We start from the raw sequence: 53,392 nt of genomic DNA on the forward strand, positions 1-53,392 counted from the left end.
CCCCTGGCGTCGCGCAGTGACTACCTGTTGTCAAGCTGAGCCATTGAGTGGCTGTGCTTGGCCTTCCTCAGGCCGCTACGGCCGCCCTGTGCCTCGCCTTCCACATGAACAGCCCGATCGCCAGTATGTTCAGCAGGTTCCAGGCAATGCCGTTCAGGAACGCGGCGGCGTAGGAGCCCGTCAGGTCGTAGATCCAGCCCGACATCCAGCCGCCGATCGCCATGCCGAAAATCGTCGCCATCATGACGATACCGATGCGCTGGCCGGCCTCCTTGGCCGGCAGGTATTCGCGCACGATGATCGCGTAGCAAGGCACGATGCCGCCCTGCGACAGGCCGAAGACCAGCGACACGACATACAGCGAGGCGAGCCCGTCGAACGGGATATAGAACAGCAATGACAGGCATTGCAGCACAGACCCGATAAGCAACGTTTTGACGCCGCCGATTCGGTCGGCGACAAAGCCCGAGGCAAGCCGGCTGACGACGCCCGCGGCCATCATGATCGACAGCATGTCGGCGCCATGCGCCATGCCGTAGCCGAGGTCCATGCAATAGGCAACGATATGCACCTGCGGCATCGACATCGCCACGCAGCAGCCCAGTCCCGCGACGACCAGCAATATCTGCAGCATCGCCGGCGACAATGAAATCGGCTGCACCGGCCGACTTCCGGGCGAGCCGGCGGCCGTCGCTTCCGGAGCGCCGCGCCGCAGCAACAACACCAGCGGCACCATGGTGACTAGGCAGAAGACGCCGATGGCGGCATAGGTGAAGCGCCAGCCTTCCGCCTTGATCAACGTCGGCATGACGGTGGGCCATATCGCTCCAGCGAGGTAATTGCCGGCCGCCGCCGCCGTAACGGCGACCCCGCGCCGGCGGTTGAACCAGTGCGAGATATCGGCAATCAGCGGCCCGAAGATCACCGATGTGCCGACACCGATCAGTACCCCTTGGGCAAGGGTGAATTGCAGGATCGAGGTCGACACAGCCGCGAGCAGGAGACCGGCGGAGAGCGCGATCGAGGAAAACAGCGCCGGTATCCAGTAGCCCATGCGGTCAATGGCGCGGCCGACCAGCACATTGCCGGCGGCGAAGCCCACCATGGTCGCGGTGTAGGGCATGGATGCCGCGGCGCGGTCGACGCCGAACTCGGCCTGTACTGCTGGCAGCACGACGACAACGGCCCACATGCCGACCGCACCGATCGTCGCCAGCAGCATCGAGATGGCCAGCCGCATCCAGGCGTAGGAACTGTCGATGCCGGGGCTGGGCCGGCTCACGTCGGTTCGCGTCAAAGGCGTTTCCTGTCGGCGGTCTCAATCGTTGCTGTTTTGGCCACTATCGACGCATTCTCGGCGCACAGCAGCGCCACAGCGGGCAAATCCGTGGCTCCAGGCCGGTACGAATGCGGGAACCGACGCCAACATCTGGAGTTTCCGATCAGCAACCTTGCAAAGGAGTCCCAGCCATGACCGCCACCAAGCAGAAATGGTCGGCCGAGGTGACCGAGCACAGCAATGCGATGGATCTCGAGGAGCATGTCTTCGAATCCAACGACGCCAAGAAGATCGCCGCCTCGCTCAAGCGGTCGGCCGAACACAGCCACCGCCGCAAGGCCGAGCCCTTCCAGTCCGCCATGTCGATGCTGAATTTCTACATCAACCGGGCCGGCAAAAACCTGCCCGCGGCGCGCAAGAAGGTCCTTGAGGACGCCAAGGACGAACTGCGCGCCGCATTCGGGCGTCCAAAGGAGGATTAGCCGCCCTCGCCCGCCAATGGCACCTGACTAAATGGGGCGCCCTATTGTTTGATCTCGGGTTCGACGAGCTTGGCCAGGTTCCGTAGCGACTCCTGCCAACCGAGATAGCAAGCTTCCGCGGGAATGACATCAGGGATGCCGGCCTGGGTGATGTTCACTTCGGTGCCCACGGACACTTTCTTCAGCGTCACGGTCACCTCGATCTCGCCGGGCAGGTTGGGATCGTCGAACCTGTCTGTGTAGCGCAGGAGTTCGCCCGCGACGAGTTCGACATACTCACCGCCAAACGAGTGGCTGTCGCCAGTGGTGAAGTTGCGGAACGACATCTTGAACGTGCCGCCGACCTTGCCCTCGAAGTGATGGACCGTGCAGGTGAAGCCGTTCGGCGGAAGCCATTTGGCAAGCGCATCCGCCTCAAGGAACGCGCGGTAGACCTTCTCCGGGCTGGTGGTCAGAACGCGATGCAGACGAACGGTGCTGGGCATGTCAAATTCTCCTTCCTGGTTTCCTGTTCGATACCCCAAGGACGGGGACCACAAAGCCCATCCGACACAGGCTCTCGAATTTTTTGGCGGTGCCGGCCTGAATTGCTTCGACGGCCTGCAAGGCGGAAACGCCTGAGTGCCGAATGGCTATGTCGGTGAATTCTACCGCGAACGTATGACGTTGTCGGTATTGGCCAGCAGCTTGCGCACGGCATTGCGCGCCGCATCGGGCCGCTGCAGGCGGATATTCTTTTCGATTGCCTCGTGCATCTTCTGGGCGAGCTGCAAATCGTCGAGTTCCCGGGTCGTGTAGGTGAACAGGTGATCGAAGGCGGATTCGATCAGCACGCCGAGCGGCACCAGCAGATCATTGCCCGAGGCGCGCAGGATGGCGAGGTGGAAGCGGGTGTCGGCGCGGGTCCGTTCCTGCAAACTTTTCGCCTCGCCCATCTCCCGGCAGGCCTGGCTGATCTCGGCCATCTGCTCGTCGGTCCGCCGCATGGCGGCAAAGGCGGTCGCTTCCGGCTCGATGATGTGGCGGAATTCCTGCACCGTCCTCAAGAACACCTCGCGGTCCGGCGACGTCGCGTACCAGGCAAGCACATCGCGGTCGAGCAGGTTCCAGCGTTCCTTCGGTTCGACCCAACTGCCGATCTTGGGGCGCGATGCCAACAGGCTCTTGGCCATCAGCATCTTGATCGCCTCGCGCACCGCCGACCGGCTGACGCTGAAGGTCTCCGACCATTTGGCTTCATTGGGCAGGATGGTGCCGGGCGGATAGTCGCCGCGCACGATCCGCAGCCCAATCTCGCTCGCCAGCGACGCATGCACACTGGAGCCCGGGATACGCGCCGCGTCGGGCCGGCGAGCGCCGGTCGGGCGCTCGGCGGCTACAGCCTTTTTGGGCGATTTTTCCTTGTTCGGCCTCGCGTCCCGCATGAGTTCCAGAAAGGCCGGTTTAGGGAAGCTGTCAAGCGCGGTGCGGCCGGGGGGCGGCAAAGCCGGCTTCTATGAACAACCCAGCCGTGATTCGACCACGCTCAGGCTGTCTTGACGTATTTGCGCCAGCTATGCTCGGGCCGGAAGCCGAGCATGTCACGCGCCTTGCGGTTCGACAGCAGCGTCTCATATTCACCGAGTTCGCTCTTGACCGGCACGCCGGGATAGAACCGCTTCAGGAGTTGGGCGGTCGGCAAATCGGACGAGGTGTCGTCATTGGCGGCATTGAACACCTGGTAGCCCAGCCCGTCCTTCTCGATGGCGCGCAGCGTGATCTGGCCAAGGTCGCGCGCGTCGATGTAGCTCCAGGCAATACGTTTGCGAAAGCCCGGATCGGCGAACCATTTCGGAAACAGCGAGTACTCATGCGGCTCGATGACGTTGCCGATGCGCAAGGCATAGATGTCTGTGCCATTGCGCTGCGCGAAGGCGCGCGCCGTCTTCTCGTTGACGATCTTGGACAGCGCATAGCTGTCCATTGGATCGACATCGTAATCTTCGTCGAGCGGGAAATGCGTGGGGTCGCGTGGTTCGTTGGCGAACACCAGGCCGTATGTCGTCTCGCTGGAAGCGATGATCACCTTGCGGATGCCGAGCTTCACCGCAGCTTCGATCACATTGTAGGTGCCCATCGCGTTGATGCGGAACACCTCATTGTCGGGCGTGATCATGATGCGTGGGATCGCGGCGAAATGCACCACGGCGTCGACCGGCTGCGGCCGTAGCGACGGATCGAATTCGTGCAGCCCCATATAGCTCGACAGCGCGTTGAACACCTGGCCGCTGTCGGTGATGTCGGTGATCAGCGTGCGCACCTTGGGATTGTCGAGCGGCCTGGTGTCGATGTTGAGCACTTGGCAGCCCTGCTCCACCAGATATTGCACGACATGGCGCCCAGCCTTGCCGCTGCCGCCGGTGAACATGATCCGCTTCGTCATTTCTGGTCTCCACGAAAGTCCTAGGATTGACGTGTATTGTCAGACAATATTGCTTTCCGCAACCGTCTATGGCTAAAACAGCGGCAACATTATCGATAATTGCAACAGGACAGCTAGCATGAACACCACCGCCACCAGCGAGAAGATCGGCTTTGTCGGCCTTGGCCTGATGGGTCACGGCATCGCCAAGAACATCGTCGACAAGGGGTACTCCCTGACCTTCCTCGGCCGGAAAAACCGCAAACCGGCGGAAGATCTTCTCGGCCGAGGCGCCCACGAGGCATCGACCTCCCGCGACGTGGCGGCGGCATCCGATATCGTCTTCATCTGCGTCACCGGCTCGCGCGAGGTGGAGGCCATTATTCGCGGTCCCGGCGGCCTCAAGGAGGGGTTGAAGAAGGGGTCGGTCGTCGTCGACTGCTCCACCTCAGATCCGGTCTCGACGGTTGCACTTGCCGCAGAACTCAACGCGCTTGGCGTCGACTATGTCGACGCGCCGCTCAGCCGCACTCCGAAGGAAGCCTGGGAAGGCACGCTCGACGCCATGGTCGGCGCGCCCGACGCCGTCTTCGCCAGGGTCAAGCCGGTGATCGACACCTGGGCCGGCCGCATCGTCCATATCGGCGACACCGGCGACGGCCACCGCATGAAGCTGCTCAACAATTTCATCTCGCTGGGTTATGCCGCGATCTACTCCGAGGCATTGGCCCTAGCGGAGAAGGTCGGCATCTCGCCGCCGCGTTTCGACAGCGTCATCCGCAACGGCCGCATGGATTGCGGCTTCTACCAGACGTTCATGCGCTGGACGCTGGAAGGCGACCGCGACGCCCACAAATTCACCATCGCCAACGCCTTCAAGGACCTGACCTATCTGGAATCGATGGCCGGTGCAGCCGGCATCGCCAACCCGCTCGGCAACGCCACCAAGAACTCCTTCGCTGGCGCCCACGCAACCGGTCCGGCCGAGCAGTTCGTGCCGATGCTGGCCACGCACATCGCCAAAGTGAATGGCATCGACCTGATGCCGATCAAGGACGGAAAGAAGCAGACGATCTGAGACCCGGACGGGCTGGCCTTAGCGCCGGCCCCTTCCGATCCCCTCATCGGTGTCGGCGAGCAGCTTGTGCACGGCGTTGCGCGCCGCGGCTGGCCGCTGCAGACGGATGCTCTTCTCGATCGCCTCGTGCAGTTTCTGTGCCCGCCGCTGATCGCCGACCTGGCGCGTGGTGAAGACGAAGAGATGGTCGAGCGCCGATTCGATCAACACGCCGAGCGGCACCAGAAGGTCGTTGCCCGAGGCCCGCAGGATGGCGAGGTGGAAGCGCGTGTCGGCGCGGATGCGCTCGGGCAGGTTGGCCGCCTCGCCCATCTCGCGGCAAGCCAGGCTGATCTCGGCCATCTGCTCGTCGCTGCGCCGCATGGCGGCAAAGGCGGATGCTTCCGGTTCGATGATGTGGCGAAATTCCTGCACGGTGCGAAGGAACGCTTCGCGATCCGGCGCGGTCGCGTACCAGGCCAGCACGTCGCGGTCGAGCAGGTTCCAGCGCTCCTTCGGCTCGACCCAACTGCCGATCTTTGGCCGCGACGCCAAAAGGCTCTTGGCCATCAGCATCTTGATCGCCTCGCGCACCGCCGAACGGCTGACATTGAAGGTTTCGGCCCATTTGGCCTCATTGGGCAGGATGCTGCCAGGCGGATAGTCGCCGCGTACGATCCTGAGGCCAATCTCGCTGGCGAGCGAGGCATGGACGCTGGACCCGGGAAAGTGCGCCGCATCCGCCCTGCGCATGGCTGCCGGGTCGTGGCTGGCTTGCGCCTTGGCCCGGCCGGTTTTTTTCTTTGCCTTCTCGTCCGGCATCCACGTTCCAATAGGTCGGCCGCCAGTCACCCGGATTGATCCGAACCCGCGCGGCGCACCGATCCCGTTGCCGAAAATCCAAACCACTGACGCGTCAAAGCCGGGGCCCGATTGCCCCAACCATGGCGTCCTGTTGAAGAATTGAGGAAACGGGGCGCTCGTTGGCGAGCGCCCCGAAATCGCGGCCTACTTCTGGATGCAGGTGTCGACCGTGTCCTTGGTGCATTCGTCGAGACCGGTGAACACCGGATCGTCGACCTTCTTGCCTTCGACCAGGTCGATCATCACCGAGGGCGCCTTGTAGCCCATTTCGAAAGGCCGCTGGCCGACCAGCGCGGTGACAAGGCCATCCCTGGCGATCGCCACCTCGTCGCCGATCGTGTCGGCGGCGCCGATGACGAAGTCGTTCTTGGCCAGCCGGTCCTTGAGCGGTTTGACCAGGTCGCGATAGGGCTGCGGCGCACCGAACAGCGGCCAACCGCCCATGATGCCGAACGCGTCGAGCTTGGGGTTGGCGGCGAGGATGTCGGTCATCGCCTGAACGCCCTTGGCGCCATCGTCATTGGTGAACACCGGGCAGCCGGCGACTTCCGTCCAGCCGCCTTCGCCGGCAAGTGCCGTGAGGCCTTCCTTGCCCGTCAGCGCGTCGCGCATGCCTTGCGCGCGGCGCAAGATGTTGTCGGCCGCCGGATTGCCCTCGATGGTGCAGATCGTGCCACCATTCGGCTTGGCCTTCTTGATGTACTCGCCGATCTTCTTGCCCATCAGGTAGTTGTCGGTGCCGAGATAGGTCTTGCGCAGTGCCGCGTCTTCCTTGGCGAGGTCGGCGTCGACGGTCATGATCGGGATCGACGGATTGGCGCTCTTGATCGTCTGCGCGATCAGCGGCGCGTTGGACGGCGAGATCGCCATCGCCACCGTGTCGGCCTTGCTCAGCATATCCTGCACGATCTGCGCCTCGCCGGCCTCGTCGGAAGTCGATGCCGGGCCGGTGTAGAAGCATTCATATTCCGAGCTGGCGTTTTCCTTGTTCCATTTCTCGCAGCCCTGGTGGATGGCTTCGAAGAATGGATTGTCGAGACCTTTCACCACGATGACGAGCTGCTTCTTGGCCAAAGCCGGCCCGGCGCCCAACGCCATGGCGGCGACGGCGGCGAGCAATACTGTTTTCCTCATGTCAGTCCTCCCTTTGCAACCAGACGGACACGGCGTGCCCGCCACACAAACCAGCCAGGATGCGAGATGACTGAGACGCGTGCGCCCATTCAATCCGGCCAGGCCGATAAGCATTTTCAGATGCGACCCTCCCAGCGGCGACGCTGCACGATCGCCAAAACCTTCTTGCCGCTGGCGCCGCCGATGGCGTCGTCAAAGCCGGCATGTCTTCCTCCGACGCTCAACTAATAACGGCTTGCCGCCAACGTCAATTGCTATTTGTCCTACAAAACGGATTTTTCAAAATTCGCACGGCACTATTCGTCTGACAATTGCCTGTTCGACAATTGACGCCCGCGACGCCATTCGCGTAAATGACCGCATCGCTGTCCCCGGGAGGAGCTGGGGAAAGCCAACGGAAGCTGTCGCCTGTCCGCGTGCGGATGGGCCAGGCATGGGAGGCAAAGACGGGTGGCGGTTCTCGAACTCACCAACATCTCGAAGCATTTCGGCGCCATCCAGGCGGTCAACGACGTGTCGCTGTCGATCGAACCGGGCCAGGTTGTCGGCCTGATGGGCGACAATGGCGCCGGCAAGTCGACGCTGGTCAAGATGATAGCCGGCAACTTCCGGCCGAGCCACGGCACGATGCGGATGGATGACAAGGAACTGATCCTGCACAAGCCGGTCGAGGCGCGCCAGCACGGCATCGAGATCGTCCACCAGGACCTGGCGCTCTGTAACAATCTGACGGCGGCGGCCAATGTCTATCTCGGGCGCGAATTGCGCCGTGGCGTCGGCCCGTTCCGCATCCTCGACTATGCCGCGATGTACAAGCGCGCCGGTCAGATCTTCGCCGAGTTGAAGTCCGAGACCCGCCCGCGCGACCTCGTCAAGCAGATGTCGGGCGGCCAGCGCCAGGCGGTGGCGATCGCCCGCACCATGCTGTCGCAGGCCAAGATCGTGCTGATGGACGAGCCGACGGCGGCGATCTCGGTGCGGCAGGTGGCCGAAGTGCTGAACCTCATCCGTCATCTGCGCGACCAGGGCATCGCGGTAGTGCTGATCAGCCACCGTATGCCCGACGTCTTCGACGTCGCCGACCGCGTCATCGTCATGCGGCGCGGCAGGAAGGTCGCCGACAAGGCGATCGCGTTGAGTTCGCCCGAGGAAGTCACCGGGCTGATCACCGGCGCCATCGAGCAGGTGGCATGACAATGGCGACCCCGGATTTCACCGCGCATCGGCAGCGCAGGAAAGGTCTATAATGGCAGTCACCCTTGACCAGACGATCGCGCAGAAGCAGCACAGCTTCCTGTCGCGCCTGTTCTCCAGCCAGACTTTCTGGGTGGTGATCGCCGTCATCCTGGCCTGTATTTTCCTGTCCTTCGCCACCGACGCCTTCGCCACCTCGAAGAACCTCTACAACATCACCCGCAACATCACCTTCGTCGCCATCGTCGCGCTCGGCATGACTTTCGTCATCATCACCGGCGGCATCGATTTGTCGGTCGGCTCGGTGCTGTGCCTGTGCTCGATGGTGCTGGCCGTCACCATGCATGCCGGCTATTCGATCGAGATCGGCATTCTGGCTTCGATCGCCACCGCGCTCGTCATCGGCGCCTTCAACGGCATTTTTATCGCCTATCTGGGCTTTCCGCCCTTCGTAGTGACGCTCGGTATGCTGTCGATCGCCCGCAGCCTCGCCATGGTCGCCTCCAACAACACCGTCGTCTTCCAGTTCGGGCCGGACCACGACAAGCTGCTGGCGCTTGGCGGCGGCGCCTGGGTGTTCGGCATCGCCAATCCGGTGCTCTACATGATCCTGCTGGCGCTGATCACCGGTTTCATCCTGCGCTGGACGAAGTTCGGCCGTCATATCTTCGCCATTGGCGGCAACGAGCACGCGGCGACGCTGACCGGCGTGCCGGTGCGCCAGATCAAGGTCGCCGTCTACATGATCTCGGCGCTGTCGGCCGGCATTGCCGGCATCATCGAGACCGGCTGGCTCGGCGCCGTCACCACCAATCTCGGCAACGGCATGGAACTGCAAGTGATCGCCGCCACCGTCATCGGTGGCGCCAATCTCGCCGGCGGCGTCGGCACCGCCTTTGGCGCCATCGTCGGTGCTGCCCTCATCGAGGTGATCCGCAACAGCCTTGGCCTGCTTGGCATCAACGCATTCTGGCAAGGCACCTTCATCGGCGGCGCCATCCTGCTGGCGGTTTTGTTCGACCGCATCCGCAATTTCAGGCGCAGCGATTAGCGCTGCATCCACCTCCCCCTTGTGGGGGAAGGTGGCCTCGCGAAGCGAGGTCGGATGAAGGGTGTTCCAGGAAATACCAACGCCTCACTCCGCTGGAACACCGCGCCGGAGCGCTATTCCTTTCGCCTCCTATCGCTCAGTCTGAAAATCCGTCGCCAAGAACCCTTGCGAGCGCACGCCCCGGGCCCGTAGCTTGACGCGAGCCAGCACTCAGCCGCACAATCCCCCTGCAGGCGAAGGGAGGCCAGTCGCTTGCGGGAGGATATACCCATGACGGAAGCGATCAGGCTCTACTGGGGCCGGTTCGGACATGTTTCTGTCCTGAATGTCGCGAGCGACTTCGTCACCCATGCCCATGTCGAGGCACATCTGATCATCTGGCTCGAAGGCACCGCCGGCGAGATGACAATCGGCCGCGAGACGGTCCGCCTCGGCCCGGGCACCGCCGCCGGCATCAACTCGCTCCAGCCGCATAGCCACGTCCTGTCCCAGGATGGCAGGCCGGGCCTGTTCCTGGCCTTCTACATCGACCCGGACTGGGCGCGCCGGCGCCGCGACCTGCCATCCAGCGCGCCGCTGTTCTCGCAGGCGGCGATCGCACTCGAACCATGGCTGCACCAGGCCGCCGCCAGCCTGCTCGATCATCTCACCGACAATGAAAGCGTCGACGATGTCGCCAATTACGAGATCGAGCGCTTCATCGACTCAGTGCTCGATGCCGCCGACGCTTCGGCACCGCAGGAGGCGCGCGGCCGCATAAACACGATGCAGGATTTCCGCGTCCGCAAGGCGATCCAGCTGATGAAGGCCAATGTCTGCGAGCGGATCTCCTTCGATGACGTCGCCCGCGCCGTTGGCCTGTCCAGGCCGCATTTCTTCGCCTTGTTCAAGGAACAGACCAATCTGACGCCCAACGTCTACTGGAACACGCTGCGCATGGAGGAAGCGGTGCGGCAGCTGCAATGGTCGCGGGAGCCGCTGATCTCTGTCGCCTGCAATCTCGGCTTCACCACGCAAGGCAATTTCTCGCGCTTCTTCCGCGATCATGTCGGCGTGCCGCCGACGCTCTACCGCGAAGCCGCGCGGGCGACGGCCTGAACCGGCAGCAATCTGTTTTTCAGACTGGTTGATACACGCTCAAGACGCATTGATAACCGCTGCCCGCTCTGGCGCCCTACCCTTGCCGCAACGATCATTCGGAAGGGAACATTTTATGGCGAAAGTCACCATCTCCAGCGTCATCGACGCGCCGGTCGAAAAGGTTTGGGCGCGCATACGCGACTTCAACGGCCTGCCGGGCTGGCATCCGCGCATGGTCGAAAGCCATATCGAAGACGGCGAGGATTCCACCACGATTGGCTGCGTGCGCAACTTCCGGCTCGCCAGCGGCGCCCGCCTGCGCGAAAAACTGGTCGATTTTTCGGATGACGATTTCCTGGTCAGCTATTCCATCCTGGAAACACCGCAGCCGCTCACCAACCACAAGGCGACGCTGCAGCTCAGGCGCGTCACCGACGGCAACCGCACCTATGCCGAATGGACCGCCAGCTTCGACGCGGCCCCGGAGGAAGCCGACAAGCTGGCCGAGGGCATGGGTACCAATGTTTTTCAAGGCGGCTTCAATGCATTGAAGAGCCATTTCGCCGGCCAGAGCTGAAGGAGCGGGCCATGGCGCTGGCATTGCAGACATTCTCGACGGTGAAGGACGCGGATGCCGCCCTGAAGTCCGCCGGCACGCGCTATCTCGGCGGGGGTACACTCGTGGTCCGCGCGGCCAATGAAGGCGATGTCTCGGTCTCCGGCCTTGTCAGGTCGACCGACCCGGCGCTGTCGGCCATCGCGGTCAGCGGCGGTAAGGTCCGCATCGGCGCCTCGGTGACCATGGCGGAGATCGGCGGCCATCCGGAACTCGGCACCCTTGCCAAGGCCGCCCGCGCAGTCGGCGGCCCGGCGATCCGTAACATGGCGACCGTCGGCGGCAATCTGTTCGCGCCGGCGCCCTATGGTGATTTCGCCGTCGCCCTGCTGGCGCTCGATGCTACGGTCGGCACCGATGAGGGCGAAACGCCCATCGAGACCTTCCTGGCCGGACGGGACGATAGTCGCGCCATCGTCACGTCGGTCAGTTTCACGAAGGCTGACAGCTTCCGCTTCCTCAAAGTGTCGCGGGTCAAGCCCAAGGGGGTCGCGGTGCTCAGCATCGCGGTCGTTCTGGAACAGGCTGGAGACGGGACCGTGTCCTCGGCGCGGATCGCGCTCAGCTGCATGGCCGATCGGCCGATGCGTGCCAAGGCAGCGGAAAAGGCGCTGCTCGGCAGGACGCTCGATCCGGACGGCGTCGCGGCAGCGCTGGCCGCCGCCACCAAAGGCACCGCGCCCATCACCGATCCCATCGCCAGCGCCTGGTATCGCGCTGAAGTCCTGCCGGTCCATCTCGGCAGGCTGTTGCTCAGCTAATCACACGTGGGGGGCGCACGCTTGCCCTGCGGGGCAGGCGCGCAAGGAGGAAGAATGGCAAAGGTTCCGGTTCAATTCACGCTCAACGGGTCTGAAAAGGCCGAATTCATCGACAGCGCCACGACGTTGCTCAATGCCTTGCGCGACAAGATTGGCGACACCTCGCCGAAGGGCGGCTGCCACCAGGGCACGTGCGGCGCCTGCTCCGTTATTATCGACGGCGAGTTGAGGCTCTCCTGCCTGACGCTGGCCGAGACCTGCAATGGTGCAACGATCACCACCACGTCGGGCCTTGCCGAAGGCGGCGTGCTGCACCCGCTGCAACGGGCTTTTCTCGACACATTCGCTACCCAATGCGGCTTCTGCACGCCGGGCATGATCATGGCGGCCAAGGTGCTGCTCGACCACACCCCCAATCCCAGCCGCGAGGACGTCGTCGAGGCGCTGTCTGGGAACATCTGCCGTTGCACCGGCTACGAGCCGATCATACAGGCGGTGCTCGCCGCCGTCCGCGCCAATTCGCAGAACGCGGCTTGAGGGACCAAAGAATGGAACTGCGCAAGAGCTACTTCGCCGATGTCCGCAACGACGATCTGCACGAGATCGGCCAGCCCAGGCCACGCTCGGATTCGCCCGGCCACGTCACCGGCAGAACCGCCTATTTCGCCGACCGTAATTTCCCCGGCATGCTGCACCTCAAGATGGTGCGCAGCCCGCACCACCATGCCCGCATCCGCTCGATCGACACCTCCGAGGCCGAAAAACACCCAGGTGTTATCAAGGTGCTGACGGCCAAGGACGTGCCGCACAATGTCTACACCATCCTGATCCTCATCCAGATCGGACCGGAGGACGAGACGGTGCTGGCCGACGGCAAGGTGCGCTGGAAGGGCGAGGCCGTGGTGGCGGTGCTGGCCGAAACCGAGCGTGCCGCCCAGGAAGCGGCCGCCAAGGTCAAGGTCGACTATGAGGTGCTGCCCGCCGTCTTCGACATGGAAGAAGCACTGAAGCCCGGCGCGCCCATCGTCAACGAATATCACGGCCAGAACTATTACCTCTATGACAGCGGCGCGTGCCGCAAGGTGCGCTTCGGCGATGTCGAGGCGGGCTTTGCTCAAGCCGATCACGTGCTGGAGCAAAGCTATCAGTCCTCGCCGATCGAGCACGCGCCGACCGAGACCACCGGCTGCGTGGTGGCGCCTGAAGGCAATGACCGCTTCACCTGCTACACCAACACGCAGGCGATGTTCTTCACCCTCGACAACACATCGATCATCCTGCAGATGCCGGGCAGCAAGCTGCATTTCGTCGGCGGCACTGTCGGCGGCGGTTTCGGCGGCAAGGTCGATGTCATCGTCGAGCCAATCGCCATCCTCGGCGCAAAATTAACCGGGCGACCGGTCTGTTTTATCTACAGCCGCGAGGAGGAGATGCAGATTTCATCGCCCCGCGCGGCCGAAAAAGTCGTCATCAAGGACGGCGTCATGAAGGACGGCCGTATCGTCGCGCGGAAAGTCACAGGCTACACCGATGCCGGCGCCTACTCCCGCCACTCGCCCTATGGCGCGCAGAAGGGCGCGGGCCATTATCCCGGTCCCTACACCATCCCGAATGTCTGGATCGACACCTACTGCGTTTATACCAACCGCACGCCGTCATCGGCCATGCGCGGCTTCGGCGTCACCATCGGCGACTTCGCGCTGGAGGTGCAGATGGACAAGCTGGCCCGGCTGATCGGCATGGACCCGCTCGAATTCCGTTTCATCAACGCCTATCGCGACGGCGACATGAAGGCGCATCGCCAGCCGACGGAGGGTGCGGCACTGATCGAATGCATGCAGGAAGCCGCGCGCGTCGCCAACTGGCCGGTCGCGGAGAAATACATGGCGATGTCCTCCTACAAGAACGGAGCTTGAGATGGCGATCAGGCGCGGACGCGGCGTCGCCGCGATCAACTATCCCACGGGCATGAACCTCGGCGGCGACCCGACACAGGCGCTGGTGCATTCGACCCCGACCGGCAATTTCATGGTGACGCTGTCGTCGGTCGATCTCGGCCAGGGCATGAAGCAGATCATGGCTCAGATCTGCGCAGAGACGATCGGCGTGCCGACCGACCGCGTCGTTGTCGATACCGCCGACACCGATACCGGCCCGCATTGCATGGGCACCTTCGCCTCGCGCGGCACCCACCGCGCCGGCAATGCCGTCATCCAGGCCGCCAGGGAAGCCCGCCAGGTGATGCTGGAAGTGGCGGCCGAAGAGCTGGAGGTGAACGCCTCGGACCTCGAAACCGACGGCCAGGGCAACGTACTGGTCAAGGGCGCGCCGCAGAAATCCATCTCGATCTTCGATGTCGCGCTGTCGGCGCATTTCAAGCGCGGCCGCTCGATCTCCGGCCGCGGCATGTTTTTGATCCCGCGCTCCTATCCGGAGAAGGAAACCGGCGCGATGAAGCCATCGACCTGCTACGCTCATGCCTGCACGGTCGCGGAAGTCGAGGTCGACGACGAGACCGGCGAAGTCACGGTGCTCACCGTGAAGAACGTCTTCGAGATTGGCCGCGCGCTGAACCCGAAAATGGTCGAGCAGCAGCTGGTCGGCGGCTCCTGGATGGGCATCAGCCACGCGCTCTACGAAACGACCGAGCCCTATTATCCCAACCGCGACCATGGCGGCACCGACTTCAACCAGTATCTGATGCCTGGCCCCGGCGACCTCGCCGAGACCGAGATCATCGTGCTGGAGCGTCCCTCGGCCGACGGACCGTATGGCGCCAAGGGGCCAGGCGAAATGTGCGCCAACCCGCAAATACCGGCGGTTGCCAATGCCGTCTTCGACGCCGTCGGCGTGCGCATCGACACGCTGCCGATCACGCCCGAGCGCATTTTGCGCGCGCTGAAGGCGCAGGCTTCCAACTGAGTGCTGAGAATGCCCGATGTGAACACCGAGACTGTCGCGACCTCGCCGGAGGCGGTGGCACAGCATCTCGCCGCCTCGCGCTATCTGGCCGACGACAGCCTCGCCACCGCCATCTTCCTTGCCATCCGGCTCGGCAAGCCGCTGCTGCTCGAAGGCGCGCCGGGCGTCGGCAAGACGGAAGCTGCCAAGGCGATCGCCGAACTGATCGGCCGAGATCTGGTGCGTCTGCAATGTTACGAAGGCATCGACGCCGCGCACGCGCTCTATGAGTGGAATTATCAGCGCCAACTGCTCGCCATCCGCCATGCCGGCGAGCATGAGATCGACATCTATGACGACCGTTTCCTCATTGCCCGGCCGCTGCTGCAGGTGTTGAAGGCGCCGCAGCAACGCGTGCTTTTGGTCGATGAGATCGACCGCTCGGACCATGAATTCGAGGCGCTGCTGCTGGAATTCCTGTCCGACTTCCAGATCAGCATTCCGGAGCGCGGCACCATCCGCGCCGAGGCACAGCCAATCGTCATCCTGACCTCGAACCGCACCCGCGAACTTGCCGAGGCGCTGCGTCGCCGCTGCGTCTATCACTGGATCGGCTATCCCGACGCCGAACGCGAGGCCGCCATCATCATGCTGCGCGCCGGCAATGTCGCGCAGGCCACCGCACGCGCCGTGGCGACAGCGGTGCAGACCATCCGAGCTCGCCCGCTGGCCAAGCCCCCCGGCATCGCCGAGGCGGTCGAATGGGCGAACGCGGCCACCATTCTTGAAAAAGGCGGCAGCCCGTGGCCGGAAGCCTTCCGCCGCGCCATCGGCGTGCTGATCAAAGACGAGGAAGACCTCTCCTACATCGCGCCCGAGCTTGGCAGCATCGTCGAGGAGGCGCTGGCGTGAGCCGTGACCTCAACAATCCCTTCTCCCCGTTCACGGGGAGAAGGTGTCCCGAAGGGGCGGATGAGGGGCAGCGCCATGATGGGCAGAAGGTGGCGCCGCCCCTCACCTGCCCCCCGGCATCCTCTCCCCGTAAACGGGGCGAAGCAAGCTTGCCCCGTGCCGCCACACCCTTCCTCGGCTTCGCCCGGCTGCTGCGTCGCTACGGTTTCGCCATCGCCCCCGAACAAGTCTCCGGCTTCATGCAGGCGGTGACATTGCTTGGACCACGCTCGATGGCGGATATCCGCGAAGCAGCACTGGCCACCCTGGCGCCGCCACCTGACCGTCGCGACGAATTCGAGGCGCATTTCCAGAGCCATTTTTATGGCGACACATCAGCCGTGGTGGAAGGCGACGCCGACGAGGAAACCCGCATCAAGGATGATGGCGGCGCCGACGACGAGCGGATCGAGGCCGAGGAGCGACAGGAAGGCGGTGAGCTTTCCTCGGCGCTGGAGCAGTTGAGCAGCCGCGACTTCCAGCGCGACGGCGACAGGCTGACCGTCTTTCGCCGCCGACTGTCGAGCGCCTTGCCCGCGCGCCGCTCCTTCCGCATGGTGCGGACTCATTCGCGCGGCAAGCTCGACCTGCGCCGCTCGCTCAGGGAAATCGTCAGCGCCGATGGCGATATCCCCTCGCCCTTATTGCGCCGCCGCCAGACAGTGTCGCGCAAGCTGCTGATCCTCATCGACGTCTCAGGTTCGATGAAGCTTCACACGGCTGACTACCTCAAGCTCGCGCATGCCGCCGTGCAGGGCGCTGACCGGGCGGAAATCTTCACCTTCGGCACGCGTCTGACCCGCATCACATCAGCATTGCGCATCAGCGACTGCGACCAGGCGCTGGCGCGCGCGGCCGCCCAGGTTAACGACTGGGACGGCGGAACCCGCATGGGACCGACGCTGCTCGCTTTTCTATCGGTGCCGCGCTTTTCGTCCTTCGCGCGCGGTGCGGCAGTGGTCATCCTCTCGGACGCGCTGGAGCGCGGCGACCATGCCGAACTGGAGACGGCGATGCGCCGGCTGAGCGCCCGCGCCTTCCGGCTGTCGCTGGCGACACCTCTGGCCGGCGACCCGCGCTTCCAGCCGGCAACGGCGGCGCTTCGCGCTATCCTGCCAGTGCTCGACGATCTGGTGGACGGCTCGTCGGTGAACAGCCTCACCGATTTCATCCTGTCGCTCGCCCGCCCCGCCCCACGGGCGGCGACACTCTGGAAAAGGGTATCGTGATGCAGAAAGCCATCGACGCGCATTTCCACATCTGGCGCCAGCAGGATCAGCCCTGGCTGGTCGGGCCGATGGTGCCGCGCATCTTCGGCCCCTACGAGCCGATCCGCCGCGATTATCCGATCGAGGAGTTTCTCGCCGACCAGCAGGGTTCGGGTGTCGAGAAGGCCGTCTATGTCCAGACCAACTGGGCCAAGGAGGATTTCGAAAAGGAAGTCGCCTTCCTGCAGAAAACGGCCGACGAGACAGGCTGGCCGCACGCCATCGTCGGCTACACCGACATGACGGTGGACGATGTCAGGCCCCAGATCGACCGCTTGAAAAAGTATCCGCTGCTGCGCGGCGTGCGCATGCAACTGCATTGGCACGAGACGCCCGCCTTCCGCTTCGCTGCCTCGGCCGATCAGGTCATCGATCCAAAAGTACGCGCCAATGTCGCCCGGCTGAAAGACTACGGCCTGTCCTTCGACTTGCAGCTCTTTCCTGGCCAGATGAAGGACGGACTGACGCTGGTCGGCGAGAACCCGCAAACCAATTTCATTCTCACCCATGCCGGCATGCTGACCGGCATGGACGCGGAAACCACCGAAGCCTGGAAGGCCGGCCTGCGCACGCTGTCGGCGGCGCCGAACTTCTACGCCAAGCTGTCCGGTCTGGGCACCTTCGTCCACCGCAACGACCCCGGGCTGATTGCCTATATCGTCGACAATGCGATCGAGATATTGGGCGCGGATCACCTGATGTTCGGTTCGAATTTCCCCATCGAGAAGTTGTGGACGAGCCACGCCGAACTGATCAAGGCCCACCGCGCGGCTGTGGCGAAGCACGGTCCTGCGGCCGAGGCGGATATCTTCTGGAATACGGCGGAGCGGATCTACCGGCCAGCTTGACCGCCCGGCATCGCCGCGCCCTTGGCGCGGCGATGCCCTGGCAAGTCCTTACTGCGTCGGCAGCATGCCTTCGACATCGCTTGCCGCGTCGGTGAGCGCTTCCTTGGGCGTCGCCGACTGATCGACGATCCGCGACAGATTGTCGACGATGGTCTGCGTCACCTTCACACCGTTGGTGCCCGGGAAGGCATACCACGGAACCATCAGCGGCATCTGGCTGAGCCCGGCCTGGAACAGCGGGTTCTTCTTGTAGAAGTCGCCGAGATAGTCGGAAGACTTCGCCGCGAGCTCATTGTTGGGGACATAGCCCGTGCCGGGCACGACGACCGACGCGCCGTAAGGACCAGCGGCGAATTTCGCGAACTTCCAGGCGGCGTCCTGCTTTGCCGCATCCTTGGTCAGGATGACCACGGCGTTGCCGCCGGTCGGAAGATGGCCGTTGACGGGATCGATCAGCGGGATCTTGGCCGTGCGCAGCGTGAACTTGTCACCGACATTCTTGATGGTGTTGACCAGGGCGCCGGTGGTCTGGAACTCGAAGCCGACCTTGCCTGCCGCGAAAGCCTGCTCGCCAGCCGGCTTGGTGAAGACCGGCATGCCGCCCTCCTTCACCATCCGCTGCAGGATCTCGACTGCCTTCTCGCCTTCCGGCCCGTTGAAGGCGACCTTGCTTGCGTCCTCGTTCAGCATCTTGCCGCCGGCGCCGAACAGCAGCGCCGAAAACATCCAGTCGTCGCCCTGCCAGCGGAAGTCGATGCCGTCGACGCCATTGCCGAGCGCCTTGATCTTGCCGCCAAGCGCGATGACCTCGTCCCAGGTCTTGGGCGGATTGTCCGGATCGCCGCCGGCGGCCTTCACCAGGTCGGCATTGTAATACATGATCGGGTTCGAGGTGGCGAAGGCGAGGCCGACCTGCTTGCCGTTGACCTGCGCCAGCTTCAGGATCGTGTCGGAGAAGCCGAGCTCAGCCATGTTGCCTTCCTTCTTGACCAGCGGGCCAAGGTCGACGGCAACGTCGCGTTCGTTGAGCATGCGCAGGCGGTTGAGTCCGATGAAGGTGATGTCGGGCATTTCGTCGGTGCCGGCCTGGCGAAGGATGGTCTGGATGCCTTCCTCGTAGGTGGCGGACGGGCTGGCGAACTGGATCTTGATGTCAGGATTTTCTTCCATGAACTTCTTCGAGATCGTGTCCATCACGTTCTTGAAGAAGCCGGGCATCGGATAATGAACCGTCAGCGTCGTGTCGGCATAGGCCGGAAGGGCGAACGCCAGCGAAACCGCCGCCGCTGCGAGGATCCTGGGAAGTTGCTTCATATGCTCGTGCTCCTGTTCGAACCGGTCAGCCTTTGAGACCGGTCATGGTGATGCCTTCGACGAAGCGCTTCTGTGCGAACAGGAAGGCGACGACGAGTGGAAGGGTGATGATCAGCGTGGCGGCCATCAGCGCGCCATAGTCGTCGCCTGCCTCGGCGGCGCGGAAATACATCAGGCCGAGCGGCGGCGTGGCGTAGGCCTGCTTGCTGACGACGATCAGCGGCCAGTAGAGATCGTTCCAGTGCGCGACCACCGAGAAGATCGCGAACGCGGTGACGGCCGGCCAGGCGTTGGGGACGATGACGCGCGCGACGATGCCGAGTTCGGACATGCCGTCGAGCCGCGCCGCGTGGATGAGGTCGTCGGGCATGGCGCGGAAGAACTGCAGGAACATGAAGATCGCGAACACCGAGATGGTGAACGGCGCCACCAGCGAGGTGTAGCTGTTGAGCAGCGACATCCTATCGAAGGCGACGTAGAGCGGCAGCGCCGTGGCATGGATCGGCACCAGCAGGCCGAGCATGACCAGCACCATCATCAGCCGAGCGGCGCGGAACTTCAGCTTAGCCATGGCGTAGGCGCAAGGAATGGCGACCAGCACCTGGAAGAAGAAGATCAGGCCGCAGACGACAACGCCGTTCCACAGCAGCGTTGCCATCGGCACCTTGTTCAGCCCCTTGGCGAAATTCTCGCCGAAGTAGAAATGCTCGGGGATGAGCGACAGCGACGAGGTGAAGATGTCGCTCTGCGTCTTGCCCGCGGTCGAGATCATGAAAATGTAAGGCGCAAGGATCATCAGCGCGCCGAGCGAAAGCAGCACGAAACGGATGATGCGGCCGGTCGGGATACTGGTCATGTGTAATGCACCCGCCGGTCGAGCACGCGATATTGGAGAAGCATCAGCACGACGAGGATCGCCAGGAAGACGACCGTCATCGCCGAGGCATAGCCGACGCGCAGATAGACGAAACCTTCCTGGTAGATGGTGAACAGCAACACTTCGGAGGCTTTGTTAGGCCCGCCGTCGGTCAGCATCTTCACAGTCTCGAAGATCTTCACCGCATTGGTGATGCTGATGGTGACGACAAACAGCGTCGTCGGCCCGAGCATCGGCCAGGTGACCAGGAAGAACCGGTCGAGCGCCGATTTCGCGCCGTCGACATGTGCGGCGGCATAGAGTTCGCGCGGGATCGCCGTCAGGCCCGCCAGGAACAACACCATGTTGAAGCCCACCGACTGCCAGACGCCGATGATCGACAGGCTGTAGAGCACGGTGCTCGAGGCGCCGAGCCAGTTCGGACCGGGAATGCCGGCGAGCGCAAGCAGCGCGTTGAGTGGTCCGATCGTCGGATGGAAGAGGTACTGCCAGACAGTCGCCATGGCGACGATCAGCGAAGCCACAGGCAGGAAATAGACGGTACGGAAGAAGCCGCGCGCGCGCGGTTCGCCTTCGATCAGCAAGGCAACGCCGAGACCGAGCACGATCGAGACCGGTGCCACGATCGCGGTATAGACTGACGTGTTCCACAGCGATCTGCGGAAGGTGCGGTCGGTCAGGAGATGCGCGTAGTTCTCGAAGCCGACCAGGCGAAATTTGCCATAGCCGAGCTCGAAATCGGTGAAGCCGAGAAAAATAACGGCAATCACTGGCAGCAGCACGAACAGCAGCAGCAGCACGATCGCGGGAGCCGCCAGCAGCCAGGCGGTGCGATCTTCGCTGCGCCTGTGGAGGGCCGCGGCGCTCGGGACATTGCCCGCCAGCGCGATACTAGACATAGGCCGGCTCCTGGCGTGCGGGCGCGGCACTCGCCGTACGCAGCCGCCTTCCCTCTGGCCCGAACACCATGGCCTGTTCGGGTGACAGAAGGACACCCGCCGGCATTCCCGCGATCAGCTCTCTCGCCTCGTGCGGTGCCAGCTTGGCGATGACATTGTCGCCGGTCACGTCGAGCCGGCAGTGGGCGACGACCTCCGATCCGAGGAATTCCAGACGCTCGATCCGCCCGGCAAGGCCGCTCCGCCCGCTGGGAGACAGTTTGACGAATTCAGGCCGGATGCCGAGGCTGACAGCGCCATTCGCCACCTTCTCCAGCAAGGCCAGCCGGATGCCCATGAAATCGACACGGCCGTTTTCGGCGCGTGCCGGTATGATGTTGATCCTCGGCTGGCCGACAAAGCGCGCAACCTCGATATGGGTGGGATCGTTGTAGATCGCTTCGGGCGCGGCCAGCTGCAGCAGGTTGCCGCCAATCATCACCGCCACGCGATCGGCCATCGAAAGCGCTTCGGCCTGGTCATGCGTCACATAGAGCGTCGGCACGCCGGCGCGGCGGTGCAGTTCCACGATCTCGCCGCGGGCATGGACGCGCAGATTGGCGTCGAGATTGGAAAGCGGCTCATCCATCAGGAAGATGCTGGGGTGGCGCACCATGGCGCGTGCCAAGGCCACGCGCTGCCGCTGCCCGCCCGACATCTGTCCCGGCTTGCGGTCGATCAGATGGTCGATCTTCAGCACCGTCGCCATCTCACGGACATCGCGCGAAATGCCGGCGCGGATCTCTTTCTGGCCCGGCAGGACCGAGCCGACCAGCGGCAGCCGCTGCGTCCGGCTCAGCCGCTTCATGGCCAGTGGAACCGCGATGTTCTGGCCAGCCGTCAGATGCGGATAGAGCGCGTAGGACTGGAACACCATGGCGATGTTGCGATCGGCCGCGGCGACCGCCGACATGTCCTTGCCGCCGACGAAAATCTCGCCGTTGTCGGCATGATCAAGCCCCGCCAGAATGCGCAGCAAGGTGCTTTTGCCGCAGCCGGAGGGACCGACCAGGGCGATGAACTCGCCTGCTTCGACGTCGAGGCTGACGCCGTTCAGGACGGCATTGCCGCCAAAGGACTTGTTCAGATCGCGAAGCGAGAGCGCGCTCATGATGCGACCTTCCCGCGGACCTTGTGCGCCTCGTCCGGGTAGACCTCCTCGACCACGTCGTCGAGGACATGGACGCTCATGCCTGGGATCGCGACGATCTCACTGGTGACTGTGTCGCCGAATTCATGCACGACCGCGCCGAGCAGCCGCTCGCCCGGCATGTCGCGCTCCATGTCGCCGACGACGAAGGCCGCCGAAGGCCCCCATACCAGCGCGGTGCTTTCGTATTTGCCTTGCCATGCCCGGTGCAGGTGACCGCTGGCGAACAATGCAACATCATGGGAACCGATCAGGTCATAAAGACGCTGGCGCTGCGTCGGCCGAACGCTCCAGTAGCCGGTGTCGCCCTCACCCGGCTCATCGATGAACAACGGCTTGTGGGCAAAGAGCGCGATGCGACGGCCGCCGCGGCTTTCCAGCACAGTCCGCAACCATTCGAACTGGGCCTCTTCCTCGGCATCATCAAAGCCCATCAGCAGGCTGTCGAGGCCGATAAATCGCCAGTTTCCAGCGTCCTCCATCCAGTAATCGGGACCGACCAGCCGGCGCCAGCGCTCAAGACGTTCCGCATTGACCGGCTGCAACGAGCCGGGCAGATGGCCGACATCGTGATTGCCAGGCACGAGCAGCATCGGGACCGAAATCTCCCGCATCAGCTCCATGCAGAAGCTGATGTCGGCATCCTTGTCGGCGCCATCGACGCTAAGATCGCCGGTGTGGATGACGAGGTCGGCGCCGCTCTGCGCGATCCAGGCGGCCAGCGGCTCCCAATTGCTGTTGAAATGCGGCTTGCTCGGGCTGAAATGGGTATCGGTGATCTGGACGATTTTCATGCCGGCTCCACTGCGAGAGCCGGCTGCCGGAAACCCACCGGCGCGACTTCGCGTGGGTCTCCTTAGTGCCGTTACATGTCACTTCCTTAACAGGCAGGGGACAAATGTTCCCCGCCATGCCGATAGGCTGGCTGACGGCTAGCTTTTCACCTCGAATTGCGTATCGACCGGGATCTGCATGGCCGTGACCAGATGATTGGTCTGGCCGGCGAGCCCGATGATCGATACCAACTCGCCATGCTGTACATCGGTCATGCCCTTGGCCCGCGCTGCCGCCGTGTGCGAATGAACGCAGTAGGAACAGCCATTGGCCGTCGATACCGCGATATAGATCATTTCCTTGGTCAATGGGTCGATGGCGCTGTCGGCGACCATCACCACCTTCAGCTGCTCCCAGATGCGCTTCAACGCCGCCGGATCATTGGCGAGCCCTCGCCAGAAATTGTTGACGAAATCCGATTTGCGCGTCGCCCTGATGTCGTCGAACACCGCCTTCACTACCGGGATCTTCTCCACCTCGGCATCGCTGAGGAGTCTTGTGGTGGCCATGGTCTGGTCCTTTCGTTCGGATCGATGAATTAGCCCGTTGAATCACGTCTCGAGCAAACACGGCTAACCAACTTTTTTGACTCAGTTTTGGCGCTCAACGCACGGGACCTTGAAGGTTGGCCGAAGCACCTAAAACTTCGTCATCCCTGGGCGAAGCAGGAGCGAAGCTCCGTCGCGGAGACCCTGGGATCCATGCCGCGACCTTAGTTGTAGAGCGCAGCGGAGCAGAATCCTGCCCCGTGGCAACGCACCGGAGTCCCGGCATGGATCCTGAGGTCTGCCCCGCGTCGCTTCGCTCCTTGCTTCGCCCCAGGATGACGAAGTGGTCGTCGTGTCGGCTAATCCTGAAGCCTGCAGCAAAGATTGTCAGATATATCGGGTATTCCTCGAACACGCCCTAATGCACCGCCGCGTACATGATCTTCTCCTCCGTCGCCTCCGCCGGGGAAAACTCCTCGACGATGCGGCCCTGCCGACAGACCAAAATGCGATCCGACAGGTTCATGATCTCCGGCAAATAGGACGAGATGACAACGACCGCGAGGCCCTCGTCGGCCAGCCTGTTGATGATCTGGTGGATCTCGGCGATGGCGCCCACATCGACGCCGCGCGTCGGCTCGTCGAATATGACGATGCGCGGCTTCTGTACCAGCCCCTTGCCGATCACCACCTTCTGCTGGTTGCCGCCGGACAGCTCGACCACGCGCGCATTGTCGTTGATCGCCTTGATGTTCAGCGTCTTGGTCCATTCGGCCGAAAGCTGACGCATCTCCTGCTGGTTGATCACCCACGACTGTTCGCGGCCTGCCGCCAGCAGCCCGCCGAACAGGTTCTCGGCAATGCCCATCGTTTCGAAGATACCTTCGCTCTTGCGGTCCTCGGTGACATAGACGATGCCGTCCGCCACGGCTTCGCTCGGCACGAGATAGCGCACCGGCCTGTCGTCCAGCTCGATCGCCCCACCGCGCAAAAAATCGCGCTTGTAGATGCCCGACACGATCTTGAAAGTCTCGGTGCGGCCGGAACCGATCAGCCCGAACACGCCGGTGATCTGGCCTTCGAAGATCGAGAAGGAATTGTTGCGCACGACATTGCTCATCGAGATGTCCTGCACCGAGAGCACCTTCTTGCCGGCCTTGCGCAGCTTGGCTTCGTCGCGCTGGCGGTAAATCTGTCCCGACAGCGTTCGCCCGACCATAGCGGCGACGATCTTGTCGCGGTCGAAGGTTGATGTGTCGTCGGTGATGACCAGTTCGCCGTCGCGCAGGATGGTGATGCGGTCGGCGATCATCAGAGCCTCTTCGAGAGCATGGCTGATGAAGACGATCGACACACCGTTCGCCTTCAGCCGCCGGATCAGCGCGAAGAAATGCCGCTTCTCCTCCGGCGTCAGCGTCGCCGTCGGTTCATCGAAGATGATGATCTCGGCATTGTGGTGCACGGCGCGCGCGATCTCGACCATCTGCCGCTTGGCAGCACCCAGTGTCGCCACCATGGCGTTGGGATCGACCGGAAAATTCAGCGACTGCAGGAACTGCTGTGCTGAAATATACGTGCCGCGCAGCCGGTTGAGGAATTTTTCAGTACCGAGATAGAGGTTTTGCGCCACCGTCATCGACGGCACCAGGCTGGTCTCCTGGAACACCATGGCGATGCCGGCCTCGAGCGCCGCATGCGGCGAGGCGTAGGCGATCTCCCGCCCCTTGTGGAACATCCTGCCTGACGTGGCGTCGACCACACCGGCGATGATCTTGGTCAGTGTCGACTTGCCGGCACCATTCTCGCCGAGCAGCGCATGGATTTCGCCCTTGCGCAGTTCGAAGCTGACGTTCTTCACCGCGGGCACGCCGCGGTAATTCTTGGTGACGTTTTCGAGGCGAACGATCGGTTCCATCAGAAACCTCCCGAGGCAAGATCGACGGCCAGCACGCAATCGCCACCCCTGGACCCAATGAACAGCTCGCCGCCTTTCTCCACCACGCTGCAGATGCCGTGGCGCGTGCCGTTGGCGCGGCTGTGCAGGCTGAATTGTGGTTGCATCTCCCGGTCGAGCCGGACCACCAGCCCGTAGGAGCGGCTGGGCGACCATGGCTTGTGAATGCCCATCGTGCGGATGCCGCCGCATTGCAGCGGCTCGAGGAAACTGCGGTTTGATACCAGCGCCGGGGCAATCCAGTAGGCCGGCGGCACCTGGTCGATCATGTCCTGACGGTAATGCGTCTCCTGCAGCACGAATTCGATCAACCGGTTGCGTGGGGCGAACAGCGTCAGCCACGCCCCGCCATCGCCAGCAGGCGACAGCCGCGCGGGATAGCCAGGCAGATGCGTCAGCACCGTCGAGCGGTTGCCGGTCGCGCCATCGAAACGGACAAGCTGGTGTCGCCAGCTTTCGCTGACCAGCACATCGCTGCCAAGGATGTGAAGTCCATAGGGAAAAGCGATGTCGCCAGCCACCTTGCGGAACTCGCCACCCGCCGCCCGCCCCCAAAGCGAACCGGACGCGCCCTTCTTCATCAGGTCGGCGGCCCATTGCGACGGCGAGAATTCGGCCGAACCATTGGCAAGCCACAGCGTACCGTCTCCTGCATAGGCAAGCGCGGTGATGCAGCCAATCCCTGCCGGCAAGGACAACTCCCTGCCCGCGATCAACAGCTTGCCGCTCTCCAGCCCCACCGTCAGTTCGCCTGAAGGCGACAGCGTCAGCGCCGTGACGGGAGATGGAAAGGTCCCGACCACGGCAGGTTTCACACCAACGGCAATCGCATAGACGGCGTTGCCGCTGGAGGCCAGCAGTCGGCCATCGGCAACCAGCAGATTGTCCGGCTCGGTCAGCTCGGCGAACGCCGGCGCATCATCGAGCCGCGTGTTGGGGCGGAAGGCGCCGTCGAGCGGCGGGATAGTCACCGCCTTGCCACGAAACATATCCAGGATCGGATCGAGGATCATGGCTTCGCTCCCCAGTAGGAGGCAGGGCTGGTCCAGCTCGGGTCGGCGCCGGCAATTTTGTAGCGGCCGATGCGATTGTTGAGGATGCCGCCGACGAAGAGATATCCCTTGTGCTCGCGCATCGAGGTGACCATTGGGTGCGCCCCGCCTGTCAAGTCGCCCATCGCCTCGACGATGCCGCCCTTTTCGTTGAATTTCACCACGCCGCCGGTGTTGATGTTGGGAAACAGCCATTCGTCCTGCGGCAGCCGGCGCGTCATGCGCTTGCGCATGTCGGGATGGCGCAGCGAGAGGTCGAAGCTCGGCGTGCGCATGCCCAGCCACGCCATCCAGTAATTGCCGTCCGACGCCCGGTTGATGTTGTCGGGGTAACCCGGCATGTCGCGGATGACGCATTCGGCGGTGCCGGCCTTCGGCCCTTCCAGCCAATAGCGGTGCACCCGGCAGGCCCAGCTTTCGGCGAAGAACAGCGACTTGCCGTCATGCGCCATGCAGACACCATTGGTGTAGCGGTAGCCATCGAGCAGCGTCTTCGTGGAACCGTCCTTCGGATCGTAGACCAGCAGCCGGCCTGTGGCGCGGTTTTCGATCGAATCCAGCGCCCAATCATGGGCATCATACCGCTTGGTCGAGTCCGTAAAATAGATGCGGCCGTCCGGCGCGATGTCGCAATCATTGGGATCGCGCAGCCGCGCATCGTCGACGATCGACGTCCAGGAGCGCGACGTCTCAGCCGACAGCCGTTTCACTTCGCGCTGCGGCGAAACCGAATACAGCCCCATGGCTCCGACGCAGCTGATCAAATTGCCCGACTTGTCGAAAGCCAGCCCCAGCGGAAACCCGCCGATATGGGCGAACACTTCCGACCTGACATAGTCCGGCGCGAAGAAGCGGACGATCTCGCCATGGCGCGTGCCGCAATAGAGATTGTCATCGCGGTCAAGGATGACGTCTTCTGGCCCTTCCAGCTCACCGAGCCCGATATGGTCCGCAGCCGATAGTCGGTTGTCGAGGGCGTAAGGCGTGCCGGAGCCCGGCACCGCGGACTGTGTTTTGCCCATCTTGAGATAGACCGGCGCGACATAGACCTCGTTGAGCACCTTGTGGCGGTTCTTCAGCCAGCGGATGTCGATGGTCACCGCCACCGCCAGCATGATGCCCAGTACCATCTGGTTGGTGCCGGTGCCGTAGCCAAGCCGGATCAGCCCATTCGTCATGGTGAGCACGATGATGGCGCCCATCAGGCCCTTGATCACCGAGCCGCGCCCGCCGCCGAGGCTGACGCCGCCGACCACCGCCGCGGTCAGCGCCATGATCTCGAGGTTGAGGCCTGTGCCCGGCCCTGCCCCGCTCAGGCGGCAAGCGATGAGAAAGCCGCCGATCGAGGCGCAGAAACCGGAAAAGACATAGGTCATGAACACGGTACGGCGCACCCGGATGCCGGCATTGTGCGCCGAGCGCCGGGAGCCACCCACCGCCAGCACATGCCAGCCGGGACGTGAACGTGTCAGCGCGATATGGGTGACGATGGCAAGGATGATCGCCAGCCATACCGAAACGGACAGGCCCCAGAAAGTGCTGTCGCCGATGAAATCGAGCACGTCGGACGTAGCGGTCGAAAGCTGTACGTCGGCGGCATAGGTGGTGACCAGGATGTCGAACAGCGCCCGCCCGAAGATGAAGGTGACGAGCGTGGTGAGGAAGGCACGCAGCCGCAGGTACCCGACGAGATAGCCGTTGATCGCGCCGAAGACTAGACCGGTGGCGAGGGAGGCGGCCAGCGCCAGCCAGATCGATTGTTCAAGGATGAAGAAGACATAGACCGCGGAAAAGCAGGACAGCGCGAAGATCGAGCCGACCGAGAGATCGATGCCGCCGCCAAGCATCACCACGGTCATGCCGGTGACCACCATCGAGAATTCGCCGAGTTGCCGGGTCGATTCCTGCAGCGAGGAGAGCTTGAAGAAGCCTGGAATGATCGCGCCGAACACGCCGAGCGTCGCCACCAGCGCCAGGAACGGAATGGCGTTGTCGGTCCAGCGCTTGGTCAGGATCTCGCCGACCAGATGGTCGGGCACGAGATTGTAGCGCCAGGACTGCAGGCGTTCGCGAAAGGTCATCGGGTCACTGCGGGCACGAGAGAACAAGGAAAGAGAAGAGGTGGCCGGAATTGTCCGGCCACCTCGCTGATACCAGCTGAAGGCAATCGGTTTACTTCGCCGCTGCTTCGGCCTGCAGCGCCTTCAGGTCCCAGCAGCTGTCCGGCTTGAGATCGGCCTTCGTCGTCGCCTTCTCCAGCGTATAGATGTAGGTGTGCGAGGTGCCGGCCGGCTGGCCGCTCTGCAGCAGGAATTTGATGATAGCGTTCATGTCGCCCGACTGCCGGGCAAGTTCCGTCATGACGACAGCACCGTAAGTGCCGTCCTGCAGCTTGTCGCAGTCGGCTGCCTTTTCGCCGCCGCCGGTCGTGACCAAAAACACCTTGCCGTCGAGCTTGGCGTCGCGGATCGCGGCGGATGCGCCGGTCGCGTCACCATCCCAGAAGTCGATGATCGAGCAGATGTCCGGGTTCTGCTGCAGCATGGTCGTCGTCACGTTGCGCGAGGTCGTGGCGTCCCAGTTGGAGTCGGGCTTGGCCACGACCTTGAAGTCGGGATGCTTGTCCAGCACCTTCATGATGCCGGCATACTGGTACAGGCTGGAAGAGTTGGCCTGGTCGCCCTGCACCAGCCCGATCTTCTTGGACGAGTTCTCGCCGCAGCCCTTGATCGCGGCTTCGGCTTCGAGCTGGCCGAGCCGGTCCCAGTCGCTGCCGACAAAGGCGTCGGCGGGGAAATTCGCCGGATTGTCGACGAGGATCACATAGGTGCCGGCGGCCTGCGCCTTCTTCATCAGCTTGGAATAGGAGTTGAGGTCCGGCGCATGGATGATCAGCACATCGGGCCTCGTGTCCGACGAGATCGCATCGGTGATCGCCTGCGCTCCGGCATCGACCACCCAGTTCGGATCACGCGTCTCGAATGTGCCGCCCCAGGCCTCGACCTCCTTCTTCAGGTAATGTGCCCAGCCCTGCGCCAGGTCGAAGCCCATCGCCAGCGGCACCAGCATGACGCGCTTGCCTTTCAGCGCTTGCGCATAGGCAGCGGGGCCTGGATCGTCGGCGGCGAAGGTCGGCGCCACGAAGGCGGTGACGGCAAGGGCCGTGGCCGCCGCCATGAGTGTTCTGATCAGTTTCATGTGTCATCCTCTGGTTCGGTTTTCATTGCCGGCCGATCGCCCCCGATCGCGCCGGGTACCCCGAGCAAGATGGGCTAGCCCATCTGCTCTAAATGTCGCCCTGCTGCGCTGTCTGTTCATCACGTGGATTGATGATGCCGTCGATGATGATGGCGCCAAGCAGGATCGCCGCCTTGATCAGGTTTTGGTAGAGCAGCGGAATATCGATGATGGTCATGGCGTTGAGCAGGACGCCGATGAGTGCTGCCCCGACCAGCACGTTGCGCACCCCGCCTCGCCCGCCCGACAGCCCGATGCCGCCGATCACCGCCACCAGCACGATGTCGTAGAGCAGCGTCGAATTGACGACACGCGTGTTGATCGAATGCAGGCTGGCCGCGGTCAAAAGGCCGGCGATCAGTGCCACGAAAGCGGACAGCACATAGCGCAGCACCAGCATCGGCCGTACCGGAATGCCGATATTGCGCGCCGCGACCGGATTGTCGCCGGCGAAATAGATATAGCGGCCCCATTTGGTGTAGCGCAGGAACAGGAAGAACAGGAAGGCGAGACCCGCGAAGACGAACACCTCGATCGGGACGTCGAGGAAGCGCAGGCCGCCGAGCAGTTCCACCCAATGGCCCTGCGGCACCGGCACCGCGTCCTGGGTGATCAATTGCGAACGGACATAGCCGAAGACAAAGGAGCCGGTCGCCAGCGTGACGAAGATCGCCGGCACATCGGCGTAGGCGACGAGAAAGCCGTTGAGCAGGCCGATGGCGAGCACGCCGGCCAGCACATAGGTGAAGGCCAGCCCATCCGGCGTTCCGGTATTGAGCAGTTGCAGATACCAGGCGACCGACATCGCCATGATCGCCACCGCCGACAGGTCAATGCCGCGGCCGATGATGACGACCGCCATGCCCAGCGCCAGAATACCCAGCACCGAGACCGAGCGGACGATGGCGACGAGATTGTTGGGATCTATGAAGCGAGGCAGGGCTATAGCCGCTGCAACGAACAGCACCACCGCTATGGCAAAGACAATGCCTTCCTGATTCAGGCTCCTGAAGTTCAGCCAGCCGCCCATGTTCATTGTCTGCTTTCACCCCGGTGGCAGCGCTGCCGTCCCTGGGAGAGAAAGCTAATCGGCTCAACGCCGCTTCGTCAAATGAATCCGCGTTCAAAAGGCGGGCTGGCGATGAGATTCGCAAAGTGGACGCATCGATTGCCGAATCTGGCGCAATGCCCGGAAACTCCTGCGCTTTTGGCAATTGTTTGTGTCATCGTCCGTGCCTGCGGATATACAGCATCAAGGCGAAAGGCGAAGACGGATTTAACCCTGCGGTCGGCGGGAAAATTCGATTTCAGTTCCGGCAATATGGCCCGAGACCTCAGCGCCGGCGGTCTTCGGCAACCCCAGGAAACGGAACGATGAAACCAGTCCGATGACGCCGATCACCAGGAAGGCTGCTCGAAAATCGACGAGATCGAGCGCCGGCCGGTCCCTGGCGATCTGCGACAGGTTGAGGATCGCCGCCGCCACGGCAACGCCGAACAGCATCGCCACCTGCTGCAGCATGGAGGATAACGTCGCCGCGGAGCTGCGCTGACCAGCCGCGATATCGGCGAAGGCCAGCGTGTTGAGCGCGGTGAACTGCATCGAGCGCGTCAGGCCGGCGATCAGCATCAGCGCCACCACCAGGGCCTGAGGCGTCTGTGGCGAGATCGCCGCGCACGCCATGATCGATGCGGACGCGATGATGCCGTTGACGACCATCACCGAGCGAAAGCCGAAGCGGCGCAGCGTCGGCGTCGTCACCGTCTTCATGCCGAGATTGCCGAGGAAATAGGCCAGGATCATCATGCCGGCATCGACCGGCGATAGCCCGAAGCCGACCTGGAACAGCAGCGGCAAAAGGAATGGCGTGGCGTTGATTGCCACCCGGAAGATGGTTCCGGCGGCGAGCGTCGAGATGGCGAAGGTCTGCACCTTGAACGAGGAGAGGTCGAGCAGCGGATGCGGCGCGCGACGGAGATGCCGCACCGCTACCCAGCCGACGACGATGCCTGCAACGATCAGCCCCACCGTCGGCCAGACGCCATCTTCCGGATGCGCGATGCGCTCGAGACCATAGAGCAGGCAGGCGAGCCCCAGCGAGGTCAGGAAAAACCCCGGCCAGTCGAGTGGCTTGGCATCGGCTTCACGGTCGCCCGGGATGAAACGGGCGACCAGCGCCAGCCCGATCATGCCGAGCGGGATATTGATGAAGAAATTCCAGTGCCAGGACAGATAGGTGGTGATGAAGCCGCCAAGCACCGGCCCGACGACAGGCGCGAAGAGCGCCGGCCAGGTGATCAGCGCCGTGGCGTTGAGCAATTCGGATTTCGACGCGTTGCGCAGCACCAGGATGCGGCCGACCGGTGTCATCAGCGCGCTGCCCAGGCCCTGCACGGCACGGGCAACGACAAATTCGGTCAGGTTCTGCGAAAAGCCGCAGGCGAGCGAAGCCAGAGTGAACAGCGCGATTGCCGCGAGGAAGATGTTGCGTGCGCCAAAACGGTCGGCGAGCCAGCCCGACAGCGGTACGAACACCGCCATGGTCAGCATGTAGACGGTGATGCCGATGCTCATCGCCACCGCCGGCACGCCGAAGGAGGCGCCCATCTGCGGCAGCGAGGTCGAGATGATAGTCGAATCCAGCAGTTGCATGAAAAAGGCGATGGCGACGATCAGCGCCACACGCCGCGAATTCCCGGCTGGGTCGGCTGAAGCTTCGGTCTCGGAAATGGCTGTCATGACGGACCGCTTTGAACAGCATTTGGCCGACTGCGTCCAGACAACAGCCAACAAACTTTCGTGTCGCGCCGCGGCCTGTTATGGATGGGCGGGGTGGCCGAGGAACAGCGTGCGCATGAAGCCCATCTATATCGACTATCTCAATGCCCTGGACATCAAAGCGCTTGCCATGACCGATGCCGAGATCATCGGCGCGGTCGAGGCCGGGCTCGTTGCGCAAGGCAAGGGCCAGACAGTGATCGAGCCGCGTGTCCACCTCGAACCCGACCCGTCCTTCCACGGCCATTTCAATGTCTTGCGCGGCTACGTGGCGCCGCTCGACGCGGCCGGCGTGAAAATCGTCGGCGACTTTGTCGACAACTATCTTCATGGCCTGCCGTCGGAATTCGGCATCCTCAATTTGTTCGACCCGCGCACCGGCGCGCCGCGCGCCATCCTCGACGCCACCGTCATCACCGACATGCGCACAGGCGCCGTCACCGCGATCGGCGCCGAACACCTAGCTCGCAAGAATTCGAAGGTGCTCGCCCATATCGGCGCACGCGGCACCGCCTATTGGAACGTGCGCCTGCTCGACCATCTCTTCGATTTCGATGAGATCCGCGTCCATTCGCGCCGGCCGGAAAGCCGCGATGGCTTTGCAGCAAAACTCTCCGCCGACCTTGGCAAACCCGTCACTGCGGTCGCCGACTGGGAGAGCTGCGTCAAGGGCGCCGACATTGTCGTCGAAGCATCGCGCCTGCCCGAGCCGCAGCCGTTGCTGAAGACAGAATGGATCAAGCCGGGCGCGCTGGTCGTCCCCTATGGCACGATGAGCGCGGTGGAGCTGTCGCTGACCGACATCATGCAGAAGATGGTCGTCGACGATTGGGGCCAGTGCAAAGGCGGCAAGTTCGGCTCGCTGCGCGCCCATGTCGAGGCCGGACGGCTGAGCGAAGCAACGCTGCATGCCGAACTCGGCCAGATCGCCGCCGGACTCAAGCCAGGACGGCAAAGTGACGACGAAACAATCCTGTTCTGGCATCGCGGCCTGTCGCTGTCCGACATAGCGCTCGGCAAGGCGATGCTGGCCAAGGCAAAGGCGCAAGGCATCGGCCAAAGGTTGCGCTTCGCATGACCGCGCTCGTCCTAACGGGGGCTGGCGTCAGAATCGGCGATGTCGCCGCTGTCGCCCGCGAGGCGCGCAAGGTGGAAATCGAACCCGATGTCATTGGCAGGCTGGAGAAGGCGCGAAAAGTGCTCGATCAGGCCGCGGCCTCCGGCCAGCAGATCTACGGCCTGAACACCGGGCTCGGCGCCAATCTCGGCACATCGGTCGAGGGTGACGCCAGCGCCTTCCAGCGTCAGTTGCTGGAAGGCCGCAGCGGCGCGGTCGGTGAAGCGCTGCCGGTCGAAGCCGTGCGCGCCACCATGCTCGCCCGCCTGACAATGTTGTCGGCCGGCGGATCCGGCCTCTCCCCGTCAGTCTTTGTCGCCTTGGCCGATGCGCTCAACGCCGGCGTCCATCCGGTGATGCCGTCGCTGGGCTCGATCGGCGCCGGCGACCTTGTGCTGATGACGGCGCTTGCTCGCCTGCTGATCGGCGAAGGCGAGGCTGATTATCAGGGAAGGCGCATGCCGGCGGTCAAGGCGCTGATGATGGCCCGCCTCGGCCCCATCGGCCTGGCGCCCAAGGATGGGCTGTCGCTGATCAACGCATCCGCCGTCTCCGCCGGCAGCGGCGCGCTTGTTGTCACGGACGCGCTGTCGGCTCTGGCCCAACAGCAGCAGGCTGGCGCGTTGACTATGGAAGGGATCGGCGCCAACCGCGCCATCCTCGATCCTCGCCTGCACATGGCGCGGCCGGCCGCCGGCCAGCAGGAAGCCGCCAAGGCGCTGCATGATCTTCTCGCCCGCGACGAAGCGCCGGCGCCCACCACCATACAGGATCCGCTGTCGATCCGCTGCATGCCCTCGATCCATGGCGCACTGATCGAGGCGATCGGCCAGGCAAGACGCGCCGTCGAGATCGAACTCAATGCCGCCGCCGACAATCCGCTGGTGCTGGGCGACGACGGCGTGGTGATGTCGACTGGCAACTTCCACACGGCGGCGCTCTCGCTCGCCTTCGAGACGCTAGGCCTCGCAATCGCGCAATGCGCCGCCGCAAGTGCCGCCCGCTTCATCCAGCTCACCGGCTCGGGCCGCAACGGCCTGCCCAAGTACCTGTCGCCGGTCGGTGGCGCCTCGGCCGGCTTCGTGCCGCTGCAGAAGACGGCGACATCGATCCTGGCCGCCATCCGCCACAAGGCCAATCCGGTGATGCTCGATTTTCTCCCGGTTTCGGAAGGCGTCGAGGATCACGCCACGCAGACGCCGCTGGCGATATCGAAATGCGCGGACATGATCGTACTGTGGCGCCGGTTGATCGCTTTCGAACTGATGGCCGCGGCACAGGCAATCGACTTGCGTGAAGGGTTGACGCTGGCGCCACGCACATCAGCTGTCCACACGGCGATACGCGCGCTCGTTCTGACGCTGAAGGGTGACCGGCCGCTCGGCGTCGATGCGGAAGCACTCCACGCCGCACTGGCCGGCAGCGCGTGGCAGCCGGCCTTATCCCCGGCCGACCTTGTCGAGGAACAGGCGTAGCTCGGCCGGATCCATGTGCACGATGTGCCGGTCCTCGGGATAGGCGCCGCCGTTGACGTCGGCGACGAATTCGGAAAATGCCGCCACCCGTTCCGCCTGCAGCCGGTCATACTCGGCGGCGAAGTTGCGATAGACCTTGGAGTGGCGGGGCATGTGACCCCTGTTCTGGCCAAGGATGTCATCGGCGAACAGATATTGCGCGTCGCAGCCCGTGCCCGCGCCCATCGACAGCATGATCAGCGACGTGCGCTCCGAGATCGCCTTGGCGACCTCGACCGGTACCACCTCGATCTCGGCGCCGATGGCGCCGGCCGCCTCCAGTTGCTTCACCGCCTCGAAGACCTGCATGGCCGTGTCGGCGGACTTGCCGACCGCCTTGAAGCCGCCGGTCCAGGTCGCACGGGAAGGAATGAGGCCGACATGGCCGATGACGGGAATGGCATCGTCCGCCATCCGCTTGATGGTTGCGTAGCCGGCACTGCAATAGACCGCGTCGGCGCTTGCCTTATAGAGCCGGAAGGCCCAGCGGACGAAATCATCCGCGGTGCCGATTTCGAAGAAATTGTCGCCGGGCATGGTGAACAGGCTGGGTGCCGCATCGCGGTATTGCGGATTGAGCACCAGTTCGGGCGGCACCGAGACGATGTCGACCCCTGCCCGTTCGGCGGCCTCCGCCTCGTCCAGGGTCAGCACCCGCAGCATGGTCAGTTGCCGCTTGCCCTTCATGGCGCGCAAATCGGCGACGGTCGGTCTCTTTCGGCTCATTAAAACGTCCCTCTGTTGGTTACCATCGCGATGCCGATCGGTTGATCATGCCCCCGCTTCAGATCTGGATCATCACCTTACCGGCCTCGACCTTCACCGGATAGGTCGCGAGGTTGACGCAGACCGGCGCGCCCTTGGCCTGGCCGGTCTTGTAATTGAAGCGGCCATTGTGCTTGGGACATTCGATGATGTCGTCCATCACAAGCCCGTCGGCCAGATGCGCCTTTTCATGCGTGCAAAAACCATCGGTGGCGAAGAATTCGTCGTCCGGGGAGCGATAGATCGCGAAGCTCCGCCCACCATGGTCGAAGCGGATGACATCCTCTTCCTCGACATCGTCCACCGCGCAAGCTTCAACCCAATCGGCCATCTCAATCTCCTGCAACCATTCGCGATCGCTATTCGGCCGCCGCCGACATATCGACCTCGTGGAATTCGCCGCGATAGGGCCTCGCCGTCGGCGGCAATTCGCGCTTGAGGTAGTAATCCTCGTATTTCAGCTGCCTGAGCAGGACCGGCCAGACCTCGCGATAGGCATGCCACATCGAGGGATTGGGCGCGGGCAGATCATGCTTGATCAGTTCGTGCAGCCTGGGCAGCGCATGATAGGGCACCATCGGGAACATGTGGTGTTCCACATGATAGTTCATGTTCCAGTAGATGAACCGGCTGATCGGGTTCATGTAGACGGTGCGCGTGTTGAGCCGATGGTCGACGACATTGTCGGCCAAGCCGACATGCTGCAGCAGGCCGGTCGTCACCATGTGCCAGGTGCCGTAGAGGCGCGGCAGACCGATCAGCACCAGCGGTATCCATGACCTCAGCGCGATCGCCAGGGCGATTGTCGCCACATAGATCGCGACGTGCCAGCGGGCGGCGACCACGGCCTTATGCTGTTCCATCTCGGGGATATAGCTCTTCTCCTCGTCCGACAGCGTGCCGAATGCCTGGCGCACCAGCGTCGGCAGCGAATAGCGGAAATCGAGAATGCCGGTGAAGGCAAGCGCGGCCTTCAACAGATCCGGCGGACGCATGACGGCGATCTCGGCATCGCGGCCGACGATGATGGTGTCGGTGTGATGGCGGGCATGGCTCCAGCGCCATTGCACAGGATTGCGCATCAGCATGAACGAGGCGATGTGGTAGACGACATCGCTCATCCAGCGCGTACGGAAGGCCGTGCCATGGCCGCATTCGTGCCAGCGCGAGTCGCTCGACGAGCCGTAGAGCACGCCGTAGACGAACAGGAACGGCACCATCCACCACGAACCCCAGAACCAGACGATACCGGCGGCCGAACCGACGATCGCGACAATCCAGATGACGGTGTCGCGGATCGCCGGCCCGTCGGAACGCTGCATCAGTTCCTTCATCGCCTTGCGTGGGACGTCGGTATGGTACCATTCGGCCGAGGCAAGCCCGGTCTCGATCGCCGCCCTGGTGCTTTCGCCGACAAGGCTGTAGTCGCGCTTCTTTGCCATCGTCGTCACACTGACCTCCAACCGTCGCGCACCGCTGGCAATCCGGTCCGCCGGCCGGAGGGCTTGCTTTGGATAAATGTCGCACTCATGTCCTGCCGGCCAGTCTTGGAAAGTTTCCGGAAGGCTGAGGATAATCCTGCGCGGGCTGTCGGGCGATAGCCGCGATCCTGGCTTCGGCCGCTGCGATCTCACCGGCGCCATCGAGAACCCGGAACACCGCGTCGTACGCCCGGTTTTCGCCATGCTCCAGCCAGATCATCTCGCCGCGCTCGCGGGCGGCGAGATCACCGAGCACGTGGTGAGTCGATGGCTCTATGCCCAACGCGTACTGCCCGGCCTGGAAATTCTGCCACTGATAGGCACACGGCAACTGGTCCTTGCGCGTCACCAGTTCGAGACCGAGCCCAATACGGTCGTTGACGACGGCCAGCGGCACCTCGCCATGGGCATCGGCAGCCATCTCATGCTGCCAGACCTGTTCGCTGAAGCTTGGTTGCGGCGCCGGCACCGTGCGATAGCCGACCCTCTGCGCCTCGTAGCGCTCGCCGGCATGGCCGGCCCAGACGACGTCGCGGATCGGTGCCAGATAGCGGGAGCCCTCATCCAGCAAGGGATGGCTGACATTGACGTGGTAGAAATACATATGCGGCGTGCGGTTGAAGCCGTGATTGACGACACGGTCGGAAAGCCGGATTTCGTTGCCGCCGACATCGGCCTCGATGCGCCGGACGAGATGCAGATCCTCGGCGAACACCGCCGACTGCTGGACGAGGCCTTCGGCCCACAGCACGCAGCGGTCGCCGTCCCAACGCTCGCCATAGCCGGTGAGCCGCGCCGGGATCGTACCGACACGGCCATGCAGCGAATGGAGCACCGTCTTCTTGCCCGGGTAGTTGTAGCTGTCGGCCGGCACGTCTTCGCGGGCCAGAATATGATCGAGGCCACAGGTGACCAGCAGGCCGGAGAAAGAGCGCGCCCAGGCCAACCCCCCTTCCCCTTCATACTCATGCAGGCCGGGATTGCGAAAACCGCTCGGCGAATGCCAGCCGATCGCCTGCCCCCTATAGTCGCAATCGGCGATGTCGAGCGCCCGGTCGACCAGCGCGGTGAAGCGCAGGCCCGAGCCGGTGCGGAATTCGAGCATGCGGATGCCGCGCTCCACACCGTCGCCGAGCGTCATCAGCCGCACGCCGGCGAATTGCGACAGCATGCCTGATCGCTCGGCCACTTGCCGGCGCGACAGCGTCTTGCCGTAAAGCTCTACCATGCGACGCCCTTCACTTTGCCCTCGCCTCCCTGAGCAAGGCCGACATGTCGGCGCCGGTGATGATGCTCTCCACGGTCAGAAGATCGGTGTCGGCGACCGTCTGTTCGGCGACGATCTCGCCCCGCCGCATGACGACGATGCGGTCGGCGACCTGGAAGACATGGTGGATGTTGTGGGTGATGAGCAGCACCGAATGGCCGGCGTCGCGCACCTCCTTGACGAAACGCAGCACGCCGTGGGTTTCCTCGACACCGAGATTGTTGGTCGGCTCGTCGAGGATGATGACCTTGGCGGCAAACTGCATGGCGCGCGAGATGGCGATCGACTGCCGCTCGCCGCCCGACAACGTCGAGACCAGCGCGTCGGCGTCGAGCTTTTTGGAAATGCCAACGCGTTTCAGCAATTCGGAAGCGGCCTTGCGCAACTTTGCAAGATCGAGCGGCGCGAACACGCCGAGCCAACCGAAATTGACCGGCTCGCGGCCGAGGAAAAGATTGCGCGCGATGCTGAGGTCCGGCGCCAGCGACGTGTCCTGGTGGATGGTCTCGATGCCGAGATCCATCGCATCGCGCGTCGAGCGGATCGAGACCTTCTCGCCACGCACAAAGATATCGCCCCGGTCGACAGGGAACACGCCCGAGATCGCCTTGATCAGCGTCGATTTGCCCGCGCCATTGTCGCCAAGCAGCGCCACCACCTCGCCTTCCCGCAGTGTCAGCGAGGCATTCTTCAGCGCCCGCACGCTACCGAAGGACTTTTGCAGGTTCTGCAGCCGAAGTACTTCTTGCATCATCGTCAGCCCCTTGCGGCGTTCTTCTGCAGCAAAGCGTGCAGGATGAGCATGGCGAGGATGATAAGGCCGACGAAGATGTTGTAGGCGAGCCCCGGCACGCCAATCAGCACGATGCCGTTTCGGATGGCACGCAGCATCAGCGCGCCGACGATTGTGCCGAGGATCGTGCCGCGTCCGCCGGTCAGCGCCGTGCCGCCGACCACCACCATAGCGATCACCTCCAGCTCATAGCCGGTGCCGGCCACCGGCGAGGCGGCCGAGATGCGGAAGGCGCTGATCATGCCGGCAAGGCCGGCCAGCACCGAGGTCGCGATGAACAGCCAGATCTTCACGGTGTCGGCGGGAACGCCGCGCGCCACCGCCGCGTTGCGATTAGAACCGATGGCGCTGATCCAGTTGCCGAGCTTGGCGTGACGTAGGATGTAGATGGCAAACAGCGACAGGCCGATGAACCACCACAGCGAGGTATAGAAGCGGAACGAACCGATGTTGAAGCTGCCGGCGAGTAGCGTCACGAAGAAGCCCGGCTGGTCCCAGGATTTCAGCGGAAAGCCTTGCGTGATGTAGAGCGCTGCCCCGCGCACGACGAGCAGCATCGACAGCGTCACCAGGAAGGAGGAAATGCCGATCTTGGTGACGATCAGCCCGTTGATCGCGCCGATCGAGATGCACAGCACTAGTCCGGCCAGAAGCGCGACACTTATATCCACGCCGCCATTCTGCACCAGCAGCATCACCACCACTGGCGCCAGTCCAAACACAGCGCCTACCGAAAGATCGAATTCGCCTGCCGTCAAAAGCAGTGTCATGCCGAGCGCGATGATCCCGAGCTCGGGCAGGAATGCCATCATGTTGGAGATGTTGAGCGGCGACAGGAAATTGGCGTCGGCGACAGCGAAGACCGCCAGCAAAATGATGAGGATGACGAAGGAGGAGAATTGCGGCGAGCGCATCAGGCGCGATCTGCCCTTCACTCTCGGCGCGTCGTCTTCTGCGGCAATTGTCATGACTGCTTGGACCATGCTTGAAAGACGCCCGCCGCCTTGGCAGCGGGCGCTGGTTTTTCTCATTTCTTGTCGTAGAGTTTCAGGATCGGCTCGACGCAGGAGGCATCGTAGAGACCGAAAGTGTGGACGTCGTAGCCGATCGGCTCGCCAGAGGCGGCAAGCCCGAGCAGCGCCACCGGCATGAAACCTTGCGCCGACGGGTACTGCCAGGCGGCGGCGTTGACGAAGCCGTCCTTGACGGCCTGCGCCGTCTCCTTGGAATTGCCCCAGCCGACGACCGGGATCTTGCCTGCCGGCACACCGGCGCCATCGAAGACGCGCCTGACGCTGGCCGCCACGGAATCGCCGAGCGCGATGATCGCCGGCGGATTGTTGGCGACCATGTAGTCGGTCATCTTGGCGATGATGCCAGCCGGATCGGTGCCGCAGTCAACCACGTCATATTTGATCCCCAACGGATCGAAAACACTGGCGATGCCCTCGGTCTCGAGTTGCTGGTAGCTGGCGCCGGGAACCTCGACCGGCAGGAAGACCTTGTCGCCCTGCTTCACCATCTTTTGGTCCACCAGATATTTGGCCCAGGTGACGCCGGCTTCCCTGAGGTCCGCGCCGACATAGGCCTGCCGCCCTGTCGCCGGATCGTCGGTATTGAAGAACACGATCGGGATGCCGGCCGCCTTGGCTGCTTTCACCTCCTCCGTCCACAGGCCCGGCTGTGCCGACGTGGTAGCGATACCGTCGGGCTTTGCGGCAAGGGCAGAGTTGAAGGCCTCCTTTTGCGCCGCCATGTCGCCGCCGCTGAAGGAGATCTTGCAGGTCACCTTGAGTTGGTCGCAGGCCTTGGTCGCGCCGGCGTTCCAGTCGATCCAGAACGCATCCGACGGACCGCCATGCGACAAGAGATAGAAGGTCTTCTGGCCGTCCTGCGCCTGCGCCGCCGTGCCAAGGGCAACGCCGGCGAGCACTGTCGCGGCGGCCGCCAATTTCAATGCGAATTTCAACATTCTTTCCTCCCTTGTTTGAAGCCGCGCCGCCATGCATCGGGCGGCGCGGCGGGCCATCACAGGCCGTTGGCGCGGAATTTTCCATCGAGGAATGTCTTGGCGCGCGGTACGTCGTCCTCCGACAGGTGCTCGATGATCACAGGGATGTTCGGATGCTTCTCGGCCAGCCGCTGGAGATAGAGGTCGTAGTTCAGCGAACCGAGGCCGGGCGCCGGCAGTTCGATCTCGCCAACGCCGCGGAAGGTGTGGCTTTCCATCGCGTCTGCGTCGCCGATGTCGGCATGCTTCTCCGACTTGTCGTCGCCCGAGCGCTTGACGTCCTTGGCGTGCGCGATCTTGATCTTGTCGGTCAGCGTGTCGAACACCTGGTTCAGGATCTGATCCATCCGGTCGATGTTGTGGGTCTCGAAATAATTGGTCGGGTCCATTAGAAGGCCGAGGCCGGGATGGTCGACCTGCGCGAACATCTTCACCGTCTCCTCGACCGAGCCGACGACGTTGTTGACATAGGTTTCGAGCAGGAACACCGCACCGTGGTCATAGGCCGTCTGGGCGAGGTCCGCGATCACCTTGCGGCACTCCTCGAATCCTTCCTCGGTCTTGTTCTTGGGGTGATGCACCCAGTCGGATTCCGTGTTGTAGGTGCCGGTTTCCGAAATCACGTAAGGCGAGCCAAACGCGCGCGCATTGCGGATGATCTCCTTGAGATAACCGACGCGCTTCTCGCGTTCGGCCTTGTCGGGATGAATGATGTTGGTGTAGCCCGACACGCAGCAGACCGGCAGGTTGTGGTCGCGGAAGACGTCGCGCACCTTCTTGGCCTTGTCCTTGGTGATCTGGCCGGCCGACAGGTCGACATCCCTGAAATGCAGGTCGAGCTGCACCGTGTTGAAACCGAGCCCGCGGATTTTCTTCGCCGTCTCTTCGAGACCGTACGGGAAATAGCCCGTGAAAATGCCTGCCTGCATCATGATGTGAATTCCTCCCAGTAAGCGATTCAGTTGCCAGTGATTTCAGCTGCCGGTGATTTCAGCTGCCGGTGATTTCAGCTGCCAGTGATTTCAGCTGCCAGTGATTTCAGCTGATTGAGTTTGTCGAGATTTCGGAGAGCTTGACGGTGCGGCCCGACGCGATCGAGCGGTAGCCCGCCTCGACCAGCGCCATGGTCTTGACGTTGTCGGCGACGGTGAGCGCCGGCGGCGTGCCGGTCTTCACGGCGTGCTGCAACTGCTCCATCACGCCGATGAAGGCATGCGGGAACCACATCGTCTCCCAGCTTGGGCTGATCCATTCGCCGCCGGTCGTGTCGGCCGAGGCGTAAGTCAGTGTCGAGGCAGCACCCGTCGGCCAGCCGATCGTGCCCTTGGCAACGCCCTTGGTGCCGTCGACCCGCCAGTTGATGTGCTGATCGTCCTTGTAGCCGTCCAGGCGCGGACCCGACCATACGTCCTCCAGCGATACGGCGAGCACGCCGGACGGGAAGCGCAGGGTCGAGACGGTGATGCCGTCGGAATGGTCGAATGTCGTGCGCGGATCCTTGCGCGTCAGCGTCGTGATCTCGTCGGGATCGCCGAACAGGAAGCGCAGCACGTCGAGGTGATGCACGCTCATATTGGCGAGTGTCAGCCGGTCATAGCCCTGAAGGAAGGTCTGCCAGTGCGGGATGGCATGCATGTCGATCTGCGCGAAGACGATGTCGCCGAGCGCGCCGCTCTCGATGATCTGCTTCAACACGCGCATCGACTGGTCGTAGCGCATGTTCTGGTTGACCGAGAGGATCTTGCCGGCCTTCGCCGCCTCGTCGCGCAGCCTGACGGCTTCCTCGACCGACAGCGCCAGAGGCTTCTGTGCCAGGATCCCCTTGATGTGGCTCTGCTTCAGCGCATGGCGGATCAGCGCCGGCTGCTGGTCGGGCGGAAAGGCGAGGTCGATGATCTCGACGTTTGCATCCTCGATCAGCTGTTCCGGTGTGTCGTGGACGGTCGGGATGTTCCAACGGTCGGCGACCTTTTGCGCATTCGCCTTGGTGCGCGAGGCGATCGCCACCACCGGGAATCCCGCCTCCTTGTAGGCAGCCAAATGGCACTCGGCCATGATCATGCCGGCGCCGACGCAGCCGATCCGGTATTCCTTCGTGCGGACCTTCACATCCGGCTCGAAGCCCTTGTCTGTCATGCCTTCCTCCCGAAATCCTGTCCGCGCGGCCGCATTCATCTTGCCAACGCGCCTCCGCCCTGTCCGAAATAATGCACCCGTGCCGGCTCGCAGGATATTGCCACCATCGCGTCAGGCGTGATGTCAGGCTGGCCGCGCAGCAAGGCCTTCAGCCGCGCCTGCCCGGCGGCGAGCGTCACCACGGTGTAGCCGCCAAGCGGCTCGACCTCGAACACCCGCGCCGGGCGACCCGAGCTCGCCTTCTCATTGTCGCTCCAAGGTTTGACCTTGATATCCTCCGGCCTCAGCCCGATCTCAACGGCGTCGGCCGGCGCCGCGCGGTCAGCGATGCTGAGCGCGCCTTCGGCGGCCTCGACACTGCCCTCGCCGCCGCGAACGGATTTAAGAATATTCATGACAGGCGAACCGAGCAGCCGCGCCACATAAGTGCTGGCCGGGCGGTCATAGATCTCGGCCGGCGCGCCGATCTGCCTGATACGGCCATTGTCCAGGATGGCGATGCGGTCGGCGATCGACATCGCCTCTTCCTGGTCGTGGGTGACATAGATCAGCGTCTTGCCGAGCTCGCGCTGGATGCGCTTCAGCTCGACGCGCGTTTCCTCGCGCAACCTTGCGTCGAGCGCCGAGATCGGATCGTCCATCAGATAGGCATTGGGATCGCGCACCAGCGCACGCGCGATCGCCACGCGCTGCCGCTCGCCGCCCGAAAGCTGCGCCGGCGGCTTGTGCAGGATATGGCTGATATGCAGCTTGGCCGCGACGTCAGCGACGCGTTTCTTGATATCGAGCTCGGCGACCCGGCGCTCGACCAGCGGGAATCGGACATTGTCGAGCGCGCTCATATGCGGGAACAGCGCCAGGTTCTGGAACACCATGGCGACGTTGCGCTCGGCCGGCGACACCGCGTTGACCGGCTTGCCACCGATGAGGATTTCGCCGGCATCCGGCGTTTCCAGCCCGAGCACTAGGCGCAGGATTGTCGACTTGCCCGACAGCGGCGGCCCGAAGAAGCAGAAGAACTCGTTGTCGTTGACGGTGAACGAGGCATCGTCGACAGCGAGCGTCGTGCCGTAGCGTTTGGTGACATTGCGGAAGACGATGTCGGCCATGGTTCAGCCCGCCCTCATCGCTACGCCGCTGGCGGCGTCGAAGACGCGCACCGATGACGCCGTGGGCGCGACGACCGCGGTTTGCCCGATCGACAACCCGACATCATTGTCGAACACCGCTTTCACGGCGCCCTCGCCCTGGCCGAGATGAACGATGGTGCGCGCGCCGATGCGCTCGACGAAGGTGACATGCATGGCCAGCCCGCGCCCGTCTTGCGCCAGGGTCACCTCTTCCGGCCGGAAGCCGTAGAGAACCTCGCCGCGTGCGCCGCGCAAGCTGGCCGCCAGCTCGTCCGGCAGCGGCGGTGTGACACCCAGAGGCCCGAGATCGACGACCGGACCCCGGTCACTCTCCGCCGGCCTGCCCTTGAGCAGGTTCATGCCCGGCGCGCCGATGAAACGGGCGACGAAGACATTGGCCGGATTGTTGTAGACCTCGAGCGGCGTGCCGACCTGCTGCAGCACGCCGTGGTCCATCACGGCGATGCGGTCGGCCATGGTCATGGCTTCGAGCTGGTCGTGGGTGACGTAGACCATCGTCTGCCTGAACTGGCGCTGCAGCTGTTTCAGCTCGGTGCGCATGACCGCGCGGAAGGCCGCGTCGACATTGGACAGCGGCTCGTCGAGCAGGAAGATCGCCGGCTCCATGATCGCCGACCGGCCGATCGCCACGCGCTGCAATATGTTGACCGAGAGCCGGTCGGCCCTGCGGTCGAGCAGCGGCGTCAGTTGCAGCAGCTCGGCGATCGCGCCGACGCGGCGGTCGATCTCGGCCTTGGCTGCACCGCGCATCCTCGGCCCGTAGGCAAGGTTCTGGCGCACTGTCATGTGGGTGAAGATGGCATAGTTCTGGAACACGAAGCCAACGCCGCGCCGGCCCATCGGCACGCCGGCCATGTCGCGTTCGCCAAACAGGATCTTGCCGCTGGTCGGCTCCTCCATGCCGGCGATCATGTTCATCGTCGTCGACTTGCCGCAGCCGGACGGCCCGAGCAGCGCCATGAACTCGCCGTCTGCGATGTCGAGGTCCATCGTCTTCAGCGCCGCGAAGTTGCCGAATGTCTTGGTGAGGTGCTTGAGCTGGATCGTGCTCATGCCGGCACCTGCCTTGCCCGCGCCATGCGCTTCATGGCGAACACGGCGACGATGGAGAGCACGACCAGAATGGCCAGCGCGATCGCCGCCACATAGCCCCAGATCAGGTCCTGCGTGGTGACCTTGTAGATGTAGACGGAGATCGTCTCGGTGGCGACACCGGGCCCGCCGCCGGTCATGATGTAGAGTGTGTCGAAGATCTTGAAGTTCTCGATCACTCTTATCGCCAGCGCGATGATGATGATCGTCTTCATTTTCGGCAGCACGATGGTGATAAAGCGCTGCCAGGGATTGGCGCCGAGCAAGGTCGCCGCCTTGATCTGGTCCTCCGGCACGCCGACCAGGCCGGCAAGCAGGATCAAAAACATCAGCGGCGTCCACTGCCAGATGTCGGCGATCATCACCGCGATCAGCGCCAAGGTCGGGTCCGACAGCCAGGCGATGGTGACGCGGGTGCCGGATATGACCGACAGGATGTCGTTCACCGGGCCGCCCGACTGGAACAGCATGAAGAACATATAGCCGGCCACCGCCGGCACCACCATCATCGGCATCAGCAGGATCGAATAGAAGATGCGCTTGCCGGGAAAATCGTCGGCGAACAGCGTCGCCAGCGCGAGGCCCAACAGGAATTCCGCCGGCACGCAGACGATCATGACAATGGCCGTGCGCTTCAGCGCGCTCCAGAACCGTGCGTCGGCGGCGAGATCGGTGTAGTTGGCAAAGCTGTTCCACATCTCCCAGGCGTTCCACCAGCCGAGGCCCGAAAGCGGCGACCAGTCGGTGACGCTGATGTAGAGCTGCATCAAGAGCGGAAAGGCCGAGATGAACAGCACCAGGATCTGCGCCGGCAAGGTCAGCCGAAAGCCCAACCGCGTGCCCTCGTCGCGCAGGGCTGGCCTGACGCGCGCGGCGCTCATCTCGTCCTCCGAAATCGTTACGGTCGCGGCGCTCATTGCTTGAGCGCTCCGAAAGTCAGCCCGCGCACCAGATGGCGCTGGATGGCGATGCCCATGATGACCGGCGGCACGGCGGCAACGAGCCCAAGCGCCGCCTTGGCGCCGTAGAGCTGGCCGGTCATCGAGGACGACAGCGAGGCCATGTAGACCGGGATCGTCACCCATTCGCGCGTCGTGAGCAGCAACGCGATCAGATAGTCCGACCAGTTGAGGATGAAGACGAAGAGGGCAGCGCTCGCCAGCGGCGCGCGCATCATCGGCAGCGTGATGCGGGTGAAGACGCGCAGCCGCGAGCAGCCCTCGACAAGGGCGGCCTCCTCGATCTCGCGCGGCATGTCGTCGAAGAAAGTCTTCATCAGCCAGAAGGCGAACGGCAAGGTGACGATGCCGTAGATCAGCGCTAGCCCCCACCAGCTGTCGGTGAAGTTGAGGAATGCCCACATGATCATGACAGGGATCATCACGGCCATCGGCGGAAACAGCCTGAGCTGAATCAGCGCCAACGGCAGGTTCTGGCCGGAGCCGAAGCGCGACAGGCCGTAGGCGGCGGTGGTGCCGGCTGACATGGCGATCGCGGTGCCGAACACCGCCGACAGAAGCGACGACAGGATCGGCTTCAGCGCGGTGCGGTCGAGCGCGACGATTAGATTATTGGTGGACTCGCCGAATACGAACTGGAAGTTGCTGAGCGTCGGGTTCTTCGGCCACCATGTCAGGTCGGCACCGGTCGCCGACCATTCGGCGATCGGCTTGAAGGCCATGGAGACCATCCACAAGATGGGCACCAGCGTGACAGCCATCGCCGCGAGGATCGCGGCGTAGCGGAATATCTCGAAGGGGACGGAACGCTTCATCTGGCTGCTTTGCTGGTGGCGTCGGTTGCGGAGGGGAAGAACTTTCGCCCCTCCCCTCCGTCTCTGATCCAGGGAGACGGATCAGCTGATCGGATCGAGAACGGTCGGCCAAGCCTCCTTGTTGGTCCTGATGGCTTCGAGCAATTTGTCTTCGCCGATGCGCCGCGCGATCTTCTTCCACTCGGCTTCCGTGTCGGCCATCGCCTGCTCCGACGTCTTGGCTTTGGTCAGCGAGGCCATGAGGTTTTCATCCAGCGCGTTGTGGAAGGCGGTGGCGCCGGGATAGTTGATGGTTGGCACCGTGCGGGCGACCGTCTCGCGCACCACGTCCATGTGGTATGCATGATAGGTCTGGCGCACCAGCGGATCGGAAAAGTCCGAAAGCCGGAACGGATCGAGATAGCCGCCGGGGTTGGCGCTCATCCAGGCATAGATGCGGGCCGAACCCAGCCATTGCAGCAGGAGATAGGCGACTTCCTGGTTTTTCGACTGCGACGAGACCATGCCGGTCAGTGAGAACCAGAGCACGGAGCGGCTGATCAGCTTGCCGTCGATCTCGCGGCCGGGCGGCAGCATCGAGCCGATCTTGCCGGTGACCTTGGAGTCCTTGTTGCCGGCATTATCTAGGAATTTCGGCAGGTTGGAGAAGGCGCAGGTCATCGCCGTACCGCCCTTGGCGAAATTGCCGTATTGCTCGGGCCAGCCCCATGAAATGGCGTCCGGCGAATGATGGGCAAGCGATTCAACATATTCGTTGGTGGCGGCGATGCCGTGTTCGGAATTGATCAGCGGCTTGCCGTCGTCGCCGAACAGGAACTGGTTGGGCGAGGCCATCGAGACATAGCGCTGGTACCAGTTGGTGTAGCCCCAGCCCTGGTTGCGCAGGTCGGTGGATCCGAACAGACCCTTGTCCGGGCGCTGGAAGAAGGCAGCGATATCGCCGTGCTGCTTCCAGGTTTTCGGCGGCGCCAGATCATAGCCGTATTTGTCCTTGAAGGCCTTCTTCTCCGCTTCGTCGCCGAACAGATCGGTGCGGTAGACCCAGGTCTGGAAGTCGCCGTCCAGCGACACGCCATAGTTCGAGCCGCGATATTTATTGAGCAGCGACACGCCCTTGGCGCCGTCGACATAGCCTGTCTTGGGATCGTCCCATTCGGGTTTGTACTGGGCGACGAAATCGTCGAGCTTGGCGATGCCGCCGGTCTCGGCGAGATCGCCAAGGCGGTTCCACTCGGTCGAATAGATATCGTAGGCCCCACCCTTGGTGGAGATGTCCTGCATGGTCTTGGTGAATTCCTGACCATTCGGCAGGCCGACGATCTCGATCGGGATGCCGGTTTCCTTTTCCCAGAGCTCCTTGATCGACGGCGCGCCGGCAGGGAAAGGCTGGGTGAGCTGGCCGATCGAGCCGTCCGACAGGCCAAGCACGATCTTGGCCGGCGCCTTGCCGGCGCCCTTCAGCGCCTTGGCGGCCTCGACGGCGCGACCCTCAGGCGTGTCGGCGCCATACTGGTAGCGCTCGGCGCCGTCGAAGCCGGTCGGCCCACCGATCATGCCGGGCGCCAGGGCATCGGCAGCATAAGCGCGGCCGGGACGGATGAATTGGGGTGCAATACCTGCAGCGGCTACGAATACCGCCGCCTTTCCTCCGGACGCCAGCAACCGGCGCCGCGAGATGCGGATCAGATCAGACATTGGAATTCCTCCCTCAGGCCCAATGTTTCCTCCACGAGCCCATGAGGGATATTGACGGCACTATCGGAAGGCTGTCAACATCATAAATAATCAAAATACCTCACAACATGGCAACGAAGCAGGGAAATGCACCATACCGGGATTCCTATACCTCTCCAGATGCCTCGATCTGATGGGAAATGTGTTTCCTTTCCCTGCATGATCGTACCGAGCGACTCAATTTTAGCCCAACGGCTTGCGCATCGGCTAAGGCCGGATACATCATTTCCCATCAGAATCGCGGATAACGAGGGCTGACGTCATCAGGCCTGCAGCCGGCATTGCTTGATCTTGATGCATTAGGAGATGAAAGACGGTGCGTTCCACCCTGACTGACATAGCCCGGGAAGCCGGCGTCTCCGCCGCCACCGTTGACCGCGTGCTCAACAACCGCCCCGGCGTGCGGGCTCGCACGCGCGAGGTCGTGCTCGAAATGGCGCAGCGCCTCGGCTACATCGCCGAGAGCCCAAACGGAGCGTCGCTGCGACCCATGCCCGGCGAGATCATCCGGCTCGACTTCGCGCTGCCGGCGGGCACCAATTCCTTCATCAAGATGCTGCACCACCACATCGAGGCGCAGGCCCTGGCGCGCCCCGATCTCGACGTCCATATCGCCACCATAGAGGGCTTCAATCCCGACCGGCTCGCCCGCCTGCTGCAGGATCTGCGCGGCCAGACGCAAGGCGTCGGCGTCATCGCACTCGACCATCCGACGGTGCGTGAAGCGATCCGCTCGCTGTCGGCCAACGACGTCAAGGTGGTGACCATCGCCTCAGACATTCTGCATGTGCCGAGGGTCGCCTATATCGGCATCGACAACCGCGCCGCCGGGCGGCTGGCCGGCTATCTGCTCAACCGTTTCATGGGTTCTGGGCGCCCCGGCAAGGTGGCGCTGTTCGCCGGCTCGCTCTCCTATCGCGGCCATGAGGAACGGGAGATGGGCTTCCGGCACATATTGACAGAGGAATCGCCCAATCTCGAGATCGTCGAAATGCGCGAAATGCTCGACGATCGCGAAAAAGCCTATTCGGAGGCGTCGGCCCTTCTGGAACGGCATCCCGACCTTGCCGCGATCTACAATGTCGGCGCCGGCAACACCGGCATTGCGCGCGCGCTCAAGGAGCGCGGCCGTGCGCAATCCATGGTTTTCCTCGGCCACGAGGCGACGGACGGCACCAAGGAACTGCTGCTCGACGGCACGCTCGACGCGGTCATCGACCAGAATCCGCGCGTCGAGGCCCGCGAGGCGCTCAACATCCTGACCCATGCGGTCAGGGGCCTACCCTATGAGCTGCACCAGCCGAGGCTGCAAGTAATCTTCAAGGAGAACATCCCGGAGATTTGACCGATCCCGACGAGCGGGCGTATTTTAGGGCGCCGCGCGGCTCGACGCTTCGGTCTACTGAACGACAGCGACTTCCGCCTCCGCGGCATTGACAAAGCTTTTGTCGACCCATTTGCCGTAGTCGATCGAGCCTTTCAAAAGCCCGGCACTTGCCATGAATTTTTCCTCGCCCTTCAGAGCTTCGATGGCGTCGTCGGTGAGTTTTGGATCCTGGTGAAACACCCCACCGGCATAGGTCTTGCGTACGGATTTTTCCGACGACTTGATCGCCTCCACAAAGGTTTTGATCGTCTCGTCGGGATGAGCGTCGGCCCATCGCGAAATCTCGATATCGACTTTCAGCAGCCGCTTGACCAGGTCGGGATGATTGGCGGCGAAGGCGCCGTTGACGGATATGACGTTGGGCACGTTCCATTCCGGATGTGTGCCGGTGTCGAAAAGGACGCGGGCCTCGCCGGTATCGACCAGCTTGGCCGCCGTCGAATCCGTCTCGACAATGGCGTCGATCGTATTGACGAGGAGAAAGAACACCGAGGAATAGAAGGTGATTGCCACCTTCGCGGCCGGCTTGCACAGGCCGAGCCGCCAGCGCCTCGATACCTGGACATTTACGGTCAACCGGGCAGCCTAGAATATCGTGCCAATGTTTCGGGCCAAGCCGGCACGTTATTCGAGAGAAGGCGGTCTTGGAAGAAATGAGATTTGGGAAGGAAAAACGGCTCTCGAAGCGGCGACTTTCACCCGCAACGTTCGCGCCAACCTTCATCGGGAATGCAGGTTCCTAGACCTTGCGAATGATCGCTCCACCATCCTCACCAACACCGATGAAGATCCGATCACCGGAAACGATCTCCGCAACCCCGCAGACCACCAGCGGCATGCTGATCCCGTAGAGGAACTCGGCGACGATGGCGCCGACGGCCAGGATCGGGTCCGGCCGCTCCAACAAAATACCCGCGGGCGCCGTGCCCCTGCGGATCGCCTCGGCCAAGACCGAGGATGAGGATGACGATCCCCGACCGCTTGGCATGATGAGGACCCTGCCAGCGACATTCTGGCCAAGGCCCGGATGCGAACGATCTACGATATTGCCGGTCTCGGCATCGATGCCGCCCCAGAAGCTGAGCGGCTGCGAAAACACCAAAGCCTCCCCCTCGGCGGCGCCGGTCAGCTGGAATGTCCCTGCTCTTTCAACCACCTTCGCTTCAATCGGCTGCGTCATGACACACCCCGCACGACATGGCCGGCTGCGGCGGACTGGATGCAGTCCTTCATATCGGCGAAGGCGACGGTCACACCGATATTGCCCGGCGCGTAATGCGCCCATTTGCCGGAATTGGTCATCACCACGCCGTCGAGACGCTCGAGGATCGAGGTGACGTAGGTGCAGGTGTCGGCGACCGGGATCAGGCCGAACGCCTCCATGCCGTCGAGCGACCCTTCCTCCCGCAGCCGGCTCAGCGTCGCGCGGCCCGTGTTGACATAGATCGGAATGCCCCTGTCAGGCGCGACCGCACGCAGCAGCGGCAGCAAGCGCATCCATTCGTCATGCGAGAAATGCGGCGTGCCCAGCGACACGGCGCGGAGCGGCGCGCCATCGGGCACCATCGACAGCCTGGACAACGCATGGTCGATGTCGGCACGGTTGATGTGGACGATCTCCTCGGGCACCGTGCCTTGAAAGGCCTCGTCGACGGTTCCGGCCTCCGGCGTGATGCCAACGGCATGGAACAGCGCCACCGCGCCAGTTGTTGCCGCCGCGGCACCAAGCGCTTTCAGCTGATCCTCGTCACGCGGCTTCGGCAGGCCCGCGATCACCGGAACGCGGTCGCCACAGGCTTGCCCGATAATTAGTCCGACGCCGACAAACAGACTGTCGCTCGGCTCTGAACTGGCGTCGAGTTCGAACAGGATACGGCCGCGCCGGTTCTCGCTCAGATGCAGGCCCCAGGCCGGTGCGCGCCCGGTCATGGCGCAGCACAGATCGATGAAATCGCCATAGCGATTGGTGCGCGCGCCGATCACCGAATTGGCGAAGACAATGGCGTTGGATTCCCCCCAGGCGATCTGCTGGCCGAATTCAGGCCGGAAGCGGGTCTGATAAGGCGCGCAGGTGAAGGTCGCCTGGCAGCCAAGCTCCAGATGCGCCTTCATCAACCGCCGCGCCGGCACTTCTTCCGCGACGGTCATCTTCACCATGCCGGGATGGATAAGGTCGAACGAGCCGACATTCAGCGTCGTCGGGACACGCACACGGCCGCCGCCCTCAACCAGCCGTTCGACGAAATCGAGTCCTGCCTTGCCGTGGTAGAGGCAGCCATCGATATGGGCACCGCTGATGTCGAGCAGGCTGCCGGCGCCGATGGCTTTGGAAAAGGCGATGAGGATCTTCATGGCGGCGACGACGGAAGGGCCTTGCTCACTGCCGAGCATGGATTTGTCCAGCGCACTCAGTTCCAAAGTCATCGGTGTGCTCCGGACTCTACCAACCTTTGGCGGGACAGCGCCCCCCTCTGCCTGCCGGGCATCTCCCCCACGAGGGGGAGATTGGCAGCTTCAGCCTTACTACACTTTTTGCACGTGGCACATCTGTGAAACCGGCGATGACAGCCGATCTCCTCCCTCGTGAGGCCTTTGCACGGAACCGGGTTGGTGATTCCGTGCGTAAGGAATGAAGAGGGATGATTCGGATGGTCGATCGT

At 63.3% G+C, this 53,392-nt stretch carries 51 protein-coding genes; 16 read left to right on the plus strand and 35 right to left on the minus strand.

Features of this window, described 5'->3' with window-relative positions:
- Positions 1-67: 67 nt before the first annotated feature.
- A complete protein-coding gene (locus tag FJ492_RS05865; RefSeq protein WP_140717676.1) occupies positions 68-1,297 on the minus strand; it encodes an MFS transporter in 1,230 nt (409 codons plus the stop codon).
- Positions 1,298-1,470: 173 nt separating this feature from the next.
- On the opposite strand from FJ492_RS05865, the gene FJ492_RS05870 reads away from it, so the two are divergent.
- Positions 1,471-1,761, plus strand: a complete 291-nt coding sequence (locus FJ492_RS05870) for a DUF3175 domain-containing protein (RefSeq protein WP_181166585.1) — start codon at positions 1,471-1,473, stop codon at positions 1,759-1,761.
- Positions 1,762-1,802: 41 nt separating this feature from the next.
- Here the strand turns inward: FJ492_RS05870 and FJ492_RS05875 are convergent, their stop codons facing one another.
- The 3 genes from FJ492_RS05875 to FJ492_RS05885 form a co-directional block, all read right to left on the minus strand.
- On the minus strand, positions 1,803-2,246 hold the full coding sequence (locus FJ492_RS05875; protein ID WP_027141553.1) for an SRPBCC family protein: 444 nt from the start codon (positions 2,244-2,246) through the stop codon (positions 1,803-1,805).
- A 162-nt stretch (positions 2,247-2,408) separates the two neighbouring features.
- The gene (locus tag FJ492_RS05880) at positions 2,409-3,185 is read right to left on the minus strand and encodes a FadR/GntR family transcriptional regulator (protein ID WP_027141552.1); all 777 of its coding nucleotides are present in this window, start codon (positions 3,183-3,185) and stop codon (positions 2,409-2,411) included.
- 101 nt (positions 3,186-3,286) lie between these two features.
- Entirely contained in the window at positions 3,287-4,183 is an 897-nt protein-coding gene (locus tag FJ492_RS05885) for an NAD(P)-dependent oxidoreductase (RefSeq protein WP_140717680.1), read from the minus strand.
- Between the two features lie 118 nt (positions 4,184-4,301).
- On the opposite strand from FJ492_RS05885, the gene FJ492_RS05890 reads away from it, so the two are divergent.
- Positions 4,302-5,240 carry an NAD(P)-dependent oxidoreductase gene (locus FJ492_RS05890; RefSeq protein ID WP_140768949.1) on the plus strand — a complete coding sequence of 313 codons (939 nt, stop codon included), beginning with the start codon at positions 4,302-4,304 and terminating at the stop codon, positions 5,238-5,240.
- 18 nt (positions 5,241-5,258) lie between these two features.
- Here the strand turns inward: FJ492_RS05890 and FJ492_RS05895 are convergent, their stop codons facing one another.
- Both FJ492_RS05895 and FJ492_RS05900 read right to left on the minus strand, forming a co-directional pair.
- Positions 5,259-6,041 (minus strand): FadR/GntR family transcriptional regulator, encoded by a 783-nt coding sequence (locus tag FJ492_RS05895; protein ID WP_140713611.1) that lies wholly within the window; start codon positions 6,039-6,041, stop codon positions 5,259-5,261.
- Between the two features lie 186 nt (positions 6,042-6,227).
- A complete protein-coding gene (locus tag FJ492_RS05900) occupies positions 6,228-7,217 on the minus strand; it encodes a sugar-binding protein (RefSeq protein WP_140502314.1) in 990 nt (329 codons plus the stop codon).
- Between the two features lie 450 nt (positions 7,218-7,667).
- Here FJ492_RS05900 and FJ492_RS05905 point away from each other — a divergent pair, with 450 nt between their 5' ends.
- The 11 genes from FJ492_RS05905 to FJ492_RS05955 all read left to right on the plus strand — a co-directional run bounded on the left by FJ492_RS05905 (position 7,668) and on the right by FJ492_RS05955 (position 17,887).
- Entirely contained in the window at positions 7,668-8,411 is a 744-nt protein-coding gene (locus FJ492_RS05905; protein ID WP_027141547.1) for an ATP-binding cassette domain-containing protein, read from the plus strand.
- 52 nt (positions 8,412-8,463) lie between these two features.
- Positions 8,464-9,462: an ABC transporter permease gene (locus tag FJ492_RS05910; protein ID WP_140502312.1), complete on the plus strand. Its 999-nt coding sequence runs from the start codon at positions 8,464-8,466 to the stop codon at positions 9,460-9,462.
- 270 nt (positions 9,463-9,732) lie between these two features.
- Positions 9,733-10,560, plus strand: coding sequence for an AraC family transcriptional regulator (locus FJ492_RS05915; protein ID WP_140713613.1), 828 nt, complete (start codon positions 9,733-9,735; stop codon positions 10,558-10,560).
- Positions 10,561-10,675: 115 nt separating this feature from the next.
- Positions 10,676-11,119, plus strand: coding sequence for an SRPBCC family protein (locus FJ492_RS05920; RefSeq protein WP_140768951.1), 444 nt, complete (start codon positions 10,676-10,678; stop codon positions 11,117-11,119).
- Between the two features lie 11 nt (positions 11,120-11,130).
- Entirely contained in the window at positions 11,131-11,919 is a 789-nt protein-coding gene (locus FJ492_RS05925; RefSeq protein WP_140768953.1) for an FAD binding domain-containing protein, read from the plus strand.
- A gap of 54 nt (positions 11,920-11,973) precedes the next feature.
- A complete protein-coding gene (locus FJ492_RS05930) occupies positions 11,974-12,456 on the plus strand; it encodes a (2Fe-2S)-binding protein (RefSeq protein WP_140768955.1) in 483 nt (160 codons plus the stop codon).
- Between the two features lie 11 nt (positions 12,457-12,467).
- Positions 12,468-13,835, plus strand: coding sequence for a xanthine dehydrogenase family protein molybdopterin-binding subunit (locus FJ492_RS29440; RefSeq protein ID WP_140768957.1), 1,368 nt, complete (start codon positions 12,468-12,470; stop codon positions 13,833-13,835).
- Position 13,836: 1 nt separating this feature from the next.
- Positions 13,837-14,841, plus strand: a complete 1,005-nt coding sequence (locus FJ492_RS29445) for a molybdopterin cofactor-binding domain-containing protein (RefSeq protein WP_140502306.1) — start codon at positions 13,837-13,839, stop codon at positions 14,839-14,841.
- A gap of 9 nt (positions 14,842-14,850) precedes the next feature.
- Positions 14,851-15,732 (plus strand): MoxR family ATPase, encoded by an 882-nt coding sequence (locus tag FJ492_RS05945; RefSeq protein ID WP_140713622.1) that lies wholly within the window; start codon positions 14,851-14,853, stop codon positions 15,730-15,732.
- A gap of 149 nt (positions 15,733-15,881) precedes the next feature.
- A complete protein-coding gene (locus FJ492_RS05950) occupies positions 15,882-17,000 on the plus strand; it encodes a VWA domain-containing protein (RefSeq protein ID WP_140768959.1) in 1,119 nt (372 codons plus the stop codon).
- Positions 17,000-17,887 (plus strand): amidohydrolase, encoded by an 888-nt coding sequence (locus tag FJ492_RS05955; RefSeq protein WP_181166588.1) that lies wholly within the window; start codon positions 17,000-17,002, stop codon positions 17,885-17,887. The genes FJ492_RS05950 and FJ492_RS05955 overlap by 1 nt, the downstream gene beginning before the upstream one ends.
- Before the next feature lie 48 nt (positions 17,888-17,935).
- On the opposite strand, the gene FJ492_RS05960 is transcribed toward FJ492_RS05955, so the two are convergent.
- The 12 genes from FJ492_RS05960 to FJ492_RS06020 form a co-directional block, all read right to left on the minus strand.
- Positions 17,936-19,201: an ABC transporter substrate-binding protein gene (locus FJ492_RS05960; RefSeq protein ID WP_140768963.1), complete on the minus strand. Its 1,266-nt coding sequence runs from the start codon at positions 19,199-19,201 to the stop codon at positions 17,936-17,938.
- Positions 19,202-19,226: 25 nt separating this feature from the next.
- On the minus strand, positions 19,227-20,057 hold the full coding sequence (locus tag FJ492_RS05965; protein ID WP_140768965.1) for a carbohydrate ABC transporter permease: 831 nt from the start codon (positions 20,055-20,057) through the stop codon (positions 19,227-19,229).
- Positions 20,054-20,977: a sugar ABC transporter permease gene (locus tag FJ492_RS05970; protein ID WP_140768967.1), complete on the minus strand. Its 924-nt coding sequence runs from the start codon at positions 20,975-20,977 to the stop codon at positions 20,054-20,056. Before FJ492_RS05970 ends, FJ492_RS05965 begins: the two co-directional genes overlap by 4 nt.
- Entirely contained in the window at positions 20,970-22,127 is a 1,158-nt protein-coding gene (locus tag FJ492_RS05975) for an ABC transporter ATP-binding protein (protein ID WP_140768969.1), read from the minus strand. Before FJ492_RS05975 ends, FJ492_RS05970 begins: the two co-directional genes overlap by 8 nt.
- Positions 22,124-22,960 carry a metallophosphoesterase gene (locus FJ492_RS05980; RefSeq protein ID WP_140768971.1) on the minus strand — a complete coding sequence of 279 codons (837 nt, stop codon included), beginning with the start codon at positions 22,958-22,960 and terminating at the stop codon, positions 22,124-22,126. The genes FJ492_RS05975 and FJ492_RS05980 overlap by 4 nt, the downstream gene beginning before the upstream one ends.
- Positions 22,961-23,098: 138 nt before the next feature.
- Positions 23,099-23,509, minus strand: a complete 411-nt coding sequence (locus tag FJ492_RS05985; RefSeq protein ID WP_140502297.1) for a carboxymuconolactone decarboxylase family protein — start codon at positions 23,507-23,509, stop codon at positions 23,099-23,101.
- 397 nt (positions 23,510-23,906) lie between these two features.
- Entirely contained in the window at positions 23,907-25,403 is a 1,497-nt protein-coding gene (locus FJ492_RS05995; RefSeq protein ID WP_140713639.1) for a sugar ABC transporter ATP-binding protein, read from the minus strand.
- The gene (locus tag FJ492_RS06000) at positions 25,403-26,455 is read right to left on the minus strand and encodes an SMP-30/gluconolactonase/LRE family protein (RefSeq protein ID WP_140768975.1); all 1,053 of its coding nucleotides are present in this window, start codon (positions 26,453-26,455) and stop codon (positions 25,403-25,405) included. The genes FJ492_RS05995 and FJ492_RS06000 overlap by 1 nt, the downstream gene beginning before the upstream one ends.
- Complete coding sequence (locus tag FJ492_RS06005) at positions 26,452-28,575, minus strand: SMP-30/gluconolactonase/LRE family protein (protein WP_140768977.1); 2,124 nt, start codon at positions 28,573-28,575, stop codon at positions 26,452-26,454. Before FJ492_RS06005 ends, FJ492_RS06000 begins: the two co-directional genes overlap by 4 nt.
- A gap of 91 nt (positions 28,576-28,666) precedes the next feature.
- Complete coding sequence (locus tag FJ492_RS06010) at positions 28,667-29,692, minus strand: sugar ABC transporter substrate-binding protein (protein ID WP_027141528.1); 1,026 nt, start codon at positions 29,690-29,692, stop codon at positions 28,667-28,669.
- 88 nt (positions 29,693-29,780) lie between these two features.
- Positions 29,781-30,767 (minus strand): ABC transporter permease, encoded by a 987-nt coding sequence (locus FJ492_RS06015; protein WP_140768979.1) that lies wholly within the window; start codon positions 30,765-30,767, stop codon positions 29,781-29,783.
- A gap of 240 nt (positions 30,768-31,007) precedes the next feature.
- On the minus strand, positions 31,008-32,471 hold the full coding sequence (locus FJ492_RS06020) for a DHA2 family efflux MFS transporter permease subunit (RefSeq protein ID WP_140502291.1): 1,464 nt from the start codon (positions 32,469-32,471) through the stop codon (positions 31,008-31,010).
- Positions 32,472-32,586: 115 nt separating this feature from the next.
- Between FJ492_RS06020 and FJ492_RS06025 the strand changes: the two genes are divergently transcribed.
- Both FJ492_RS06025 and hutH read left to right on the plus strand, forming a co-directional pair.
- Complete coding sequence (locus FJ492_RS06025; RefSeq protein WP_140502290.1) at positions 32,587-33,588, plus strand: ornithine cyclodeaminase family protein; 1,002 nt, start codon at positions 32,587-32,589, stop codon at positions 33,586-33,588.
- The gene (hutH, locus tag FJ492_RS06030) at positions 33,585-35,102 is read left to right on the plus strand and encodes a histidine ammonia-lyase (protein ID WP_140768981.1); all 1,518 of its coding nucleotides are present in this window, start codon (positions 33,585-33,587) and stop codon (positions 35,100-35,102) included. The genes FJ492_RS06025 and hutH overlap by 4 nt, the downstream gene beginning before the upstream one ends.
- Here hutH and FJ492_RS06035 read toward each other — a convergent pair.
- The 14 genes from FJ492_RS06035 to FJ492_RS06100 form a co-directional block, all read right to left on the minus strand.
- Complete coding sequence (locus tag FJ492_RS06035; RefSeq protein ID WP_027141523.1) at positions 35,067-35,867, minus strand: 3-methyl-2-oxobutanoate hydroxymethyltransferase; 801 nt, start codon at positions 35,865-35,867, stop codon at positions 35,067-35,069. The genes hutH and FJ492_RS06035 overlap by 36 nt on opposite strands.
- 58 nt (positions 35,868-35,925) lie before the next feature.
- Positions 35,926-36,237: a MocE family 2Fe-2S type ferredoxin gene (locus FJ492_RS06040; RefSeq protein WP_140502288.1), complete on the minus strand. Its 312-nt coding sequence runs from the start codon at positions 36,235-36,237 to the stop codon at positions 35,926-35,928.
- 28 nt (positions 36,238-36,265) lie between these two features.
- Positions 36,266-37,348: a fatty acid desaturase family protein gene (locus FJ492_RS06045; protein ID WP_140769017.1), complete on the minus strand. Its 1,083-nt coding sequence runs from the start codon at positions 37,346-37,348 to the stop codon at positions 36,266-36,268.
- An 85-nt stretch (positions 37,349-37,433) separates the two neighbouring features.
- Positions 37,434-38,615, minus strand: coding sequence for an aldose 1-epimerase family protein (locus FJ492_RS06050; protein WP_140768983.1), 1,182 nt, complete (start codon positions 38,613-38,615; stop codon positions 37,434-37,436).
- A 10-nt stretch (positions 38,616-38,625) separates the two neighbouring features.
- Positions 38,626-39,408, minus strand: coding sequence for an ATP-binding cassette domain-containing protein (locus FJ492_RS06055; RefSeq protein ID WP_140747723.1), 783 nt, complete (start codon positions 39,406-39,408; stop codon positions 38,626-38,628).
- Between the two features lie 2 nt (positions 39,409-39,410).
- Positions 39,411-40,415, minus strand: coding sequence for an ABC transporter permease (locus FJ492_RS06060; protein WP_246675902.1), 1,005 nt, complete (start codon positions 40,413-40,415; stop codon positions 39,411-39,413).
- A gap of 59 nt (positions 40,416-40,474) precedes the next feature.
- Complete coding sequence (locus tag FJ492_RS06065) at positions 40,475-41,419, minus strand: substrate-binding domain-containing protein (protein ID WP_140768987.1); 945 nt, start codon at positions 41,417-41,419, stop codon at positions 40,475-40,477.
- Positions 41,420-41,475: 56 nt separating this feature from the next.
- Positions 41,476-42,390, minus strand: coding sequence for a sugar phosphate isomerase/epimerase (locus FJ492_RS06070; RefSeq protein WP_140502282.1), 915 nt, complete (start codon positions 42,388-42,390; stop codon positions 41,476-41,478).
- Positions 42,391-42,496: 106 nt separating this feature from the next.
- Positions 42,497-43,594, minus strand: a complete 1,098-nt coding sequence (locus FJ492_RS06075; protein ID WP_140768989.1) for a Gfo/Idh/MocA family oxidoreductase — start codon at positions 43,592-43,594, stop codon at positions 42,497-42,499.
- Between the two features lie 35 nt (positions 43,595-43,629).
- On the minus strand, positions 43,630-44,703 hold the full coding sequence (locus FJ492_RS06080) for an ABC transporter ATP-binding protein (protein WP_140768991.1): 1,074 nt from the start codon (positions 44,701-44,703) through the stop codon (positions 43,630-43,632).
- Positions 44,704-44,706: 3 nt separating this feature from the next.
- Entirely contained in the window at positions 44,707-45,798 is a 1,092-nt protein-coding gene (locus FJ492_RS06085; protein ID WP_140768993.1) for an ABC transporter ATP-binding protein, read from the minus strand.
- Positions 45,795-46,754 carry a sugar ABC transporter permease gene (locus FJ492_RS06090; RefSeq protein WP_140768995.1) on the minus strand — a complete coding sequence of 320 codons (960 nt, stop codon included), beginning with the start codon at positions 46,752-46,754 and terminating at the stop codon, positions 45,795-45,797. The genes FJ492_RS06085 and FJ492_RS06090 overlap by 4 nt, the downstream gene beginning before the upstream one ends.
- A complete protein-coding gene (locus FJ492_RS06095; RefSeq protein ID WP_140502275.1) occupies positions 46,751-47,611 on the minus strand; it encodes a carbohydrate ABC transporter permease in 861 nt (286 codons plus the stop codon). Before FJ492_RS06095 ends, FJ492_RS06090 begins: the two co-directional genes overlap by 4 nt.
- 81 nt (positions 47,612-47,692) lie before the next feature.
- Entirely contained in the window at positions 47,693-49,306 is a 1,614-nt protein-coding gene (locus tag FJ492_RS06100) for an extracellular solute-binding protein (protein WP_140502274.1), read from the minus strand.
- A gap of 355 nt (positions 49,307-49,661) precedes the next feature.
- Between FJ492_RS06100 and FJ492_RS06105 the strand changes: the two genes are divergently transcribed.
- Positions 49,662-50,690: a LacI family DNA-binding transcriptional regulator gene (locus tag FJ492_RS06105; protein WP_140502273.1), complete on the plus strand. Its 1,029-nt coding sequence runs from the start codon at positions 49,662-49,664 to the stop codon at positions 50,688-50,690.
- A gap of 54 nt (positions 50,691-50,744) precedes the next feature.
- Here FJ492_RS06105 and FJ492_RS06110 read toward each other — a convergent pair whose 3' ends face one another.
- From FJ492_RS06110 to FJ492_RS06120, 3 genes are all read right to left on the minus strand, one after another.
- A complete protein-coding gene (locus tag FJ492_RS06110; RefSeq protein ID WP_246675904.1) occupies positions 50,745-51,308 on the minus strand; it encodes a hypothetical protein in 564 nt (187 codons plus the stop codon).
- A 163-nt stretch (positions 51,309-51,471) separates the two neighbouring features.
- Entirely contained in the window at positions 51,472-51,912 is a 441-nt protein-coding gene (locus FJ492_RS06115) for a DUF126 domain-containing protein (protein ID WP_140768997.1), read from the minus strand.
- A complete protein-coding gene (locus FJ492_RS06120; protein ID WP_140768999.1) occupies positions 51,909-53,156 on the minus strand; it encodes an aconitase X in 1,248 nt (415 codons plus the stop codon). Before FJ492_RS06120 ends, FJ492_RS06115 begins: the two co-directional genes overlap by 4 nt.
- Between the last annotated feature and the right edge of the window lie 236 nt (positions 53,157-53,392).

The organism is Mesorhizobium sp. B2-5-4 (genome assembly GCF_006441095.1).
Classification (GTDB): Bacteria; Pseudomonadota; Alphaproteobacteria; order Rhizobiales; family Rhizobiaceae; genus Mesorhizobium; species Mesorhizobium salmacidum.

What these genes read in the sequence shown, in the direction of transcription:
- FJ492_RS05870 (WP_181166585.1), top strand. Translation starts at nt 1,471, where the DNA reads ATGACCGCCACCAAGCAGAAATGGTCGGCCGAGGTGACCGAGCACAGC.
- FJ492_RS05875 (WP_027141553.1), bottom strand. Translation starts at nt 2,246, where the DNA reads ATGCCCAGCACCGTTCGTCTGCATCGCGTTCTGACCACCAGCCCGGAG.
- FJ492_RS05880 (WP_027141552.1), bottom strand. Translation starts at nt 3,185, where the DNA reads ATGCGGGACGCGAGGCCGAACAAGGAAAAATCGCCCAAAAAGGCTGTA.
- FJ492_RS05885 (WP_140717680.1), bottom strand. Translation starts at nt 4,183, where the DNA reads ATGACGAAGCGGATCATGTTCACCGGCGGCAGCGGCAAGGCTGGGCGC.
- FJ492_RS05890 (WP_140768949.1), top strand. Translation starts at nt 4,302, where the DNA reads ATGAACACCACCGCCACCAGCGAGAAGATCGGCTTTGTCGGCCTTGGC.
- FJ492_RS05895 (WP_140713611.1), bottom strand. Translation starts at nt 6,041, where the DNA reads ATGCCGGACGAGAAGGCAAAGAAAAAAACCGGCCGGGCCAAGGCGCAA.
- FJ492_RS05900 (WP_140502314.1), bottom strand. Translation starts at nt 7,217, where the DNA reads ATGAGGAAAACAGTATTGCTCGCCGCCGTCGCCGCCATGGCGTTGGGC.
- FJ492_RS05910 (WP_140502312.1), top strand. Translation starts at nt 8,464, where the DNA reads ATGGCAGTCACCCTTGACCAGACGATCGCGCAGAAGCAGCACAGCTTC.
- FJ492_RS05915 (WP_140713613.1), top strand. Translation starts at nt 9,733, where the DNA reads ATGACGGAAGCGATCAGGCTCTACTGGGGCCGGTTCGGACATGTTTCT.
- FJ492_RS05920 (WP_140768951.1), top strand. Translation starts at nt 10,676, where the DNA reads ATGGCGAAAGTCACCATCTCCAGCGTCATCGACGCGCCGGTCGAAAAG.
- FJ492_RS05925 (WP_140768953.1), top strand. Translation starts at nt 11,131, where the DNA reads ATGGCGCTGGCATTGCAGACATTCTCGACGGTGAAGGACGCGGATGCC.
- FJ492_RS05930 (WP_140768955.1), top strand. Translation starts at nt 11,974, where the DNA reads ATGGCAAAGGTTCCGGTTCAATTCACGCTCAACGGGTCTGAAAAGGCC.
- FJ492_RS29440 (WP_140768957.1), top strand. Translation starts at nt 12,468, where the DNA reads ATGGAACTGCGCAAGAGCTACTTCGCCGATGTCCGCAACGACGATCTG.
- FJ492_RS29445 (WP_140502306.1), top strand. Translation starts at nt 13,837, where the DNA reads ATGGCGATCAGGCGCGGACGCGGCGTCGCCGCGATCAACTATCCCACG.
- FJ492_RS05945 (WP_140713622.1), top strand. Translation starts at nt 14,851, where the DNA reads ATGCCCGATGTGAACACCGAGACTGTCGCGACCTCGCCGGAGGCGGTG.
- FJ492_RS05955 (WP_181166588.1), top strand. Translation starts at nt 17,000, where the DNA reads ATGCAGAAAGCCATCGACGCGCATTTCCACATCTGGCGCCAGCAGGAT.
- FJ492_RS05960 (WP_140768963.1), bottom strand. Translation starts at nt 19,201, where the DNA reads ATGAAGCAACTTCCCAGGATCCTCGCAGCGGCGGCGGTTTCGCTGGCG.
- FJ492_RS05965 (WP_140768965.1), bottom strand. Translation starts at nt 20,057, where the DNA reads ATGACCAGTATCCCGACCGGCCGCATCATCCGTTTCGTGCTGCTTTCG.
- FJ492_RS05970 (WP_140768967.1), bottom strand. Translation starts at nt 20,977, where the DNA reads ATGTCTAGTATCGCGCTGGCGGGCAATGTCCCGAGCGCCGCGGCCCTC.
- FJ492_RS05975 (WP_140768969.1), bottom strand. Translation starts at nt 22,127, where the DNA reads ATGAGCGCGCTCTCGCTTCGCGATCTGAACAAGTCCTTTGGCGGCAAT.
- FJ492_RS05980 (WP_140768971.1), bottom strand. Translation starts at nt 22,960, where the DNA reads ATGAAAATCGTCCAGATCACCGATACCCATTTCAGCCCGAGCAAGCCG.
- FJ492_RS05985 (WP_140502297.1), bottom strand. Translation starts at nt 23,509, where the DNA reads ATGGCCACCACAAGACTCCTCAGCGATGCCGAGGTGGAGAAGATCCCG.
- FJ492_RS05995 (WP_140713639.1), bottom strand. Translation starts at nt 25,403, where the DNA reads ATGGAACCGATCGTTCGCCTCGAAAACGTCACCAAGAATTACCGCGGC.
- FJ492_RS06000 (WP_140768975.1), bottom strand. Translation starts at nt 26,455, where the DNA reads ATGATCCTCGATCCGATCCTGGATATGTTTCGTGGCAAGGCGGTGACT.
- FJ492_RS06005 (WP_140768977.1), bottom strand. Translation starts at nt 28,575, where the DNA reads ATGACCTTTCGCGAACGCCTGCAGTCCTGGCGCTACAATCTCGTGCCC.
- FJ492_RS06010 (WP_027141528.1), bottom strand. Translation starts at nt 29,692, where the DNA reads ATGAAACTGATCAGAACACTCATGGCGGCGGCCACGGCCCTTGCCGTC.
- FJ492_RS06015 (WP_140768979.1), bottom strand. Translation starts at nt 30,767, where the DNA reads ATGAACATGGGCGGCTGGCTGAACTTCAGGAGCCTGAATCAGGAAGGC.
- FJ492_RS06020 (WP_140502291.1), bottom strand. Translation starts at nt 32,471, where the DNA reads ATGACAGCCATTTCCGAGACCGAAGCTTCAGCCGACCCAGCCGGGAAT.
- FJ492_RS06025 (WP_140502290.1), top strand. Translation starts at nt 32,587, where the DNA reads ATGAAGCCCATCTATATCGACTATCTCAATGCCCTGGACATCAAAGCG.
- hutH (WP_140768981.1), top strand. Translation starts at nt 33,585, where the DNA reads ATGACCGCGCTCGTCCTAACGGGGGCTGGCGTCAGAATCGGCGATGTC.
- FJ492_RS06035 (WP_027141523.1), bottom strand. Translation starts at nt 35,867, where the DNA reads ATGAGCCGAAAGAGACCGACCGTCGCCGATTTGCGCGCCATGAAGGGC.
- FJ492_RS06040 (WP_140502288.1), bottom strand. Translation starts at nt 36,237, where the DNA reads ATGGCCGATTGGGTTGAAGCTTGCGCGGTGGACGATGTCGAGGAAGAG.
- FJ492_RS06045 (WP_140769017.1), bottom strand. Translation starts at nt 37,348, where the DNA reads ATGGCAAAGAAGCGCGACTACAGCCTTGTCGGCGAAAGCACCAGGGCG.
- FJ492_RS06050 (WP_140768983.1), bottom strand. Translation starts at nt 38,615, where the DNA reads ATGGTAGAGCTTTACGGCAAGACGCTGTCGCGCCGGCAAGTGGCCGAG.
- FJ492_RS06055 (WP_140747723.1), bottom strand. Translation starts at nt 39,408, where the DNA reads ATGATGCAAGAAGTACTTCGGCTGCAGAACCTGCAAAAGTCCTTCGGT.
- FJ492_RS06060 (WP_246675902.1), bottom strand. Translation starts at nt 40,415, where the DNA reads ATGACAATTGCCGCAGAAGACGACGCGCCGAGAGTGAAGGGCAGATCG.
- FJ492_RS06065 (WP_140768987.1), bottom strand. Translation starts at nt 41,419, where the DNA reads ATGTTGAAATTCGCATTGAAATTGGCGGCCGCCGCGACAGTGCTCGCC.
- FJ492_RS06070 (WP_140502282.1), bottom strand. Translation starts at nt 42,390, where the DNA reads ATGATGCAGGCAGGCATTTTCACGGGCTATTTCCCGTACGGTCTCGAA.
- FJ492_RS06075 (WP_140768989.1), bottom strand. Translation starts at nt 43,594, where the DNA reads ATGACAGACAAGGGCTTCGAGCCGGATGTGAAGGTCCGCACGAAGGAA.
- FJ492_RS06080 (WP_140768991.1), bottom strand. Translation starts at nt 44,703, where the DNA reads ATGGCCGACATCGTCTTCCGCAATGTCACCAAACGCTACGGCACGACG.
- FJ492_RS06085 (WP_140768993.1), bottom strand. Translation starts at nt 45,798, where the DNA reads ATGAGCACGATCCAGCTCAAGCACCTCACCAAGACATTCGGCAACTTC.
- FJ492_RS06090 (WP_140768995.1), bottom strand. Translation starts at nt 46,754, where the DNA reads ATGAGCGCCGCGACCGTAACGATTTCGGAGGACGAGATGAGCGCCGCG.
- FJ492_RS06095 (WP_140502275.1), bottom strand. Translation starts at nt 47,611, where the DNA reads ATGAAGCGTTCCGTCCCCTTCGAGATATTCCGCTACGCCGCGATCCTC.
- FJ492_RS06100 (WP_140502274.1), bottom strand. Translation starts at nt 49,306, where the DNA reads ATGTCTGATCTGATCCGCATCTCGCGGCGCCGGTTGCTGGCGTCCGGA.
- FJ492_RS06115 (WP_140768997.1), bottom strand. Translation starts at nt 51,912, where the DNA reads ATGACGCAGCCGATTGAAGCGAAGGTGGTTGAAAGAGCAGGGACATTC.
- FJ492_RS06120 (WP_140768999.1), bottom strand. Translation starts at nt 53,156, where the DNA reads ATGACTTTGGAACTGAGTGCGCTGGACAAATCCATGCTCGGCAGTGAG.